The organism is Mesorhizobium bavaricum (genome assembly GCF_056781655.1).
In genome coordinates this window covers 6,512,093-6,568,689 of the sequence record NZ_CM165566.1, presented here as the reverse complement: position 1 = coordinate 6,568,689, position 56,597 = coordinate 6,512,093, and the positions used below count along the sequence as shown (strand labels likewise).

The following is a 56,597-nucleotide window of genomic DNA, read 5'->3' as shown; positions in this document are numbered from 1 at the left end:
CACGCCTCGGCGCTTGTCGCGCTCATCCGGTCCCGCCGAACACACATCGTCGTTGGCAACGACGGTTGCGATCTCGATGCCTTCCTTGGCCGCGAGCTTGATGGCCATCTTCACATTCATGTTGTCGCCCGCGTAGTTGCCATAGAGGCAGACGACACCCTTGCCGCCATTGGCCTCGCGCGCGGCGTCGAAGAAGCTCTTTGCCGTCGGTGACGAAAACAGCTCGCCGACCGCGACCGCATCCAGCATGTTGCGTCCCGTATAGCCGATGAAGGCCGGTTCGTGGCCGGAGCCACCGCCGGTGATCACGCCGACTTTGTCGCTGACCGGTGCATGGCGGGCGACGATGACACGGGGATTGCCACCCAGCCTGACGCTATCGGCATGCGCCTTGACGAAGCCCTTGACCGTATCCTCGACGACCTCGTCGGGATTGTTGATGAACCGCTGCATTGTTGCTCCAATCTTGCGCCGTCAGATGATGGTGTAGCCGCCGTCGACCAGAAGGTCGGCGCCGTTGATCATGTCGGCGCCGTTCGATGCCAGGAACACCGCCGCGGCGGCTATTTCCTCCGGGAAGGCAAAGCGGCCGGTCGGAATGCGCTGCTTCAGCGCCTCGCCGCGCGGCCCGTCCCACGCCTTTTTGCCGAGCTCGGTCAGCACCACTGTCGGCGAAATCGTATTCACGGTGATGCCATGCTTGCCCCACTCGGCGGCAAGCGTCTTGGACAGGCCGATGACGCCGAATTTCGAGGCGCAATAGGCGACGTGCTGGTCGATCGCGACGGAGCCGGCCTGCGAGGCCATGTTGATGATCTTGCCGCCCTTGCCGGCTTTGATCAGGATGCGTCCGGCGGCCTGGGAGACCAGGAACGTCCCCTTGAGATTGATGGCGATGGTCTTGTCCCAGGCATCGAGGCTGAGCTCCTCGGCGGGAGCAAGCATAACGACACCGGCGCTGTTGACGACGATGTCGATATGGCCGAAGGCGGCTTCCGCCGCAGCAAACACGGCGTCCACCGATTGCGGATTGGAGACATCGCAGACGAAGGACTTCGCGCCGTTGCCGAGTTTGTCGGCCTTCGCTTTCGCGACTGATTCATTGATGTCGATCACGCCCACGGCAGCTCCCTTGAAGGCAAATGCCGACGCAATGGCACTGCCGATGCCGGAGGCGCCGCCGGTGACCAGGGCGACTTTGCCGCCAAGTGAAAAATTGAGGTCGACCTGTATGGTATCAGTCATGGTTCTCTTCTCGGTCTGTTGGAAAGTGGGGTGTGCGAGAGGCACACCCCACGGCTGGATTATTTGCGCGTCGCAAGAAGCTTGTCGACGTTCTCCGCCGTCACCGGGGTCCACGGAACATTGTAGATCTTTTCCTTGCCGTCCTTCCACGGCATGTCCTTGTAGGTCACCCAGATGTCGGACTGGGGCTTGTAGTCACCCTTCTTGGCATTGAAGATGGCAAGATCGAGCGCACCTTGTGCCTGGGCGCGCGCATCCTGAAGGATCGACGTCATCTCGCCGGCCTTGACGGCGTGGAGCGCGTCGGTGATGCCGTCGATGCCGGCAATGGCGAAGCTCTTCACGTCAAGGCCTGCGGCCTTGATCGCCTCGATCGCGCCGAGGGCCATTTCGTCGTTCTGGCCGATCACGCCGTTGATCTGCTTGGGGTGTGCGGTGAGCCAGTTTTCCATCAGCGTCTGCGCTTCGGCGCGCGACCAGTTCGCCGTCTGATCTTCGAGGATCTTGACATCCGGGCACTCGGCAAGCGCCTTCTTGTTGCCTTCGAGGCGGGAAATCTGCGCCGACTGACCGACTGGTCCTTCGAGGATGACGACGTTGCCCTTGCAGCCGATCTTGTCGAGCACGGTCTTGGCTTCCATGTAGCCCGAGATCGTGTCGTCCGAGCCGACATAGGAGGCCAGGAGATCAGAATTGACGCGGGTGTTCGAACCGACAACCGGGATGCCTGCGTCGGCTGCCGTCTGCACGGCAGCCGCGCCGGCGTCGACATCGATTGGCGCGAAGATGATCGCGTTGTATTTCTGCGTGACCATCGTCTTGAACTGGTCCTGCTGGACCAGGGCATCATAGCGGCCGTCGAAGACCGTCAGTTCGACTTCACCGCTCTTGACGGCAGGGTGCTCCTGAAGCGCTGCCGCCCAGATCTGCATGAACTCCGCATTCAACCCGTAAGGCGCTGCGCCGATCTTGATCTTCTCCTGCGCCATGGCCGACGAGGCCAGCAGCGCGGTCGCGGATGCGAGCGCTATCATCAATGTTTTCATTTCGTACCTCCACTTAAGTGAGCGACCGACATGGTTCGCCTATCAACGGACACGCGTTGTGCAGGTCCGATCCCGGAAGGGGGCTCAGGCCCCGTAGTTTCTCTTCTGATCAAGCATCACGGCGCCGACGATCAGGGCGCCCTTGAGAACTTGCTGGTAGTAGGATTGGATACCCATCAGATCGAGGCCGTTGTTCATGACGCCGATGATCAGCGCGCCAATCAGCGTGCCGGTCACCCGGCCCACCCCTCCCGAAAGGCTGGTTCCCCCGATCACCACCGCAGCGATCGCGTCCAGTTCGTAGGCAATGCCTGCCTGCGGCAGTGCGGAGCCAGTGCGGGCGCTGAGCAGCATTCCCGCGAGGCCGGCAAGACCGCCGGAGACGACATAGACGACGAACTGTATGCGGGTAATGTTGATGCCCGAGGTCCTGGCTGCGTGAGGGTTGCCGCCGACGGCATAGATGTAACGGCCGAAACGGGTCCGGTTGAGGATCCACCAGGAGACGGCAAACACAACTGCCAGGATGACGACCGGGGCCGGTATGCCGAGGAAGTCGCCTGTGCCGATCCAGCGAAACGCCGGCGTCAGCGCCGGAACAGGTCGGCCTCCACCATAGATGAGAGTCAGTCCGCGCGCCGCCGACAGCATGCCCAGCGTCGCCACGAAGGCCGGTACCGAGAACCGCGACACGATCACACCGGAAACGGCACCGCAGGCAACACCCACCAACAGGCCGATGCCGAGGCCGAAGACGACTGGATAGGGCGCTCCGGAAATCCCCGCGGTCGCCGACGTGGTCACGAAACTGGCACTGATGAGGCCGGCCAGCGCGACGACCGAGCCAACCGAGAGGTCGATGCCGCGGGTCAGGATGACGAAGGTCATGCCGATGGCGAGGACACCGTTGATCGACGTTTGCAGCAGCACGTTCGAGATGTTGCCGGCCGTCAAAAAGAACTCGTTGGAGACCGACAGAACCGCAACCAGGATCAGGAAAGCAAAGAAGATGCCGTATTCCTGGATCAGCAGCCGGCGCTGCTCGGAACCGAGCCAGCCCTTTGTGTTCTTGTTGTCTCCAACCGACATCCCTGACTCCTCTGCTGCCGGACGAACACCCTGTCCCTGTTCAGGTTGATAGGTGGACGAGTGATTGGGCATCCGTTTCCTCCCGGCTGTAGATCCCGGCGCTCCTGCCGGCGCGCATCACCATGATGCGGTCCGACATGCCGAGAACTTCGTCGATTTCCGACGAGATCATCACGACCGTGCCGCCGGCGGCGGCGAAGTCGCTGATGATCCGATAGATTTCACGCTTGGCCCCGACATCGACACCGCGGGTCGGCTCGTCCAGAAGCAGGACCTTCGGGTTGCGAAGGAACCACTTTGCGAGCACCACCTTCTGCTGGTTGCCGCCTGAAAGGCCGGAAACCGGCATCGTATCGCGCGCGGCCTTGATCTGGAACTTTTCCCGCATGTCGCGGCTCGCTTGCGCCTCCCGCCCCCGATCCATGGCGAAGGCGGGACTCATTTCCGGCAGGCTCGCCATGCAGATGTTGGCGCGCACGGAATCGGAGAGATTGAGACCGGTCAGCTTGCGGTCCTCCGTGACCAGCGCCAGTCCCTGCGCCATGGCATCCGCCGACTTGGAAATGGTGATCTCGGTACCGTCGACCTTGATGCTTCCCGCCGAAGGCTTGTCGAGCCCGAAGAGGCAGTTGAAAATCTCCGTCCGGCCCGCCCCCATCAGGCCGTAAATGCCGAAGATCTCGCCCTTTCGTGCGGAGAAGGAGATATCTTCGATCTTGTTCGGGCAGGTGAGGGCGGTAACTTCGAGAACGGTTTCCAAGGTGGGCGTGTTGGTCTTGATGTATTCCTCGGACAGTTCGCGGCCGACGATCATGCGGATCAGATCGTGCCGGTCGATGTCTGCAAGCGCCCCGCTGCCGACATAGGCGCCGTCACGAAAGACCGTGTAGGAGTCGGCGATCTGAAAGATCTCCGACAGCCGGTGAGAAACGTAGACGATGCCGCGGCCCTGGGCCTGCAGGCGTCGGATCGCGGCAAAGAGGTGCTGTGCCTCGCGCTCGCCGATCGCCGATGTAGGCTCATCCATGAAGATGACCTCGGCATCGTGACTGAGCGCCTTGGCGATCTCGACGAGCTGCATCTGCGCGACGGAGAGATTCATCATGTATTGCGTGGCTCGAATATCGAATTCGAGATCGTCCAGCAGCTTTTGCGCGGATCGGTTCATGGCCCGGAAGTCGATGCCTCCGAACCGCCCTGAAGGCTCGCGGCCGAGATAGATGTTCTCCGCAACCGTCATGTGAGGGACAGGGCTGAGTTCCTGTTCGATGATGGCAATGCCCGAGGCCAGTGCGTCGGCCGGGCTTGCGAACTCCACGTCCTTGCCGCGCCGGCGGATTGAGCCGGCATCGCGCTTGAAGATACCCATCAGTATCTTGAGAAAGGTCGACTTGCCGGCGCCGTTGCCGCCGCAGAGTGCGTGAACCGTGCCGGCGCGAAGTTGAAAGCGGCCTTCGCGCAAGGCTGCGACGCCACCAAAGGACTTCTTCAGCCCTTCCACCTCGAGCAAAATTTCCACGTCGTTTCTCCTCCCACGGCTGCTCGACACCCCTCCTTGGCGCGAGCCGATCGACACGAATGCTCTTTGTTCTTGGTGTCAATTTTTACAATAGTCGATTAGCACTCGACAAATGTCAAGCAGTGGATGAGACTATGAATGCCAACCGTTGGCCGCGGATCGAATGCCCCCGCGGACGCCCAGGGGCCCAGGCGCCAGCCGGCGCGTTGTCGGCATGGTGCGGAGAACCAGCCAAAATCGAAAGGAAGGGAGCCTATGAAGATCGCTATCGGCGCCGACAGTGCGGGAAAGCCGCTTCTCGATGTGATTGCAGCGCACCTGGCCGGAAAGACCGGCATCACGCTAACCGATCTCAGTCAGCCGGGCTTCTATGCCGACATATCGCAGACGGTTGCTCGAAAGGTGGTTGAAGGCGAATTCGACCGCGGTCTGCTGTTCTGCGGAACCGGCATCGGCGTTTCGATTTCCGCCAACAAGGTGCCGGGGATACGCGCCGCACTGACCCACGATACCTATTCGGCCGAACGTGCTGCCAAGTCCAACAATGCGCAGATCATCACCATGGGCGCGCGTGTGATAGGCCCGGAACTGGCGAAGGCGATCGTCGACAAGTATCTGGCGTCCACCTTCGATCCCACCGGGCCTTCGGCGGAGAACGTCAAGGCGGTTGATCGGCTTGACCAGATCAAGCGTTAGGGCAATTCCAGGAAAAGTGGGAACTTGTTTTCCCGGGAAATGCGCGCAGCACATTCCCTAGGGAATTGCGTCGAAACAAAGAGCTAGAGTGGTTCAGCGTTTCCGTGAAACGGTGAACTGCGCTAGAGACTGCCTGGCATTTGTCAGGATTTCCGGTGCGGCGCCAACGCTGCCCAGGTTTCCGCGATGGCGACGATTGCGGCGTTGATCGGTCCGCTCGGGATCGCCGGCATCACCGAGGCGTCGACGACAAAGATGTTGTCGAAGCCGTTCAGCCGCAAATCGGGGTCGACAACGGCGTCGGCATCGCCACCCATCCGGCATGTGCCGGCCGGATGATGATGGGTGGAGGCAGCCCTGGCGATGAAGGCATCGATCTCGTCGTCGGACTGAGCCGATATACCGGGCAGGACTTCCGCATCGCGCCATTCGTCGAGAGCCGCATGATGGCCGACCATGCGCGCCCTTTTCAAGGCCGTCCTGAAGACCCTGCGGTCGTGTTCGGTTTCGAGATAATGCGGATCGATCACCGGCGCATCGTTACGGCCGGGCCCGCCCGGTGCGATGCGCCCGCGGCTTGTCGGATGGGTAACGCCGCACAGGATCGTAAAGGCGGAGCCGTAGGGCGGAGCATTCAGGCCCTCGGCCGCTGACGGCGCGACGACGCAGGCGAGCACCACGTCGGGACTTCCCGACGAACGGGCCGGGTCGTCACCATGCAGGTACATCAGCGATTCGGAGTGCTGCAGGCGGGACGGCGGCACCGGCTTTTTCGTGCTGTAGACATTCCCAAGAGCCAGCAGATGGTCCTGCAGGTTGCGGCCGACATCGCGTCGGTCGGCAAGGCAGCGTATCCCCGCCTGCTTGAGGGTATCCGCACAACCAATGCCCGACCGCATGAGGATGAGCGGCGTTGACACGGCGCCGGCGCAAAGAACAATCCGGTCGGCGGACAGCGTTCTGGTCTGCCCCTCGCACACCACGATCACGCCCGTGACCTTGTGGCCGTCCAGCACGAGATGCTCGACCTCGTGGCCGGTGAGCAAGGTCAGGTTCGGCCGCGCCATGACCCGCGGCGGCAGATAGGCGTCGGCGACGCTCACGCGCTTGCCGTCGCGTATGTTGAGGGAGTTGGGGCTGGTGCCGACCAGTTCGCCGCTGTTGTGGTCGCTCAGTATGGGGGCACCCATGGCACGCCCTGCGGCGATGTAGGCGCGCACGACCGGACTGACTTCGGCGTCCGGCAGATACACGTCCAGCGGGCCGCTCCTGCCGCGTGTCGGCCTGTCGAAGGCCGTGAAGGCTTCACTGCGGATGAAGCCCGGCAGCAATCCTTGATAGGACCAGCGCTCGCCGCCGGCTTGCGCCCAGGGTTCGAAATCGTCGGGATGGCCGCGCACATAGGCCATCGCATGCAGGCAGCTCGAGCCGCCGACGATCTTGCCGCGTGGCCATTCGTGGACGCGGTTGGCGGTGAACGGCTGCGGCACGGTCCGGTAGGCCCAATCGTAGGCGCGGCCCTGGAGCATCGTCCATTTCAGCGGGTCGGCGATATCGGGGTCAGCCGGCATCGTCCCGGCCTCGATCAGGCCGACCTGGCACGACCGGTCTTCACTGAGCCGGCTGGCAACAACCGAGCCGGCGGATCCCGCGCCGATCACCAGCACGTCGAAATGACGTTTCAATTTGAAATTCCCCGCACAGGCTCAATCTCACGCGACGATGCGATCACGCGGCAAAGGCGCCGGCATTCGATCGTTCCATGATCTGCCTCTGCACGGACAACAGATGCGCGCGCATCGCCGCCTCCGCCGCTTCGGGATCGCGCTGCGATATCGCTTCGGCGATCAGGCGGTGCTCGCCGTCGCGCTGGGCGATCCGCTTGGGGCAGGTAGGGGCGGCGGTGCGCGCAACCTTCACCCGCGCGTCGACCCCGACCTGACGCAACATTTTGTAGAATTCTGCCGCGAGATGGTTGCGGGCAGCGGCGACGATCGCGAGGTGGAAGGCGAAGTCGACCTCACCCGATGGAGCATTCTCCGGCGTGGTTGCCGCGTCCATGATCCGCGCCGTCTCGAACGAGGAGGCGCGCAGCGACGCCAACCGTGCAAGGCCCGGCTCCATGATCAGGCGCAATTCCAGAACCTCGATCGGGTTGGTTACCCTGACAAGTTCCTCCCCGTATCTTGGAAGGGCGGTCGGCGCCCGCCTGGCGCGCGCCGGTTTGAGATCGCCTGCATGACGCAGCACTTCAAGCGCCTTGCGAAGCTGGTGGCGCTTTACGCTCAGATGTTCTGCAAGGTCGCGCTCGGACGGAAGTTTGCCGCCGCCCTGTTGCAACTGGCGCACTGCGGCAATGATGTCGTCGAGATCCGATGCTTCCACCTGCGGCTCGAATGCGCTCAAAACAAATCTCCTGTCCGATCGGCAGGCGCCGACTCAACGTCCGGTTATCATATTGTGACACGAAACCTGATGGAAACGGCACTCAACCAATTCAACCAATCTACATCCACATGCGATGGTTGACAACACCAGTTGCGCGATGGTTGACTGACTTCGTTGACGGCTGCCATCGCGGCTGTCCTTCTCCCGAGGGTCATGCATGCCGGCTGACGAAACCTTTGACTACGTCATTGTCGGCGCGGGTTCGGCCGGCTGCGTGCTGGCAAACCGGCTGACTGAGGACCCTGCGGTTTCGGTGCTTCTGCTTGAGGCAGGGGATTGGGACCGCGATCCGATGATTCACATCCCGCTCGGCTGGGGCAAGATCCTGACCGAGCGCCGCCACGACTGGATGTATTTCTGCGAGCCCGAGGCCAATGTCGGCGGCCGCAAGGTCGAATGCGCGCGCGGCAAGGTCATCGGCGGCTCGTCTTCAACCAATGCCATGGCCTATGTGCGCGGCAATCGCGGCGATTACGATCGCTGGGCGGCAACCGGACTGAGCGACTGGTCGTTCGACAAGGTGCTGCCCTATTTCAAGAAGCAGGAGCGCTGGGAAAAGGGCGCAAGCCAGTATCGCGGGGGCAGCGGACCGCTGAACACCCAATTCTGCCGCTACAAGGATGAACTGATCGATGCCTTCGCCACGGCCAGCCGTGATGCGGGATATCCGCAGACCGACGACTACAACGGCGCCGAGCAGGAAGGTTTTGGCCGCCTGCAGATGACGATCGAAAACGGCCGCCGCTGCTCGACCGCGTCCGCCTATCTGCGCCCGGCCATGCGCCGCGGCAATCTCAAGGTGCTGACCGGCGCGATGGCGACGAAGATCCTGCTGAAGGATGGGCGCGCTACCGGCATTGCCTACACCAGAGGCGGGGCGGGGCATGAAGCTCTCGCGCGGCGCGAGGTTCTGCTTGCCGGCGGCGTCATCAACACGCCGCAACTCATGATGCTGTCGGGGATCGGTGACGGCGCTGAACTCGGGGCACATGGCATCGAGACGAAGGTCGATCGTCGGCAGGTCGGCAAGAATTTGCAGGACCATGTTTCGGTCATCGTGATGTATCGGCGCAAGCAGCCAGGACCATTTCTCAGGATGATGCGGGCCGATCGCATCGGCCTGGATTTCGTCAAGACCTATCTAACGGGCAAGGGCTTTTCGGGGGATGTGCCCGGAGGTGTCGTCGCGTTCCTCAAAAGCGATGCAAGCCGGCCGCTGCCGGACGTACAGCTGCTTTTCACCGCCGCACCGCTTGGGGCGTGGCCCTACATGTCGCCGTTCAAGGCGCCGTTCGCCGATGGCTTTGCAACGCGTATCGTCGCCGTGCAGCCGGAGAGCCGTGGCAGCGTCAACCTGGCGTCGAGCGATCCGTTCGCCGCGCCGCTGATCCATCAGAACTTCTTGTCTTCGCAGCGCGACTGGCAGTCGCTTCGCGCCGGCTTTCGTGTTGCGCGCAACCTTGCCAGCCAGCCGTCCATGGCCCCGTTCGTTGGCGCGGAATTCTTCCCCGGCCCCAAATGCGAGAGCGACGAAGAGATCGACGAGCATATCCGCAAGACATCGATCACCGTGCACCATCCGGCCGGCACCTGCCGTATGGGTGTCGATGCGGAATCCGTCGTCGATCCGGAATTGCGGGTGCGCGGCGTTGCCGGACTTCGTGCCGTGGATGCCTCCGTGATGCCGGATCTCGTCTGCGGCAACATCAATGCGGCGGTCATTATGATCGCCGAAAAGGCCGCCGACCTGATCCGCAGCCGCGCTCAACAGAGCGTGGCGGCCTGATAGCGACGGCTGAAATGCAACCAATATCTTTTGGTTGAGATTAAAATCTGCATTTGGTTGGGCTGCCATGTGATCCTGCATGGCCGTGACGGGTTGGACGCAACTTGCAGGTTTGAGCAGTCTTTGTGCTATTTTCGCGTCATTTCTGCCCATTTTTGGGCATTTGCCGTTCAAAAATGCGTCTCAACCAAAAACTTTTAAATTTCGCAATTTGGGGATTGTCGAGCAAAACCAATGCGAATACGGTTGAGTTGGTTAGAAGCATTTTCTGCGTGACAAGAGGTGTCCGACATGTCCCTGGCGCAACCAGCTAACGATACGCTCACCAACAAGAAAGCAGCACTCAAGGGCCTCTACGACGCCCTCTACGAAAAGAACATGTTTCCGTTCTGGGCGACGTCGGAAGGCGTGGACCATGACGAGATCAAGCAGCTGATGGCGACGTCGAAGGCCATTCCTTTCGTCTGGTCCTATTCGGACATCGAGCCGCTGCTGCAGCGCGCCGCCGAACTGGTGACCATGGACGACAGCGAGCGCCGTTCGCTGATCCTGGTCAATCCCGGCCTTGCGCCCAAGCGCGCATCGGTCAGCACGATGTACACCGCCTACCGCCTGAACGATCCGGACGAGATCATGCCGCCGCACAAGCACTCGCCGAGCGCCATCCGCTTCGGCCTGACCGGCAAGGGCAACTTCACCGGCGTCGAGGGCGAGGACGTGGTCTTTGGCCCGGGCGACATGGTGCTGACGCCCAACGACGCCTGGCACAATCACGGCACGGTGGGCGGCGAGCAGGCGGTCAACCTGTCGGTACTCGACCTGCCGCTGGTCGAGACGCTGCACGCCGTCCATTTCGACCACAAATACACCGAGATGGTCGACGGCAAGGAAGTCGAGAAGAAGGTGCAGACCGCCCGCTATCCGAGCGACTACTCACAGCGCATCTATGGCGAGGGCGGCCTGATGCCGCGTTTCGTCGACCACAAGCGCGGTGGCGGCCTGTCGTCGCCGATGTATGTCTATCGCTGGGAGAAGATGGAAGCGGTCCTCGATGCCCACAAGGACTGGGATGGCGACCCTCATGAAGGCATCGTCGTCGATTACGTCGATCCGAGCACAGGCGGGCCAGTCTTCCGCACCATCAATTTCTACGCTCAGATGCTGCGCCCTGGCGAGAAGACCTTGCCGCAGCGTGAAACCGCCAGCCTGCTGCTGGCGCCCTTCCGCGGCAACGGCCATTCGATCATCGATGGCAAGCGCTACGACTGGAACCAGTTCGACACGATCGCCATACCCGGCGGATCGTGGGTCGAACATGTCAACGGCTCCTCTAGCGAGCCGGTGATCTTCTTCGGCGCCACCGATGCGCCGACCCAGAAGGCGCTGCTCCTCTACAAGCGCTGGGGCCGCAACCAGGCCGGCGATCTGCTTCGCCTCGCCTGATCCTCGTCCTCCGGCAAGAATGTCGCGCCGCCATGGCGGCGCGACATCGAAAACGACGTTTCAGCAGCAAAGGCGCATGCATTTGGTTTCGGCGTTCAACACCAAGCAGATCGGTCATGTCGACTGTCCGGGCGGCGGTCAGGTCTGGGTCGATGGCAACATCCTCTATATCGGCCACATGCGGCCGCCGAGCGGCACGACGCTGGTCGACATTTCCGACCCGCGCAATCCGCGCAAGATAACGACGATCGATGTCCCCCCCGGCTGGCACTCGCACAAGGTGCGCGCCAAGGACGGGCTGATGATCATCAATCACGAGCGCTTCGGCAGCGACGGCCCGGCCGACTTCGGCGGCGGACTGGCGCTCTACGACACCACCAAGCCAGCACAGCCCAAGCTCATCTCGAAATGGATAACCGGCGGCAAGGGCGTCCACCGCTATGACTTCGACGGCCGTTACGCCTATATCTCGCCGACCGCCGATGGCTATGTCGGCAATATCGTGATGATCCTCGATTTGATCGATCCCACGAAGCCGGTCGAGGTCGGACGCTGGTGGATTCCCGGCCAATGGACCGGCGGTGGCGAAGAATACCCCTGGCATGACTATGTCACGCCGCGTTGCCACCATCCGCTGCGCATGGGCGACCGGCTCTATGTCAGCTACTGGCATCACGGCCTGTTCATCCTCGACATTTCGGACATCTCCAAGCCGAAGCTGATCTCGCACGTCAATTCGAGCCCGAGCTTTCCGCATCCCACGCATACATGCCTGCCCATCCCGCAGCTGCTCAAGGGTCGCAACATCATGGTGGTGGCGGATGAGGATGTCGCCAAGCTTCGGCCATCGGCGCCGGCCTTCACCTGGATCTACGACATCACCGACGAGACCAACCCGTTGCCGATTTCGACCTTCCAGGTGCCGGGCCTCGACACGGATGGTTCACCGCAGCCGCAGATGACCGGCTGCCATCAGCCTTCCGAACGGTTCAAGGGAACGGTCATTCCGTTTGCATGGTTCGCGCAGGGACTGCGGCTGGTCGACATCGTCGACCCGTTCGCGCCGAAGGAAGTCGGCCATTTCATGCCCGACGCGCCGGAGGGTGCGGAGCGTTCCTCGTCCAACGACGTGACCATCGACGATCGCGGCATTGTCTACCTGATCGACCGCATCCGTGGCGTCGACATCATCGAAACCAGCGTTCTCTAGGAGCAGGCATTGAGCGACAGCACGCGAAAATCCGCCAGCCACTACGCCATCGGCAACAAGAACCCGAACCTGCCGTTTCATCCGGCTGTGCGGGCCGGCGATTTCATCTTCGTCTCCGGCCAGGTGCCGAAGGACGAAAACAACAACATGATCAGCGGCACGATCGAGGAAGAGACGCTGGCCACGCTGAAGACCATCGCGCGCGTTATCGCGCATGAAGGCGCGACGCTGTCCGATGTCGTGCGGATCACCACCTATCTCGAGGATACGCGCGATTTCGGCCGCTACAACAAGGCGTTTCTCGAAGGGATCGGCGACGCCGTGCTGGCGCGTACGACCGTCGAGGCCAAGGCGGTCATCAACACCAAGATCGAAATGGACGCCATCGTCTACAAGCCGCTGCCGGCCGGCAAGTAGGCACGACACAATCGAGGAGATGACATGTACAAGCTCTTAGGCCGCCAGACATCAGGCAACGTCCAGAAGGTGCTCTTCATGCTCGAGGAGCTTGGGGCATCCTACAAGCGCGAGGATTATGGCCGCCAGTTCGAGAACACGCAGACGGCCGAATACAAGGCGCTCAACCCGACCTCCAAGGTCCCGACGCTGGTCGACGGCGGCACCGTGATCTGGGAGTCCAACACCATCCTGCGCTATCTCGCGGCATCCGGCGGCGAACATTTGACTGGCGCCACGCCGGCGGAAAAGACCGAGGTCGAGCGCTGGATGGACTTCCTGCTGGCGGCGGTCAATCCCGGCTACCTGGCGGCCTTCAAGGGCGCCAAGCTGACACCTGAGGAACAGACCGCCGAATACAAGGAACAGGTGAAGGACCTTGTGGCGCAGCTCAAGATCGTCGACGGCCACCTGGCCGGCAAGGACTTCCTGGCGCTCGGCAAGCTGACCCTTGCCGACATCGCCTGCGCGCCGATCCTGAAGCGCTGCGTCGACTTCAAGATCGACCGGCCGTCGATGCCCAATCTGGAGCGTTGGGTGGCTGCGATCGCCGCTCGACCGGCCTTCAAGGCGGCAACCGCCGCTGCCCCGGCAAAGGCCGCATGATGATCAAGCGCGCCGCTCTCATCGGATTGGGAACGATGGGGCCGGGCATCGCCGCGCGGCTTTCGCGCGGCGGGCTCGATGTCACGGCGTATGATGTTTCGCCGGCGGCGGTCGAGCGTGCCCGCGGCATGCTTGATCTTGCCGGCGGGGTGCTCGACCGTCTCGACATCAAGGCGCCCGGGACAGGCGCCGGCAGCGTGCGTTTCGTCGAGACGATCGCCGAAGCCGTCGATGGCGCCGAACTGGTCATCGAGAATGTGCCGGAGAATATCGACATCAAGGCGCAGGCCTATCGCGACATCGATCCGTTGATCGACGCGTCTGTCATCGTCGCCTCCGACACGTCGGGCATTCCGATCACCAAGCTGCAGGCGCATATCTCGCATCCCGGGCGGATGGTCGGCATGCACTGGTCGAACCCACCGCACATCATACCGATGATCGAGGTGATCGGCGGTGAAAAGACCGCGCCTGAAACCGTGGCGACGATCCGCGACCTCATTCGCTCGCTCGGCCTGCTGCCGGTGGTGGTGAAAAAGGATGTTCCGGGCTTCGTCGAGAACCGCGTCCTCTATGCGTTGCTGCGCGAGGCGGTCGACCTCGTCGAGCGCGGCGTCATCGAGCCGGAGGATCTCGACACCTGCGTGTCGTGGGGCATCGGCTACAAGATCGCCGTCATCGGCCCGATGGCGCTGCTCGATATGGCGGGCCTCGATATCTACAAATCGGTCTCGTCCTTCCTGAACGCCGATCTCTCCAATCGCGACGATGTCGCGCCGATGGTGCTGGAGAAGACCGCTGCATCGAAGTTCGGCATCAAATCGGGCGAGGGCATGTTCTCCTACACGCCCGAGCAGACAAAGGCGCTGCAAGGCGAACGGGCACGCAAGCTCGTCGCGGTGCGGCGCATCCTGGAAGGCCGGGAGTAGCCAATGTCACATCGTGCGCACGAGGCTGGCCAGGGTGGGGAATTCCGGTTGGTCCGTTGTGCGAAGCCTGCCTTCGCGGGCCGCACGTTGCCGGTGCGGCCGACGACAATGCGCGGGGCGACAAGCCATGCGCATTGAAACCATTCGAGCCGCCGGCGACAGGCCAGCCCATATCCGCCATGAAGATCTGATCTCCGCCAAAGGCGTTTCAGTGGTCATGGCCCGGCAACTGATCCTCCAGAACATCGACCTTTCGGTGCCAAAGGGGTCGTTTGTCTCCCTTATCGGCCCGTCCGGTTGCGGGAAGAGCACCTTGCTCAAGGTGCTGGCCGGGCTGGTGCAGCCGAGCCAGGGCAGCGTTTCGATCGCCGGGCTCGCTCCGACCGAGGCGGCGCGCAAGCGGATGATCGGCCTCGTCTTCCAGGACGCCAATCTGCTGCCGTGGAAAAACGCCGTCGACAATGCCTCGATGCTGCTGGGTATCGCCGACAAGTCGCTGTCGCGCTCGGACTTGCGGGCGCGCGGGCAGGAGATGCTGGAGCTGGTGGGACTGGGCGATTCCGCCCACAAGCGCCCAAACGAACTGTCGGGTGGCATGCGGCAGCGGGTCGCCATCGCACGCGCCCTGGCGCTCGATCCGGCGGTGCTGCTGATGGACGAGCCGTTCGGCGCGCTTGACGCCATCACCCGCGACGCGATGGGCCAGTCGCTGCTGGAGATCTGGCAGCGCACCGGCAAGACCATCGTGCTCGTCACCCATTCCATCGACGAGGCCATTCACCTGTCCCGCCATGTTCATGTGCTGGGGATCAAGCCGGGGCGGATTACCGAGAGCCTCGACATTGCACTGCCTTATCCGCGCGACCTTTCGGTCACGGAGGATCCGGAGTTCGTCAGGTTGGTGGTTCAGTTGCGGACGATGCTGCGCGCCAGCCATCAACCGGGAGGCGTATCTTGAGCGAGCAAAGCATCACGGATCTTTCCGAGCCGCGGCTCGTCTCGAACTGGAGCGCGGCGACAGGCAGTTGGCTTCCCGCGGTCATCCTCCTGCTGGCGACAATCGCGGCGTGGGAAGCTGCCGTGCGGATATTTTCCATATCCGCCTTCGTCGTTCCCGCCCCGTCCGAAATCGCGCAATCGCTGGTCGCGCAATGGGGCACGCTGATGCAGGCGACCCTGGTGACGGCAGGCGAGATCCTGTTCGGCTTCCTGGTCTCGGTCGTGGTCGGCATTGCCATTGCGCTGGTCATTGTCCGCTTCGACTGGTTGGGGCGCGCGCTGTACCCACTGGTGGTGCTGTTCCAGAACGTGCCCAAGGTGGCCCTCGCGCCGATCTTCATCCTGTGGTTCGGCTACGGGCTGGCACCCAAGATCGGCTTGATCCTGGTCATCGCCTTCTTCCCGGTGACATTGTCGATGCTGGCGGGCATGCAATCGGTCGACCGCTCGCTGCTGTCGCTGATGAATTCGGTCGGTGCCAGTCCGACGCAGATCCTGTTCAGGATCCGCGTTCCGCACTCGCTGCCGAACCTGATGGCCGGAACCAAGATCGCCGCCACGTTGAGTGTGATCGGCGCCATTGTCGGCGAATTTGCCGGCGCTTCGGACGGTCTCGGCTACGTCATCCAGTTCGCTTCGACCCAGCTCGATACGGCGCTGGTCTTTGCGGCGCTGCTGCTCGTTTCCGTGCTCGGCATCGCCTTCTACTACGCCGCCGAAATTCTCGAACGCATCGTGGTGCCCTGGGCACCCAAATTCAGCCAGGCCTAGGCCTTCGAACAACCAAAATCATACAAGGGAACAACAATGCTGAGACGCTCACTTATCAAGGCCGCTGCCTTCGCGGCGTTTGTCGGTGCTATCGGCTTCTCCAACGCGGCTTTGGCGGCCGACAAGGTCAACGTCCAGCTCGACTGGGTGGTGCGCGGCAACCACGCCATGTTCTTCGTCGGCAAGGAAAAGGGCTTCTTCGCCAAGAACGACATCGATGTGGCCGAGATCCGCAAGGGCTCCGGTTCGCCCGACGCAATGCGGCTGGTGGGCAATGAGAACGCTGATTTCGGCTTCGGCGATCTTCCCACGCTCGCCGTTGCGCGCTCGCAGAATGTTCCGGTCGTGGCGCTGGCGGCCGTCAATCAGCAGTCACCGCTGGGGATCATTTCGCTGGCCAAGACGCTGAAGCTGGCAAAGCCGTCCGATCTCAAGGGACTGACCATAGGCATTCATCCAGCCGGCTCCACCTACATCTTCTTCAAGGGCTTCCTGGCCGCCAACGGCCTGACCGAAAAGGACATGACGCTGAACAGCGTCTCGCCGCCCTATGAAAGCTACCTGCTCCTCGGCCGGGTTCAGACCGTCGTCGGTTATGTCGACGCGGAGGTTCCCGAACTGGAGGCCAAAGCCGGAGGCCCCGGCTCGCTCAGCATCATGATGGGGGCGGACTACGGCTGGAAGGCCTATGGCTCGGGCCTGTTCACCTCGCAGACGATGATCAAGGACAAGCCGGACGTCGTGCGCCGCTTCGTCAAGGCCTACAGGGAGGCCTTCGACTATGTCGTGGCTCATCCGGACGAGGCCGCCGAGATCACGGCCAAGGCAGCGCCCGGCTATGCGGAAAAGAAGGATGTGTTGCTGGCGCAGATCAACGCCGACATCGCATCGACGTTCAACAGCCCCGACACCAACGAGCACGGTCTCGGCTGGATGACGAAGACGCAGTGGGAGGAAACCTTGAAGACGCTGACGGATCAGGGCGTGCTCAAGGCGGCGTTGTCGGCGGACGATGTCTTCACCGACGCATTCCTGGCAAAAGAATAAGGGGGCGCGCGGTGTTCGAACGGACGGCTCGATGAGCGCCTACCGGCAGAGCAGACTGTCCTGCGCCATGGCGCAGGACACGGCACGCTCGCCTTTCACCGCGTCGGCGCGGTTTAGCGTGATCTGCACGCGGGTGGCATATGCGCGGCCCGACAGGCCGCACCAGAGCCGCTCGACGGGCAGGTTCTCGCGCTTGTCGTTGAGGATCGTGAACGTGCCGGTCTTCGGATCGAACCAGAGTTCGATGCGGGCGCTTCTGCCCGGTTCGACCGTTGCGATCCCCGCCGAATACCAATGGGCGAAGTCGGCGTTGCAGGACAGCCCTTCGCTGCCCGCATTCGAGATCGTCAGCGGCACCAAGTCGAGCCCGTCGGTGCCCGTGCGGACGGTGACATGGTGCAACTCAACCGCGCTGGCGAAGGAGGAGAACGCCAGCGCCACCGGAAGGACATAACGGATCTTCAATTTGCCTGAACTCCATATGCAATTTGCCTATGCAGTCTATCTCGCTTTCGCGCAATAACAATAAGAATAATGATTGGTAGATCAAACAGAGAGGGTAACATGTTAAAGCTTCTTAAGAGCAGTGTAAGTGCAGCTATATTGAGTGGCGTCTTGATGGGCGGCGCGCTTGCCGCCGAGGTCAAGTCGATTGCTATTCTGACACCCGAAGAGGGCACGGATTTTGGCTGGAACCAGCAAGGCATCGACGCCGCCAAGGCGGCAGGCAAAGCCGCCGGCGTCGAAGTGGTCGTCGCCCAGGGCCTCGGCTATGGCGACGTTCGTCCGACATTGCGGGAACTTGCGTCCGACGGCGCCAGCCTGCTGATCGCCCACGCCAGTGGCTACAACACCTCGGCTCCCGAGATCGCCAAGGAATTGAAAGTTCCGGTGGCGATCGTCGACACGCCGACCGGTCTGGAGAAGGGCCTCGTCGCCGACTACACGCTGAGCGGCCACCAGGGCGCCTATCTCGCCGGCCGCCTCGCCGCCAAGATGTCACGCTCCAAGTCGGTCGGCATCGTGGTGTCGGGCGAACCGCCATCGTGGAATTCGCAGTCGGCGGCGTTCGCGCAAGGCGTGAAGGCGGAGAAGCCGGACGTCAAGATCACCTATGCGGTGATCGGACCCGCCGCCTATAGCGATGCGGCCGGCGGCAAGCGCGTCACTGAAAGCGTGATCGCGGCGGGCGCGGACATCATCTTCGGCCAGGGCAACGGTTCAAGCTTCGGCATGCTGCAGGCGGTCGAGACCACCAAGGCCGCCGATGGCGGCAAGGTCTATTTCATCGACGTCATCGGCGACAAATCGTCGATCGACAAGGGCTTCCTGCTGTCGTCGGTGGTGTGGAACATCGAGCCGGTCTATGCGGCGATGATTGCCGATCTGAAGGCCGACACGTTCGGCACCAAACACTATACGATCGGCCTCCAGGATGACTCGGTCAAGCTGCTGAAAACCGCGGCGATCCCGGACAATGTCTGGGCCGAAATCCAGGCGCTGCGCGAAGACGTCATTTCCGGCAAGATCAAGGTCGATCCGGTCTATGACGCGGCCGCCGTCCGGGCGCTGATGACAAGCGTCGCCCAGTAAGGCGATCAAGGTCGGCTGCCGGAGGGGTGATCCGTTCACCCCTCCGGACGATTCCCATTTTCTGGTGCTGGGCTTTCATGAGCATTTTTTCTTCATCGTCTGTTGTCGTGCGCGACATCGTCGCGCTCGAAGGCGTGACCAAACGGTTCCCCGGCATCGTCGCCAATGACGGCATCGACCTGGCGATCCGTCCGGGTGAGGTGCATGTGCTGCTCGGCGAGAACGGCGCCGGAAAATCGACGTTGATCGGCATGTTGTCCGGCCTGCAGCAGCCGGACGAGGGGCGCATATTGGTCGACGGAAAACCGACCCCGATCACCTCGCCGCGCCATGCCTTGTCGCTCGGCATCGGCACCGTCTTCCAGCACATGATGTTGGTGCCGACGCTGACCGTGGCTGAGAACCTGTTGCTTGGTGGGCCCTGGTGGCAGCGGCCCAGGACCGAGGAACTGGCGGCGCGTGTCGCCGAGATCACCCGCACACTCGGGATCACGGTGAAGCTGCATGCCAAGGTGTCGGAGCTTTCGCTTGGCGAACAGCAACAGGTCGAAATCCTGCGCGCGATGGTCCGCAACAGCCGGTTGCTCATTCTCGACGAGTCCACCTCCATGCTGACGCCCAAAGGCATCGACGAACTGGGCGCGCTGATGCGTCGCCTCGTCGAGCAGGGCCTGGCGATCGTCTTCATCACCCACAAGCTCAAGGAGGCGGCGGCCTTCGGCGACCGCATCTCGGTGCTGAAGCTCGGCCGCAAGGTCGGCGAGATCCCGCCCGAGCGGTTTCGCGCGCTGGGCGAACAGGAGATCATCTCGGAGATCGTGGAACTGATGTTCGGCAAGCAGAAGGATGATCCGGAAGCTGTCGAACGTCCTGTCCGCACTGTCCGCGCCGAAGCGGCTCCGCTGCTTCAGGTCGCGGATCTAGCGGTCGCCCCGACGGACAATGCGCCCGGCCTGTCGTCGATCTCCTTCGACATCCGCCCTGGCGAGATCCTGGGCATAGCCGGCATCGACGGCAACGGCCAGAAGCAGTTGGCGGAGGCACTGGCCGGCCAGCGCGCGGCGACGGGCGGTTCGGTGAGGCTGGAGGGCGTTGCCATCGAGGCGCTGAGCGTCGGCGAACGCCGCCAGCGCGGTCTGCGCTACCTGACCGACGACCGGCTGGGCGAGGGCACTGTCGGAACCTTCCCGGTTTCGATCAACTTCTTTCTCAAGCAGGTCGGCGCAGCGCCGTTGTGGCGCAACGGCGTCGAGCAGCGCGCGGAGATCGACAGGCGCGCCGCCCAGCTGGTGCGCGAATACGATGTGCGTACGCCAAGCCTGAAGACGCCCGTCGCGCGGCTGTCCGGCGGCAACATCCAGAAGGTGCTTCTGGCGCGAGAACTGGCAGAAGGCGCCAAGGTGGTGATCTTCAACAAGCCGACCTATGGCCTCGATCTCGCCAACACCGTGGCGTCGCGCCAGCGCATCCGCGACACGGCCGCGCGCGGCCTTGCCGTGCTGCTGATCTCCACCGACCTCGAGGAATTGCTGAGCATGTGCGACCGCATCGCCGTCATCGCCAACGGAGCGCTGGTCGGCACCGTCGCGAACGCCGACGATGCCCGCACCAGGGTCGGTCGCCTGATGATCGGACTTGCCGCATGAGCATCGACACCGCACCCACGGTCAGTGCTACCGCGCTCGATGCGACGAGCGGGGCGGCGACGCACCGCGACATTCTGCACCGGCTGCTGATGACCCTCGGCCCGATCCTTGCCGCCCTCGTCATAGCCGGCTGCATCCTGCTTGCCGTCGGCGTCGACCCGCTCGCCTATTATGGCTACGTGCTGGAGAAAGGCCTGTTCTCGCCGCTCGGCATCCAGCAGACGCTGACGCGCATGGCGCCGCTGCTCTTCCTTGCCGCTGGCCTGATCGTGGCCTTTCGCGCCGGCATGTGGAATCTCGGCGGCGACGGCCAGTTCCTGCTCGGCGCGGTGACGGCGGCCGCCAGTGCTCCGGTGTTCGTTCAGATCATGCCATCCTGGCTGGCGCTGATCTGCGCGTTCCTCATTGCCATGGTGGTGGCGATGATCTGGTCGCTGGTGCCGGCCCTGCTGCGTGCCTATCAGGGCGTCAACGAGATCATCACCACGCTGATGATGACGTTCCTCGGGACGTCGCTTGCCAATGTGCTGGTCAAGCTGGTGTTTCGCGATCCTGGCACGACCGTGCCGCAGACCCGCACGCTGCCGGTGGAAGACCGGCTGCCGCGCCTGTTCGAAACAACCATTACCAGCGGCCTGCTGTTTGGACTTGCGGCGATCATCATCGTGCATCTGGTGATGACGCGCACGGCGTTCGGGCTGAAGCTGAGGATCGTCGGCGCCAACCCGCGCGCGGCGATTCATTCGGGGCTTGGCGTGCCCGGCCTGACCATCGCCGTCTTCGCCATTTCGGCCGGGCTTGCCGGCCTAGCCGGCGCCGTCGACATCATCGGCGTCCAGGGCAATGTCCGCGCCGACTGGAATCCCGCCTACGGGCTTGCCGTTATTCCCGCGGTGTTTCTTGCCCGCATGAACGGCTTTGCCGCCATCGGTTTCGTGTTCCTGCTTTCGGTGCTTTCGATCGGCGGCGAGAGTGCGGCTCGGCGGCTCGGCGTACCCAATCATTTCACGCTGGTGCTGGTCTCCATCGTGCTGATCGTGCTCGCGCTCGCCGAATATTTCGATCACCGCTACAACCAGTCGCGGAGGGCTTAGGGCATGACCGGGCTCTTCAGCGAAGTCTTTCTCAGCGCGCTCCTGTTCGGCGCCGTCACCGCGGCGATCCCGCTGCTGCTTGCCGGGCTCGGCGAGCAGATGTCCGAGAAGGCGGGCGTGCTCAATATCGGCATCGAAGGCATGATGCTGGCCGGCGCCTATCTCGGCTTTGTCGGCGCCTTCTATTCCGGGTCGCTGTGGCTGGGCTTTCTCACCGGTGCCGCCGGCGGCGCAGCGGTGGCGCTTGTCATGGCGCTGCTTTGCGTGCGCATCGGGCTGAACCAGATCGTCATTGGTATCGCACTGACCTTGGGACTGGAAGGTCTGACGGCACTGCTCCATCACTTCCAGTTTTCGCGCAGCTATCCGCGCCTGCCGGCAGCGGACGCGACGGTCATTCCGCTGCTTTCGGACATTCCGGTCATCGGCCCTGCGTTCTTCAAACAGCATCTGATCGTCTATCTGGCGGTCGCGCTGGTTTTCGGCATGCGCTACGTCTACCGGCGCACACAACTGGGCCTCAACCTGCAGGCTGCGGGCGACAAGCCGGCCGCGCTCGATGTCGCCGGCATCGACGTCGTGCGAACCCGCACCATCGCCGTGTTGACGACCGGAGCACTGGCCGGGCTTGGCGGCGCCTATCTCGCCAATGTCGGGGCCGGGCTATTCATTCCTTTCATCACCAATGGCGCAGGCTTTCTCGGCATCGTGCTGGCCATGCTGGCGCGCGGTCGCCCGATCTGGGTGCTGTTCGGCGCGTTGCTGTTCGGGGTCTGCCTGTCGCTGACGACAGCAATGCAGGTGGCCGGCATCAACATACCGACCGACATCATCCAGATGCTGCCGTTCCTGGCGGTGATGATCATGCTGGTGCTGTTCGGCCGGCGCGCCAGTCTGCCGGCAGCGCTGGGCATTCCATACGAGCGCGGCGCGCGCTGATCACAATCAAGCGCGGACGGGACCCGCGCCAAACAGGAGGCAAGAATGTCGGATACCAAGGTCTACCTGCTCGACGGCGGCTCGCTCGTTCTCGACGGATATCACGTGTTCTGGAACAGGGGCCCTGGCGGCGAAGTGCGCTTCCCCGTCTATTCGATCCTGATCGAGCATGCCGAGGGCCGGTTTCTCATCGACACCGGCTACGACTACGATCACGTGATGAAGGTACTGCCGTTCGAAAAGCCGATCCAGGAAAAGCACCAGACCATCCCCGGCGCTCTGGCGCTGCTCGGCCTCGAACCGAAGGACATCGACGTCGTCGTCAATTCGCACTTCCACTTCGACCATTGCGGCGGCAACAAGTACTTTCCGCACGCCAAGAAGATCTGCCACCGCAGTGAGGTGCCGCAGGCCTGCAATCCGCAGCCTTTCGAACACCTCGGCTATTCCGACCTGAGCTTCTCGGCGGAAGCGGCGGAGGCGCGCGGCGCGACCGCGCAGTTGCTGAAGGGCACGACGCGCGCCAACTCGACCTTCGAGGGCATCGATGGCGACGTCGACCTTGCAAGGGGCGTCAGGCTGATCTCGACGCCTGGCCATTCGATCGGCCACTACAGCCTCCTGGTGGAGTTCCCCAAGCGCAAGCCGATCATGTTCACGATCGATGCCGCCTATACGCAGAAGAGCCTTGAAACGTTGTGCCAGGCGGCCTTCCACATCGATCCGGTGGCGGGCGTCAATTCGATGCGCAAGGTGAAGAAGCTGGCCGAGGACCATGGCGCCGACCTGATGTATTCGCACGACATGGACAACTTCAAGACCTACAGGACCGGCACGCAATTCTACGGCTGACCGTTACCAATGCGGAGACAAGACCATGCGCTATTTTGACCATGCCGAACCGGTCATCACACTCACCTCGGGACCGGTGAACGCCTATCCTGATGTGCTGCGCGGCCTCGGTCGCACGGTGCTCTACGACTACGACCCGGCGTTCCAGCTCTTTTACGAGAAGGTGATCGACAAGGCGCAGAAGGCGATGCGGCTGTCGAACAGGCCGGTCATTCTGCATGGCGAGCCGGTGCTTGGCCTGGAGGCTGCCGCAGCCTCCCTGATCGCGCCCGACGACGTCGTGCTCAACCTCGCCTCCGGGGTTTACGGCAAGGGGTTTGGCTATTGGGCGAAGCGCTATTCGCCACAACTGCTCGAGATCGAGGTGCCCTACAACGAGGCGATCGACCCGCAGGCGGTTGCGGCAATGCTGAAAGCGCATCCGGAAATCACCGTCGTTTCCGTCTGTCACCACGACACGCCGTCCGGCACCATCAATCCGATCGACGCGATCGGCGCGCTGGTTTCGGCGCATGGCGGTTATCTCATCGTCGACGCCGTCTCGTCCTTTGGTGGCATGAAGACGCACCCCGAGGATTGCCAGGCCGATATCTATGTCACCGGCCCGAACAAATGCCTGGGTGCGCCTCCCGGGCTGACGATGATGGGTGTCAGCGAGCGGGCCTGGGCCAAGATGAAGGCAAATCCCCTAGCGCCGCGCGCATCGATGCTGAGCATCGTCGACTGGGAAAATGCATGGTCAAGGAACGAGGCGTTTCCGTTCACGCCGTCCGTCTCCGAGATGAACGGGCTCGACGTCGCGCTCGACCTCTACCTTGGTGAGGGGCCGGAGGCGGTGTGGGCGCGCCACGCGCTCACGGCCAAGGCCATGCGCGCGGGCGTCGCCGCGATGGGCCTGTCGATCTGGGCCGCCAGTGACAAGATCGCGTCGCCGACAACGACCGCAGTCCGCACACCCGAAGGCGTCGACGAGAAGGCGCTTCGCCAGGCCGCGCGCGCCCGCTACGGCGTGGTGTTTTCGTCGGGCCGCGGCGAAACATTGGGGAAGCTGACACGTGTCGGCCACATGGGCCCGACCGCCCAGCCGATCTATGCGATCGCGGCGCTGACGGCACTTGGCGGCGCCATGAACGCGGCAGGGCAGAAGCTCACGATTGGCAAAGGCATCGATGCTGCGCTGGCAGTGATCGATGCCGACGCCTGACCAGAAATTAGATCACGGATTGAGGGAGAATTTTCATGACTGAACGGCTTGTGGGCAAGACGGCCCTGGTTACTGGCGCCGCGCAGGGTATCGGCAAGGCGATCGCAGCGCGGCTGGTCGCCGACGGCGCCACCGTCATCGTCAGCGACATCAACGCGGAAGGCGCCAAGGCGGCGGCGGCGTCGATCGGTGGAAAGGCGAAGGCGATCGCTGCCGACATTTCCGATCCGGCATCCGTCAAGGCGCTCTTCGCTGAAATCCAGGCCCTGACAGGGGGCATCGACATTCTGGTCAACAATGCCAGCATCGTGCCGTTCGTCGCCTGGGACGATGTCGATCTCGACCATTGGCGCAAGATCATCGATGTCAACCTGACAGGTACCTTCATCGTCAGCCGCGCCGGCACGGACCAGATGCGTGCGGCAGGCAAGGCCGGGCGCGTGATCAGCATCGCATCCAACACCTTCTTTGCCGGCACACCGAATATGGCGGCCTATGTCGCCGCCAAGGGCGGGGTCATCGGCTTCACCAGGGCTCTCGCCACGGAACTCGGCAAATACAACATCACCGCCAACGCGGTAACGCCTGGCCTGATCGAGAGCGACGGCGTCAAGGCGAGCCCGCATAACGAGGCCTTCGGCTTCGTCGAGATGCTTCAGGCGATGAAAGGCAAAGGGCAGCCGGAGCATATCGCCGATGTGGTTTCGTTCCTGGCTTCCGACGATGCGCGCTGGATCACCGGCCAGACGCTCAATGTCGACGCCGGGATGGTGCGCCACTAGTCTAAAGCGCATCGCGTACCCAAAACCACTGCACACTTTGGGCGACTCGCATCGGGTCGCAACAGCGGACGGGTGCGGCCAAAAGTGCCCGCCACGGCCATTCAAGGGGAAATCATGGTGAACTTCGGATTCGCGTCGATGTTCGACGGGCTGACGGTTGCAATGCTGGTCGCCGGCCTGGCCATCACCGGCGTGGCGTCCGGTGTGCTGGCCGGCCTGCTGGGGGTCGGCGGCGGAATAGTCATCGTCCCGGTGCTGTTCTGGGTGCTTGCCCTGTTTCACTTTTCGCCTGATGTGACCAGTCATCTGGCGGTCGCGACGTCGCTTGCGGTCATCATTCCCACCTCGATCTCATCGATGCGGTCGCACAACAAGCGCGGCAATGTCGATCGGCCCCTGCTCAATCTCTGGGGACCGGCGATTTTCGCCAGTGCCCTCATCGGCGGCATCATGTCGAAATTCATTCCGGGCGCCGGCCTGCGGCTGGTTTTCGGCGTCGTTGGCCTGCTGGTGGCCGTCAACATGGCGATGCCGAAGAACCTTGTGATCTCCAATCACCTGCCGCAAAGCGGCTGGATCAACCGAGCGATTGCCTCTGTCATCGGCGTTGTCTCTTCGCTCATGGGAATTGGCGGCGGCACGCTCTCGGTGCCGACGCTTTCCAGCTTTTCCTTTCCGGTACACCGAGCCGTCGGCACGTCGTCCGCGCTCGGCCTGCTGATCGCGCTTCCAGCGGTGGCCGGCTTCATCTGGTCGGGTCTCGAGGTTGCTGGCAGGCCTCCGCTTAGTCTGGGTTACGTCAACCTGCCGGCCGTTGCCATCATAGCGCCCGTAAGCTTTCTGTTCGCACCCTTGGGCGCAAGGCTCGCTCACGCGCTCAACCCGCGTTACCTGAAACTTGCCTTTGCGTTCTTCCTGGCGATCACCGCCGGGAGGATGCTGCTCTCCTGAATCTCGGGCCGCGTTCGCCCCTGAAACTGCTGTGAGCCTGGCCCGTGTTTCGCGAATTCTCGTGGTTTGGGATCAGTAGGTGGCGCGGCCGCCGGAGAGATCGAACACCGATGCGGTGGTGAAGCTGTTTTCCTTCGAGACCAGCCAGGCGACCATGTTTGCCGCCTCGTCGACTTCCAGGAACCGGGCCCGCGGGATCTTGGCCAGCATGTAGTCGATATGCTCCTGTTTCATCTGGTCGAAGATCGGCGTGCGCGCCGCGGCCGGTGTGATGCAGTTGACCGCTATGTCGTAGCCGGCAAGCTCCTTGCCCAGCGACTTGGTCAGCCCGATGACGCCTGCCTTGGAAGCCGAGTAGGCCGAAGCATTGGGATTACCTTCCTTGCCGGCGATCGAGGCGATGTTGACAATGCGGCCGTAGTTGCGCGCCTTCATGGCAGGCACGACAGCGCGGTTGACGTGAAAGGTTCCGTTGAGGTTGATATCTATGACGCGCCGCCAGGCGTCGAGCGGATACTCATCGAGCGTATGGTTGGGCCCGGCTATCCCGGCCGAATTGACCATGATCGAGACGGCCCCACTCTCGTTTTCGGTGCGGGCGTGCGCCGCAAGCACCGCCTCGGCATCGGTGATGTCGACCAGCACTCCCCTGGCTGCATCGCCGAGTCCGGCAACCGCCACCTCCAGCCCTGCCTCGTTCATGTCCCACAGGCTCACCCTTGCGCCCGATGCGACCATCCGCCTGGCAAAGGCCAGGCCCAGTCCCTGCGCTCCGCCGGTGACGACGGCGACCTGTCCTTCAAGATCGATTTTGTTCATTCCGTTCAATCCTTGGCGATATGCAGCCACACGGCGGCACGACTGGTTTCGGCATGGAAATCGCCGATCGGGCACTGCTGAAACCCGTCGTCTGGCGTTGTGGCCTGACGCTTTCTTTGTGCGGGCGGGCAGTACCGACATCTTCAGGCAGCCGAGCCCAGCGTCAATGGTGTCGGCGAGAGCAATTCCATAAATGTGCTAGGGTGACCTGGATCGTCACGCTCTGCCGGAACGCTAGCGGCAGCGAAGGCAGCTCGGATGCTTGCCTAGAAAGCCTTCCAGTCTCGGGTCGACGTTCAAGACAATCCGGAGTTCTGCAGCTTGGTCAGTTGTTCCTCGGCTCCGCCTATGGCTGCGGCCATCAGCCGGTCGAAATCTATCATCGCCTCGGAATGCCCATGGTCGGCGATGGATTTTCGAAGAATCCGAATTGCAAGGATCGCGTCCTCCAGTGCCTGCTCGACGCTTTTCACCATGTTGGTCCGCTCCTCTCTTTTGCCAATAACCGTCTGGGAGAGCCGGCGTTCCGGCCATCGGTAGGGCGATGGTGCATTTTTCGTTGAAGCACGGCTGGAGCGGCGCAACGCAGCCTGGCCGGATGCGGACAGATGGTGCGGGCAAAACAAAACCACATCGAGAGCACCGATTTGATAGTCTCGCATCGATGAAACAGGAACTTATGGAGAGTGCGGTCGTCTTGCTGCAGCAATATCGCGACATCCTGGTCGCGAGCTACGCACCTGTCGGCCCGGACGGGACACCGCAGCAGAGCACGGATCCGCTGGAGGTGGCGGCATTGGACGACATTGGCGCGCTCGACGAACTCATCCGCGAAATGTCATCGAACTGATCAGGTGTCTGGTCGTCGTTCCCCTAACTTGTCGACCAATTCCTGCGCCTGATGACGGGCCAGCCCTCGTAGGGGCGGTTCGCGCAGTCCGGCACCTCAAGGACGGCACGTTACATTTCGCTGCTCTCGATAATTCCGGCTTCGCCGTCTCGAACACGCGTGCGCGACGTCGTCGACCTCCTGAGCCGGACGCCAGGCCCGCCATGGGCTGTCTCGTCCAGAAAGGCGACGCCCGCCAGTTCGAGCGCCGACAGGATTGCGACGAGCTTGTCCGCGGCTGGAACACGCTTTCCTTTTTCGAAATCCCGAACCGTTCCCTCGCTCACATTCGATTTTGCACCAAGCCTGGCCTGCGGCCAATCCAACAGGCCACGTGCTGCACGGCATTGCTGCGGAGTAAGTCTGCTCACAAATCTCTCCTGGATCGGGCACGTCCTGGTGCTAGCCGTCTTGGTGCTAGGCGGTCTTGCGCTTCGGCGGGGCGGTCTTTTCAGGTGTCCCCAACTCTTCCTGTCTGAGGCTCTTTTTCAGCACCTCGGCCAGGTTGATGACATTCTCTTTCGGCTTCGGCGCCGGCTTCGGCAGCTGCTTGCCCTTGCGCTTCGCATCGATCATGGCAATCAGCGCATCTTCGTAGGTGTCCTCGAACTTCGAAGGATCAAACGTCGTCAGCTTCTTGTCGATGAGCATGCCGGCGATTTCGAGTAGCTCTGGATCATATTTCTGTGTCCTCAAGCCGTCGAACACGCTGTCCTGCGAGACCATTTCATTGTGGTTTCGCAGCTCGGTCATCACCATGCCTTTGCCATAGGGCTGGATCAGAACCTCGCGGCCCCGCTGGTAAAGCACGACGCAGGATCGCGCGGCGACACCCTTGTTCCTCATGGCATCGCGGATCACACCGTAGGCCTCGAGTGCAGCGCCATCGGCCGGGATCAGGTAGTAGGGTTTCTCGAGGTAGCGTGTGTCGATCTCGTCAAGCGATACGAATTCACCGACCTCAAGCGTATGGTTCGACGTCAGCTTGAGCGCCTTGATGTCGTCGGGCTCGATCTGGAGGAACTCATCCTTTTCGACCTCGAAGCCCTTCACCTGGTCTTCCACGTCGACCGGCTTTCCGGTCTCGTCGTCGGCGTAGACGCTTTTGACCGGGAGTCCGTCCTTGCGGTTCAATATCCTGAAATGAACCTTCGACGCCTCGCTGGTGGCGCCGACGATCTTCACGCCGCAGGAAACCGAACCGACCTTCAAAAAACCTTTCCAGGCAGCACGCGGCGCGACCATTTTGCTCATCCCGTTTCCAGTCAGGGCAAACGAGTTTCCGTTCAAATCGTTCCTCCGGTATTGGCTTGGCTACCATTCTCGTTCTGGTCCGGGCAGCAGACCCCACCTGGTTTCTGCTGCGGTCAGGATCGGCAAAAATCCGACGAGCCCGCCATGGTGCGATGACAGGTCTATTCGGCGTCGCCGCTGCCGACCCTGTCGGGCTTTGTCCGAGCAGATGCCTGCTGCAGGGCTTCGCGCTGGGCCCTGAGCTTTGCGGTCTTTACTTCTCGGGCTGAGCGCTCGATGTCGATGATCTCCTTGGAAATCCGGTCAGCCTGCGCACGCAGCTGATACGGGTCGCGCATTCTCCGTTTCGCCATTCAAGCCTCCAGACGAGAGATTTTCCAGGGCTCTTAAATCGCCTGATGGCTGAATTGTTCCGATCGATACGATGAGACGCGATCAATGTACGAAATCGTACATCAACGAGATCGATCTCGACTCGGACTTTGCCTTCAGGGAAACTGTGCCGGGGAGGAAGGGTCGATGCGGCCATTGCCACGCAATGTCGATGCCGATGCGGTGTTGGCGATCGGTGCCTACCTTGACGATCAGGCACATTCCGTCCCGATATCCGTTCGCGGCGGCATCGATGAGGTTCCCAAGCGAACCGCTACAAGTTTGTCCGATCATCAATTGGAAGAGCTCATCATCGAAAGCGCAGCGGCCAGACATCTCGCGCTGCTGCTTGATGTTCGCCCAGCCAAGGGCGACAGCAGGCTTTCCTGACAGGGCCGCAACACCTATCTCTACGCAACGAGCAACGCGGGCGGCACAACTTGGCGCAACGATCGGGAAGTGCTGATCTCCCACTGCATGGCGGTCGCGTGCCCAAATGGCTCGGTGACCGCATGACCCGCCTTGGCGCGGTGATGTGCGAGGCGATCATCCATCACTATGGCCGAACCGAATTGCTGCGCCGCCTGGCACACCCGTTCTGGTTCCAGTCTTTCGGCGCGGTCATGGGAATGGACTGGCATTCCTCCGGCATCACGACAAGCGTTGTCGGCGCCCTGAAACGTGGCCTGTCACCGCTCTCCGGCGAACTCGGCATTCATGTGTGCGGCGGGCGTGGCGCGCATTCGCGCAAGACCCCGCACGAACTGGCATTGATCGGCGAGCGTGTCGGGTTCGACGGAACCGGCCTGGCCAAGGCCAGCAGACTGGTCGCCAAGGTCGATAGTGCCGCCGTCCAGGACGGCTTCGATCTCTACCTTCACGGCTTCATCGTCACCGACGATGGCGACTGGGTCGTGGTGCAACAAGGCATGAACGGCGACAGCAAGGTGGCGCGTCGCTATCATTGGCTATCCGAGGGGCTGACGAGCTTTGTCGACCAGCCGCATGCCGCGATCGAAGGCGCCAATCAGGGCGAGATCGTCAACCTGACCGACCGGCGCGCCGATGCTTCGCGTCACGGCCAACTGGACCTGCTGCGGGATCTGGGACCCGATCGCATCGTGAAAGAGTTTGCCTTGCTGGAGCATGGCTCTCCACCCGCTCCCGCGCAGCCGCTGTTGCCGTATCTCGTCATGCCGGCCCATCATGACGTCCGCGAAAGCGACGTCGTCATGCGCCGCCTGCACGGCAATATCGCTGCCGCCGCCGAACGCGGGCCCGCCGATTTCTCGGAACTGCTCATGGTGCCCGGCGTCGGTGCCCGCACCGTGCGTGCGCTGGCGATGGTGGCCGAGGTCGTGCATGGGGCGCCATGCCGGTTTTCGGACCCCGGCCGGTTCTCGCTGGCGCATGGTGGCAAGGATAGACACCCGTTCCCGGTGCCGCTGAAAGTCTATGACGAGACGATCGGCGTGCTGAAATCGGCCGTTCACAAAGCAAGGCTCGGCCGCACCGAGGAAATCGATGCATTGAGACGGCTGGACGACCAGTCGCGCCAGGTCGAGCGCTATGTCACCGGTCCCAGCCTGAAGGAAATCGTGGCAGGGGAGTTCGACCAGTCGCATATGCTGGGCGGCCGCAGTGTTTTCGGATGGGAGCCACCGCCGCAAGCGCAACCGGTTCGAGCCGGCAGCAAGGAATGAACTGGGCCGAGCGAAGGCTCCAACAAAACGCCGGAGCCTTCGCGTTTACAGGGTATCAATAGTAGCGGATCCAGTAGGATCGGCGGAAACATCTCCGGCGCCAGCGGCCTCGACGCCAATAGCGACGGCAAACCACGCGCCATGCACGCCGCCGCCTCCATACACGCCGCCGCCTCCATCGATAGTACTGCACGGGTTCGACGTCATTCTGGCTATCAGGACCCGGCTCCACAAGGTCGTCTACCGGCTTGTCCAGCTCATCGAGAATGCCGTTCCCAGTGCTCGGGATGCCAGCCACCGCCCTCACGGGGCGAGCTACGGTGACCACGGCCGCAGCGCCCGCCAATCCTAACATTCCAGTCAGAAACAATCGCCGATCCATGCCAACCTCCATCGTTGATCAACGCGACAAGGAGGAAATAGAGCATTTGGTCGAGGCGCCTAGATGCCGGGCTAAATCTGTTCAAAACCAGAAATCGACTTTGGGTGCGGGTGCGCCGTAGTCGGCCGTATCGGAGATGCTACTTCACGCCAATGCCGGCGGTCAGGCCGCCATCTATTTTGTAGTCGGCGCCGGTGCAGAACCCGGCTTTCGCCGAACACAGGAAAGCGATGAGTTCCGCCACCTCTTCCGGCTCGCCGATGCGGCCGATAGGGTGCGCTTCGCCGAAGCGCTTGTAGGCCGCCTCGACATCGGCATCGGTGCCATTCTCGCCGCGTGCCGCCTTTTCCAGGATCGGGGTGCGGACCGAGCCCGGGCTGACCGAATTCACGCGGATTCCCTGACGTGCGTAGTCGAGCGCCAGCGAGCGCGTCAGCGTGTGGATCGCGCCCTTGGTCGTCGCATAGGCGGCGACATTCTGCTGGCAAGCGTGACCCTGTACCGAAGCCACATTGACGATGGCGCCGCCACCCCGGCGGATCATTTCCGGAATGCCGAAATGCGCGGTCAGATAGATCGAGCCGACATTGACCGACATCGCCTTGTTCCAGGTCTCGAAGTCGGTGCTGGTTGCGGTTCCGTACGGATGGACCGCCGCGGAATTGACGATGATATCGAGGCCACCGAACCGTTCGACGCCGGTGGCGACCGCGTCACGAACCTGATCCGGCACGGAGACGTCGGCGTCTATGACGAGCACGCCTGCTCCAGAGCTTTCCAGTTCCGCTTTCAGCGCCGCATTGGCCGCGCGATCGATGCCGCAGGCGATGATCGCGGCACCACCTGCCGCAAGACGTCTGGCTGTCGCCAGGCCGATCCCGGTTGTGCCGGTCACCAAGGCGACCTTGCCGTCGAAATCCTTCATTGTGGGAACTCCATCATTGGCGGTCGCAGGCCGGCTCTTCCGGCAGGAAGCGCAAGCCGAAGTCGAGATGGCGGCTGATCAGGTAGGCGTAGGCCAGCCTGTCGCGCGCGCGCAGCGCAGCAATGATCTCGCCATGTGCTGCCCTCGTATCGGCCAGGATCGGGCGTCTTTCCTTGCCGATGGTCATAATCCGCAGGATCACTGGCGAAAGGAAGGAATACATGTCCGTCAGCATGCGATTGTCCGCCAGCCTGATCAGCGCCATGTGGAAATTGAAATCGTTTTCGGCGGCCTCTTCGGCCGAGTGGCTGCCGACGATCCGGGCGTTGATCTCGTCGAGCGCGTCGAGCTGTTCGTTCGAGGCGTGGAGCACGATATGGTCACCGATGCCGACCTCGATGATGCGCCGGTAGCCCTGTATGTCGGCGAAGGACGAGCGCGAGATGTCCATGTGCGCGGCGAAAAAATTCTGGATGGCGATGCTCTGCCCGTTGGCCAGGACGGCGCCGACGCGGGGTTTGGGGTCGATAAGCCCGTAGGTGCGGATGGTGCGCAACGCTTCGCGCACCGTGTTGCGGCTGGCGCCGGTGAGTTCGCTGAGCTCACGCTCCGTCGGCAGCACGTCGCCGACATTCAGCTGCCGCACGCGGATCAGGTCAAGAATCCGACCGGCCGTCGTGTCGACCGCCGAGCGGCCGCTGATGCGCCGCGCGGCGGCGTTCTCGCGTGCAGCCTGAGAGTGTTCCAAACGTCGAGCCTTCTTTTAATTGTTGGACCAAGATAGCGCAGGATTTGAGGAAAACAATCGACTCTGGCCTACGGTCATAGGATTTCAATTGAAGTTCGGGGAAGGAGCACTTGAAATCAGTTCAGATTTTTGGTTTGACTCCCGTTATGGTCCAACAATAAGTTGCCCTTCTCTCGCAGAAGGAAAGCGGCAATGGAACAGTGCTGGCGCTGGTATGGACCCGACGACCCGGTAACGCTTGATCATGTCAAGCAGGCGGGCGCGACGGGCATCGTATCAGCCCTGCACGACATCTATGACGGGCGCGCCTGGCCGCTCGAGAGCATTCTGGAGCGCAAGCGGATTATCGAGGCGGCAGGGCTGACCTGGTCGGTCGTCGAGAGCATTCCCGTCCACAACTCGATCAAGATCGGCGCGGCGGAAAGGCTCCGTTATGTCGGCTGGTACAAGGAGACGATCCGCGCGCTTGCCAAGGCCGGCATCACCACGGTCTGCTACAATTTCATGCCCGTGGTCGACTGGACCCGCACGGATCTGGCCTATCGACTGCCGACGACGGGTTATGCCTTGCGTTTCGACGCGATCGATTTCGCGGCCTACGACCTGTTCGTGCTGAAGCGCCGGAATGCCGAGGCCGGTTACAGTGCAGCGCGTATCGCCGAGGCGGATACGCGACTGAGGGAGTTGAGCGCTGAGAAGATCGACAGGATCGAGCGCAATCTGATCGCCGGCCTGCCGGCGACCGAGCGCAGCTACGACCGGGACAGTTTTCGCGAGGCCCTGGCGGACTACGATGCGATCGGCCCTAAGGAATTGCGCGACAACCTTGCCTGGTTCCTGCGCGAGATCATTCCGGTGGCTGAGCAGGAAGGGGTGCGCATGTGCATCCATCCCGACGATCCACCCTTCTCGCTCTATGGCCTGCCGCGCATCGTTTCGACCGCCGAGGATGCGCGCTTTATCCTCAACGCCGTTGACAGTCCGGCCAATGGCCTGACCTTCTGCACGGGCTCCTACGGCACACGCGCCGACAACGACATTGTCGCCATGGTCAAGGAGTTCGCCGACCGCATCCATTTCGCCCATCTGCGCAACATCACCATCGAGGAAGACGGCTCGTTTTACGAAGCCGAGCATCTCGAAGGTGGCACCGACATGGCGCATGTCATCCTCGCTCTGATGCAGGAAGAGGCGCGCCGCAGCAAAGAAGGTCGCGCCGACTGGCGCATTCCGATGCGCCCCGATCACGGCCATCTGCTCGCCGACGATATCGGCAAGACCAGGATCAATCCCGGCTACTCGCTGATTGGCCGGCTGAAAGGCCTCGCCGAACTGCGCGGCATCATGCGCGCCGTGGAGACGTTCGGGTTGGCTTGAAGCCCTCAAGCGATCGCGCGATCGCATGCGTAACCAAGCGCTCTGTCGGTCCAAAGCCTTGGGCCGGTAATCTAGCTCTGTGGATCGGCGCTCTCAACGGCGAGGTCGCGTGCGACAACGGCGCGCCTGTGGTGCGAGCAAGCGACGGAACAATGTTGCCGGTCGGTTCAGCCTTTAGCGTGGCGGATGAAAAGAAGGTCGACTACGGCTGCCAAGTTGAACCTGTTCGATGCCGCCGATCTCTGGAGACGTGAGGCGCGATCCGGCGAGTTACTCGTCTTGCCCGCGAGTCGATTGCCTCCTCCTTGCAACGGCCAACCCGCCCGGCCTCGAGGTTATGCCGAAGTCCGCATAACCCTCTCCGATTTTAGAATACCTGTTGGGAACATTATTTGCCCGCAAGCCATAATATGCAGCGCTGACTTTCTTCTATCCGGCCCAGATTGGAGTGTCCGTTGCTTTGATCGGCCGGCCCGGCGTGTAACCTTGGATGCACGATCCGTGCCCGGAGTGCTTGCCGATGGGTCGCTTCTACTTCTCCTCGGCACGGGCAGGGAAAAGAAGGAACCTGACCATGCCCAGAATTGTGCCGGTACTCGATCTGAGCCGTGTCGAACAAGGGGCGTCCGAGCATCGCGCCTTTCTCCTGGACCTGCGCGCGGCAGCCCGGGACGTCGGCTTCTTCTATCTCAGCGGCCACGGAATTTCCGCCTCGGAGATCGATGACGTGCTTGATGCCTCGCGGCGGTTCTTCGCATTGCCGGAGGCCGACAAGCTGGCGATCGAAATGGTCAAATCCTCGCAGTTTCGCGGCTACACGCGCGCCGGCGGTGAGCTGACCAAGGGCGCGGCCGACTGGCGTGAGCAACTCGACATCGGCGTCGAGCGCCAGCCCATACCGCAAGGGCCGGGAATTGCGGCCTGGACGCGGCTGCAAGGGCCGAACCAATGGCCCTCGGCATTGCCCGATCTCAAACCGGCGCTGCTGGCATGGCAGACCAGGGCCACGGCGGTGGCGATCAGGCTGCTGAAAGCCTTCGCGCTGTCGCTTGACCAGCCCGAGGACGCCTTCGACTCGATCTACAGGGACTCGCCCAACCATCGTATGAAGATCGTGCGTTATCCCGGTCGTGACGCGACGGATGGCGACCAGGGTGTCGGCGCGCACAAGGATGGCGGCTTCCTGACCCTGCTGCTGCAGGACGACAACAAGGGGCTGCAGGTCGAATATGATGGAAGCTGGGTCAATGTGGATCCGATCCCCGGAACGCTGGTCGTCAACATCGGCGAACTGCTTGAACTGGCGTCGAATGGGTATCTGCGCGCCACCGTTCACCGCGTCGTGACGCCGCCCGCCGGCGTCGAGCGGATTTCCGTTCCCTTCTTCTTCAGCGCGCGGCTGGATGCGACCATACCGCTTTTGACTTTGCCCGAGGAACTGGCGGCGGAGGCACGCGGTCCGGCAAGCGATCCCGACAACCCGTTGTTCCGCGACGTCGGCACCAACGTCCTGAAAAGCCGTCTGCGTTCGCATCCCGACGTGGCGCGCCGCCACTATGCCGATCTTCTTGAAACCGGAGCGGTGCGCCCATGAGGCTGGTGGGAAGCGCTGAACATAATTTCGCCGTTCGGGGCATTCTTTGGAATGCCATTCGTCGCCAAAGCTCTGAAATAGGCTCAAACAGGTAAAATCGTTCGGCGGTCTCCTCCCATTCCGCTGAACGGTGTTCCCCTCTGAAGGTTTTAACCTTCTTTTGGCCGGGCCGCATTCGAGCCCGGCCATTTTTTGTGCTGCGGTCCAGGGTGCGGCAAAACGGAAATGCTGCAAAAGCCGGGTGCGACGCAACAGAGTGCCTTCCCGAGTTGGGCAGACCGTCCGATCCTAAGATCAGGATTCGAGCGACAGTGCTCGATTGTATTCATCTGCCAGGACGACTTTCATGACCCAGAAACAATTGCGGCTCGGCGCTTTCATGCGTCCGGTCAGCCTGCACACCGGCGCCTGGCGTTATCCGGGCGCCTATGCCGACGCCAATTTCAATTTTGCGCATCTGAAGCGCTTTGCCCAGACGCTGGAGGCGGCGAAGTTCGACGCCTTCTTCATGGCCGACCATCTGGCCGTTCTCAACATGCCGATCGAGGCGCTGCGGCGCAGCCACACGGTCACGTCGTTCGAGCCGTTCACGCTGCTGTCGGCGCTGGCCGCCGTCACCGATCACATCGGGCTGGTCGCCACCGCATCGACGACGTTCGACGCGCCCTATCACATCGCGCGTCGCTTCGCCTCGCTGGACCATATCAGCGGCGGGCGCGCCGGCTGGAATATCGTCACCACGTCCAACCCTGACGCGGCGCTCAACTTTGGCCTCGACGACCATGTCGAGCATGACGAGCGCTACCGGCGGGCGCGGGAATTCTACGACGTCGTCACCGGCCTGTGGGACAGCTTCGCCGACGATGCCTTCATCCGCGATGCCGAAAGCGGGCTCTATTTCGACCCTTCCAGATTGCATGTGCTCGATCACAAGGGCGAGCATCTTTCGGTGCGCGGGCCGCTCAACATCGCCCGGCCGATCCAGGGCTGGCCGGTCATCGTCCAGGCCGGCGCGTCGGAGGCGGGGCGGCAACTGGCTGCCGAAACGGCGGAAGTCATTTTCGCCGCGCATGCCGATCTCGCCGCGGGACAGCGTTTCTTTGCCGACGTCAAAAACCGCGCGGAGAAACTCGGCAGATCGCGGGACGATATCAAGATCCTGCCCGGCGCCTTTGTCGTCGTCGGCGACAGCGTCGAGGACGCGCAGGCCAGGCGGGCGAAGCTCGACAGTCTGGTCTACTACGAGAGCGGCATTGCCTCGCTGTCGATCGCGATCGGGCATGACGCATCCGGTTTTGACCCTGACGCGCCCTTGCCCGAAATCCCCGAGACCAATGCCAGCAGAAGCGGCCGCGAGCGCGTCATCGAACTGGCGCGCAACGAGAACCTCACCGTCAGGCAGCTTGCGCAAAGGCTAGGCGGCTATTCCGGCCTTGCTTTCGTCGGCACGCCTGAAACAATCGCCGACGACATGGAGGAATGGCTGGTCACTGAGGGCTCCGACGGATTCAACATCATGTTTCCCCATCTGCCTGCCGGGCTCGACGATTTTGTCGAGAAGGTGGTGCCCGAACTGCAGCGGCGAGGCATCTTCAGGCGGCAGTACGAGGGAACGACGCTGCGCGAGAATCTTGGCCTGAAGCGGCCACCCAACCGGTTTTTCGAATAGAACGTCCTTCGCAAAGAGGTCTCCAATGCCGACCCAGACGAACACCCGCATCGTGCTTGCGGCGCGACCGCAAGGCCGAAGCCAGGCGACTTCCGCATCGAGACAGTTGACGTCGTCCAACCGGGTGAGGACGAACTGCTGCTGCAGATCCTCTATCTATCGCTTGATCCCTATATGCGCGGGCGCATGAACGCCGCCAGATCCTATGCCCGGCCGGTCGATATCGACGGCGTGATGGAAGGCGGTACCGTTGCGCGCGTCGTTAGCTCTCACCATCCGGAGTTTGCTGCAGGGGATATCGTGTTGTCTCATTCCGGATGGCAGAGTTTTGCGCTGTCCGACGGTGTCGGGTTGCGCAAGCTCGATCCCGCGGCGGCGCCCGTGACGACGGCCCTTGGCGTGCTCGGCATGCCGGGCTTCACCGCCTATGCCGGCCTGCTCACCATCGGACAGCCAAAGCTCGGCGAGACGGTGGTCGTGGCGGCGGCCAGCGGCGCGGTCGGGTCAGCCGTTGGCCAGATCGCGCGCATCAAGGGGGCGCGTGCCGTTGGCATCGCCGGCGGCACTGACAAATGCGCTTTCGTGCGGCAGGTACTCGGCTTCGATGCGGTCGTCGATCACAGGGCCGATAATTTTGCCGAGCAGTTGAAGGTCGCCTGCCCTGATGGCATCGACATCTATTTCGAGAATGTCGGCGGTCCTGTATGGGATGCGGTGTTTCCCCTGTTGAACGATTTTGCCCGCGTGCCGGTCTGCGGGTTGATCGCGCAATACAATGTCATCGCGGATTCCGGCATCGACCGGCTGCCGACCCTGATGCAGCAGGTGCTCCATCGCAGCCTGACCATCAGGGGGTTCATCCAGCGTGAATTCGTCGACCAGCGCCCGGCATTCTATCGCGACATGGCCGATTGGATAGCATCCGGGCGGGTGCGTTACCGGGAAGATATCGTCGACGGCATAGAGAACGCGCCGCAGGCCTTTCTTGGTCTTCTCGAGGGCAGGAATTTCGGCAAGCTTGTCGTGCGGGTCGCGGGATAATCAGCCCAGACGACAAGGTCGAGGTTGTTAGGTTAATTTCTGTGGCGGCGGACCGCTGCGAAATGTCATGCCAATTCTGCGGACAAATCCTGGCAAGGGATACTCAATTGGAAGGCGTGTGAGCATGAAAGGCAGCACATTACGGCTTCGCCATCTTACTTGAGATCGGGCCCGCTTTTCCACATGGCGTCCGGCACCACCACCAGCTTGCCGACGAAATCCTTGGCGATGAAATCCGCTTGCGCGTGGTGGAAATCGGAGAGCTTGTAGACGCCGCCGACCAGCGGCCGGATCTTCGTCTCCTCGATGTAGCGTACGATGCGGCGGAAATCCGCTCGCGTGCCCTGGCTCGAGCCGTGCAACTGCAACTGCTTGAGATACATGGTCCTGAGGTCGAGCTGCACGACCGGGCCGGCAATGGCGCCTGCAGTCGTGTATCGGCCCTCGGGCCTCAGGATGCGCAGGAGGTCGTTGAAGATGGCGCCGCCGACGAGGTCGGCCACCACGTCGATCGGTTGGCCGCCGGTTGCCGTGGCGACGGCTTGCGGCAGGTCGGCAACGCCTCGGGTGATGACTGCCTCGGCGCCAATGTCCAGCACCGCCTGTTCCTTGCCCTTGCCGACCACGGCATAGGGAATGGCGCCGCGCGCCCGTGCCAATTGCACAATGCCCGAGCCGACACCGCCCGAAGCACCGGTGATCAACACGCGCTCGCCGGCCTTCAGGCTGGCGCGCTCCAGCATCTGTTCGCCGGTGAGGTAGGCACAGCAGAAAGTGGCGAGTTCGACATCGCTCAAGGTCGTGTCGACGACATGCGCGTTCTCGGCAGGCACGGCCTGGTATTCGGCATAACCGCCGTCGCGGCCATGGCCCATATAGTCGATGTCGGCCAGCGAATCGTCGTCGCGGTTGTAGATGGAGAAATCGACCATCACCCGTTCGCCGATGCGATCTGGCGAAACACCGTCGCCGACGGCGACGATTTGGCCTACCGTATCGGTGCCCTGGATGCGCGGGAAGGTCAGCGTGTTGCCCTGGCGCCGCCATGTCGACACCGCCGCCGCATCCTCTTCCGTGCCATAGGCGCCCTGGCGCACCCAGACATCGGTGTTGTTCATGCCGCAGGCGCTGACCTTGACCAGCACTTCAGCTGATGCAGGCGAGGGCACTTTCACATCACTGCGGTAGACGAGTTTTTCCGGTCCGCCGTGCCCGGTCAGGAGCACGGCGGCCATGGTGGCGGGGAGGGTCTTGGTCATGGCATTCCCAGGTCGATTCAGAGATTGGCAAACACGCTCTTCACCGCATCCGCCGTCTTGGCCACCACGATGTCGGCTTCCTCGCGGGTCAGGCAGAGCGGCGGGGCGAAGCCGAGAATGTCGCCCTGTGGCATGGCGCGGCCGATGACGCCGCTCGCTGCAAGCGCCGTCGCCACCTGCGGTCCGATCTTCTGCGAGCCGTCGAAGAACACCCGGTCGTCCCTGTCGGCGACGAACTCGACCGCCGCCAGCATGCCGTCGCCGCGCACATCGCCGACATTCCTGTGACCGCCGACGGCCTTGGCCAGCTCGGCGCGGAAATAGGCGCCGGTCTCGCGGGCATTTGCCACCAGGTCCATCTCGTCGATCAGTTCGAGATTGGCAACGCCTGCGGCAACGCAGATCGGATGCGCCGAATAGGTCCAGCCATGGCCGAGCGAGCCGAGCTTGTCGGAACCCTGCACCAGCACCTGCCACATCTTGTCGGCGACGATGACGCCCGACAGCGGCGCATAGGCCGAGGTCAGGCCCTTGGCGATGGTGATCAGGTCCGGCTTGATGCCGTAGTGGTCGGAACCGAACATGGTGCCCAGCCGGCCAAAGCCCGTCACCACCTCGTCGGCAACCAGTAGCACATCATATTTCTTCAGCACCGCCTGGATCTTTTCCCAGTAGCCAGCGGGCGGCGGCACGATGCCGCCGGTGCCGAGGATCGGCTCGCCGATGAAGGCGGCGACGGTTTCGGGACCTTCGGCCAGGATCATTTCCTCGAGCTTGTTGGCGCAATGCTGCGAAAACTGTTCCTCGCTCATCGAGCGGTCGGCGCGGCGGAAGTAGTAGGGCGCCTCGGTGTGCAGGATCGGCGCGCGTGGCAGGTCGAAGGCGTTGTGGAACAGGTCGAGCCCGGTCAGCGATCCCGTCATGACGCCCGAGCCGTGATAGCCGCGCCAGCGCGAGATGATCTTCTTCTTCTCCGGCCGCCCCAGCACATTGTTGTAGTACCAGATCAGCTTGATGTTGGTCTCGTTGGCATCGGACCCGGAGAGGCCGAAATAGACCCGCGACATGCCTTGCGGCGCGCGGTCGATGATCATCTTGGAAAGCCGGATCGAGGCCTCGGTGCCGTGACCGACATAGGCGTGGTAGTAGGCGAGGTTCTTGGCCTGGGCGGCGATGGCATCGGCGATCTTCTGGCGGCCATAGCCGACATTAACGCAATAGAGACCGGCAAAGGCATCGATGCTCTTCTTGCCATTGTTGTCCCAGACAGTGACGCCTTCACCGCCGGCCATGATGCGGGTTGGCGATTCACCGCGCGCATGCGTGCCCATATGCGTCGAGGGATGGAAGAAGTGGTCGCGATCCCAGGCGGCGAGTTCGTTGGACTGGTCGAGCATTTTTTCTACTCCTTGAGGAATGGCCGGGCGAACCTATGCGACGTCCAGGCACAGATACTTCAGATCGGTGAAGGCTTCGAGCCCGTGGCGCGAACCTTCGCGGCCGATGCCGGACTGCTTGACGCCGCCGAACGGGACCGGCGCGCCGGTGATCTTGACGCGGTTGATTGCGACCATGCCGTAGTCGAGCGCGCGGCCCATGCGCTGCTGCCGGGCGCCATTCTCGGTCACGACATAGGCGACGAGCCCATATTCGGTGGCGTTGGCGCGGCCGATCACCTCGTCCTCGCTGTCGAACGGCGTCACGGCGGCGACCGGCCCGAAGGTTTCCTCATGCATGATCAGCGCTTCGTCGGAAACGTCGGCCAGCAGCGTCGGCTGGTAGAACAAAGGGCCAGCTTGGTGCCGCCCGCCGCCGGTGAGGCAGCGCGCGCCGTGGGTCAGCGCATCGGCGACCTGTTCCTCAACCTTCTTGACCGCACGCTCATGCATCAGCGGCCCGATATCGATGCCCTGAGCAAGGCCATTGCCGGTCCGCAGCGCCTCGATTCGCGTGGTAAAGGCCGCGCAGAAGCGATCGTAGACCGGACGTTGGACATAGATGCGGTTGGCGGCGAGGCAGTCCTGGCCCGACGTGGCGAATTTGGCGTCGATGGCGATGCCCACCGCTTTGTCCAGATCGGCGTCGGCAAAGACGATCAGCGGTGCGTGGCCGCCAAGTTCCATCACCAGCCGCTTCATCGTCGGTGCGCTCTGTGCGGCGATCAGCCTGCCGATTTCGGTCGAGCCGGTGAAGCTCATGGCGCGGACGCGCGGGTCTTCGCACATCTGCCCGACGATCGTCGAAGCCTTGCCGGTGACGATGTTGAAGACCCCGGCGGGCAGGCCAGCGCGTTCGCCGAGTTCGGCCAGCGCCAGTGCCGACAGCGGCGTTTCCGAGGACGGATGCGCGACGATGGTGCACCCGGCCGCAAGCGCGGCCGCGGCCTTGCGGGTCAGCATGGCCGACGGGAAATTCCAAGGCGTGACCACACCGACGACACCAAGCGGCTCGCGCCGCACCATCATTTCCGCGTTCGGCAGATGGCTGGTGACGCTCTCGGCGTTCAGGCGTTTTGCTTCTTCCGCATACCATTCGACGAAGGAGGCGGCGTAGTCGATTTCGCCCAGCGACTCCTGGAGCGGCTTGCCCTGTTCCAGTGTGATCAGCAAAGCGAGGTCGTCCTTCGCGACGATGATCAGGTCGAACCATTTTCGCAGAATTTCAGAACGCTCCCGCGGCAGCAGCGCCCGCCAGGCCGGAAAGGCGCGCGCGGCGGCATCAATCGCTTTTGTCGTCTGGCGTGCATCGAGCGCAGCGACGAAGGCAACGGTGGTGCCGGCGGCCGGATCGGTGACCTCGAAACTTTCGGCCGCCTCGCTTGCCGTCCAGTGACCGTCGACATAGGCGAGTTCGCGCAGCAGCCGGCGGTCGGCCAGGCGATCGAGCGCTTCGTGGCGATGTGAGCGGGCGAAATGCGCGGACATGGTCGAGGCCTCCCGGTTCGGACTGAGCGGGAAGACTATCCGCCCAATCCGGACAGAGAGGCTGTTTGGATGCCCGTCCGTAGACAGACTCTCTCTATTGTGCCGCTCCGGCAGGCGATCTCTCCAGTCCTACGGCGATGCAGGCAACAGGTCGGCTATGGGCAGCGCGATCTCGTCCTTGACCGTCTTGATGACGATGTAGGTGAAGTAGCGGTCGATGCCGATTTCGCGGTCGAGCAAGCCGTCGACCAGGCGCTGATACGCATCGATGTCGCGCGCCATCACCTTCAGCACATAGTCGACACCGCCGCCCACCGACCAGCAGGCGACGATCTCGGGAATGTCGCGAATGGCACGCTCGAAGCGGTCGAAATCGGCCTGGCGGTGGCTGGCCAGTGTCACCTCCATCAGCACGGTGGCGACGGGTGCCACGACACGCATGGCGATGCGGGCGTGATAGCCCGAGACGATGCCGGCCTTTTCCAGTCTGCGCAGCCGCATCCAGCATGGCGTCGGCGACAGCCCGACCTGTTCGGCCAGGGCCAGCTTGGTGATGCGTCCGTCGCGCTGGATGGCGTCGAGGATTTTCAGGTCGATCGGGTCGAGTTTCGCAGCGGTCATCAGCGTCCACTTTTCGTCGACCTCACCATGACGGCGCATTATTTCGATTGTCAATTGCACTGATTTCGATCTCTAATAAGTCATGACATTGTGGCAACCCGATCCCGCGCTCATCCGGCGGCCGGCCTATCAGTCGCTGGCCGACCAATTCGCGCGCGCCATCCATGACGGGCGCCTGGCCAATGGTGCGCGGCTGCCGACCCATCGCCGGCTGGCCGACGACCTCAAACTTTCGGTACAGACGGTCAGCCGCGCCTATGAGGAACTGATCCGCCGCGGCCTGATTTCGGGCGAGATCGGTCGCGGCAGCTTCGTCCAGACGCAACGCCGCGAACCTGAGCCGCCATATCTGCCCGAGCGTCTTGGCGAGGTCATCGACCTCTCCATCCTGAAGCCGGTCTGCGAACCGATGCATCTGGAGCGGCTGAAGCAGGCGCTGGGCTGGTTGGCCGAGAACCTGCCGTCGAGTTCGGCACTGTCGTTCCGGCCCAACATGGTGTTTCCACGTCACCGCTCGGTGGCGGTCGAATGGCTGAAACTGTGCGGGCTCGACATCTCCGCGCAGAACATCAGCCTGACCAATGGCGCTACCGCCGGCATGACAGTGGCGTTGATGAGCGTGGCGCCGCCCGGCTCGACGGTTGCCACCGAGGCGATCGGCCACCACACGCTGGTGCCGCTCGCCCGCTATCTCGGCTTCAACCTCGAAGGCCTGCCCATCGACGGCAACGGCCTGATTCCGGAAGCCCTGGACGAAGCCTGCCGGCTGTCCGACATCCGCGCCGTCTTCGTGCAGCCCTCAGTGATCAACCCGACGGCGACGCTGATGGATGCCGCACGCCGCGCTGAGATCGCGGCGGTGGCGCGCAAGCACGACATCGCCATCATCGAGAACGATGTGCTCGGCCCCCTGGTCGAGGACCGGCCGCCGCCGGTTGCTGCCTTTGCGCCGGAGCGCACGCTTTACGTCACCTCCTTCACCAAGATCACCGTGCCCGGCCTGCGCATCGGTTATCTCGCCGCGCCCGACCGCTATGTCGCCGCCGTCGCCAATCGGCATCTGGTTTCGAACTGGATGGCGACGCCGCTGGTGGCTGAGATCGCCACCAAATGGGTCACCGACGGCACCGCGATGGAGCTTGTCCGCTGGCAGCGCGCGGCATTGCGGCGGCGGCAGGATATCGCGGCGGAGGTGCTGGCAGGCGTCGACTATCGCGCCCGGCGCGACGGGCTGCATGTCTGGCTGCAACTGCCCGCCGACCGCGCCGAGGAGAGCTTCGTCGCCCAGGCCCGGCTGCAAGGCGTGGCGATCGCGCCGGGCACCTCCTTCCGCATCTCCAACGCACCATGGCATCCGGCGGTGCGCATCTCGCTGGGCTCGACCACCGAGGGGGAACTGCGCGCCGGCCTCGGCGTTGTAACCAAGCTTTTGCTTGGCGATCCGGAGCATCTCCTGCTCGCTATCTAGGCTGGATTGCTCCCAAATTGTGCGGAATCATAAATATTGTCATGATATTATTTTCCCAATTGACATGATTTGGCGGGTTCCGCATCGTTAAGGGCACAGGCTTCTCCAGCACGGGGAAATTGATTTGTCCGCACCAGCGCCCATCATCAAGATCGACGCCATCTCGAAGAGCTTCGGCAGCTTCAAGGTGCTGGACGGCCTGTCGATGCAGGTCATGCCGCGCGAGAAGCTGGCGCTGATCGGGCCGTCCGGCTCGGGCAAGACGACGATCCTGCGCATCCTGATGACACTCGAGCGCATCGACACCGGCCACATCCAGATCGATGGCGAACAACTCTACCACATGGAGCGCAATGGCCAGCTGTTGCCTGCCGACGAGCGGCACCTGGCCCGAATGCGGCAGAAGATCGGCATGGTCTTCCAGCTGTTCAACCTGTTCCCGCACAAGAGCGTCATCGACAACGTCACCCTGGCGCCGATGCTCACCAAGGGCATGCCGCGCGCCTCCGCCGAAAAGCGGGCGATGGAACTGCTCGACATGGTCGGAATGGCCGACAAGGCCAAGGCGATGCCGGCGCAGCTGTCCGGCGGCCAGAAGCAGCGCGTGGCGATTGCTCGCGCACTCGCTTTGCAGCCGAAGATCATGCTGTTCGACGAGGTGACGTCAGCGCTCGACCCGGAACTGGTCGAGGAGGTGCTCAACGTCCTATGGCGGCTCTGCGCCGAGACCGACATGACCATGTTGCTGGTCACGCATGAGATGGGTTTTGCCCACGACTTCGCCGACCGGGTGCTGTTCTTCGATCGCGGCAGGATCGTCGAGGAAGGCAAGCCCGACGAGATTTTCCGCAATCCCAAGCAGGAGCGCACGCAGGGCTTCCTGAAGAAGATCATCGCGGCCGGACATCGCGTCTGACCGTCATGCCCCCGGGGCGGCGAAAGCCGCTCCTTGATTAGGAAAACCGGCGGCAACGCCGCCGCGCAACAAAAGCAAGACAAGAAACAAGGAGTTGGGAACAATGAAGAAACTTGGCATTCTGGCCGGCGTCGCCGGCCTTGCACTGACGGCGGTGCTGGCCGCCTCGACCGTCGGTTCGGCCGACGACAGCAAGCTCGAACAACTCAAGGCGCAAGGCTTCGCCCGCGTCGCCATCGCCAACGAGCCGCCCTATACGGCGGTCGCCGCCGACGGCAAGGTTTCGGGCGCGGCGCCAGATGTGGCGCGCGAGATCTTCAAGCGCCTCGGCGTCGCCGACATCGTCGCCTCGATCTCGGAATATGGCGCCATGATCCCCGGCCTGCAGGCCGGCCGCTTCGACGTCGTAACCGCCGGCCTGTTCATGAAGCCGGAGCGCTGCGCCGCCGTTGCCTATTCGGAGCCGGTTCTGTGCGACGCCGAGGCGATGCTGGTGAAGAAGGGCAATCCGAAGGGCTTCAAGAGCTATGAGGATGTCGCCAAGGACGCGACCGCTACGATCGGCGCACCGGGCGGCGGCACCGAGGAGAAACTGGCGCTCAATGCCGGCGTGCCGCGCGAACGCGTCATCGTCGTGCCGGATGGCCAGAGCGGTGTGAAGATGCTGCAGGACGGCCGCATCGACGCCTATTCGCTGCCGGTTCTGTCGATCAACGACCTGGTCAAGAAGGCCGCCGATCCGAACCTCGAAGTCATCGCTCCGGTGCAGGGTGCGCCAGTCTATTGCGACGGCGCCGCCTTCAAGAAAGGTGACGAGGCGCTGCGCGACGCTTTCGACGTCGAGCTGGCCAAGCTGAAGAAGTCCGGCGAGTTCGCCAAGATCATCGAGCCCTATGGTTTCTCGGCGGCGGCGGCGACGTCGACGACGCGCGATAAGCTCTGCGCGGCGAAGTAGGGCGCTCTTTTCCTTCTCCCCGTTCACGGGGAGAAGGTGTCACGAAGTGACGGATGAGGGGCGGCGCCGGTTTTTGCAAGCTTGGAGCTGCCCCTCATCTGCCTGCCGGGGCCAACGCCTCGCGTAACCGCCAACGTTGGAATTTCGAATTTCATGACCCAGTGGTCCGGCTATTTCGGCCTGATATTGCAGGGAGCGCTTGTCACCATCGAGCTGACGCTGATGGGGTCGGTGCTTGCCCTGATCATGGCCTTTCTCGCCGGCATGGGGCGGCTGTCGCGCTTCTTCGTGCTGCGCGCGCTGGCCACCGTCTATATCGAATTCTTCCGCGGCACCTCGATCTTCGTGCAGCTGTTCTTTGCCTATTTCGTGCTGCCTTTCGCCGGCATATCGCTGACACCGTTGCAGGCCGGAGTGCTGGCGCTTGGCCTCAATGTCGGCGCCTATGCCGCCGAGGTGGTGCGCGGCGCCATCCAGTCGATCGGCCGCGAGCAATACGAGGCCTGCATCGCGCTCAATCTCGGCCGCTGGCAAGGCATGCGCCACGTCATCCTGCCACAGGCGCTACTGGTGATGCTGCCGACGTTCGGCAACAATGCCATCGAACTGCTCAAGGCGACCGCCGTGGTGTCGCTGATCTCGCTCACAGACCTGACCTTCCAGGCGCAGGTGGTGCGCGCCCAGACCGGCAACACCATGGTGCCGTTCACCACCATCCTGATCATCTATTTCATCCTCGCCTTGCTCATCTCGTGGGGCGTGCGCTCCCTGGAACGCCGCATGGCGCGCGGCCTCGACGGAGTGCGCGTCTGATGGCTGGAGCCTGCTGATGGAATGGGATTGGGATTTTGTCTGGCAGATCATGCCGACGCTGATCCAGGGGGTGAAGATCACCATCCTGGCGACGCTGCTCGGCTCGGTGCTGGCGGCGATCGTCGGGCTGGGCATCGCGCTGGCGCGCCGCTCGCCCAACAGGGCACTATCGCGCACGGTCGGTTTTCTCGCCGAGTTCATCCGCGGCACACCGCTGCTCGTGCAGCTCTATTTCATCTTCTACGTGCTGCCCGACATCGGCATCCTGTTGCCGCCGCTGGTTGCCGGTGTCATCGGGCTCGGGCTGCACTACGGCACCTACACGGCGGAAGTCTATCGCGCCGGCATCGACAATGTGCCGCGCGGTCAGTGGGAGGCCGCCAAGGCGTGCAATCTGAATGCCAGGCAGACCTGGACCCACATCATCATTCCGCAGGCCATCCCGCCGATGATCCCGGCGCTCGCCAATTACTTCATCGCCATGTTCAAGGAAACGCCGCTGCTCTCGGCGATCACCGTTCTGGAGTTGATGAACCAGGCGAAAAGCGTCGCCAACACCTACTATCGCTACATCGAGCCGATCACGCTGGTGGGTGCTTTCTTCCTTGCCATCAGCCTTTGTTCGGTCGTGCTGCTGCGCTGGCTGGAACGCCGCTACGGCAAGATCGAGAGGTAGCTCGTGAAACCCTTGCCCGAGATCAAGGTCTATCCAGAACGGCCGGTGCTCGACGACCGCCCGCTGGAGCGACGCGTCGGCCTGATCATCCTTGCCACCGACCACACGACCGAACCGGATTTCCGCCGCATGGTGGCGAGTGAGCGGATCGGCGTCTATGTCGCGCGCATTCCTTATGCCAACCCGACGACGCCGGAAAATCTGCGCAAGATGCAGCCGGCGCTGACAGCGGGCGCGGCATTGATCCTGCCCGACGAGCCGCTCGACGCCATCTGCTATTCCTGCACTTCAGCCTCGGTGGTGATCGGCGACGCCGAGATCGAGTCGGCGATCCAGGCCGCCAAGCCCGGCGTTCCCGTCGTCACGCCGCCGATGGCCGGCGTTCGCGGGCTGCGTGCGCTGGGCGCAAGCAAGATCAGCATTCTGACGCCCTATACGGTAGAAACCAGCCGGCCGATGGCGGCCTATTTCGCGGGACAAGGGTTCGACATCGCCAGCTTCTCTTGCCTCGGCTTCGAGGACGACCGCGAGATGGCGCGCATCGCACCGGCAGCGCTGGTCGACCTGGCACGCGAGGCGATGCATCCTGAGGCCGAGGCGCTGTTCGTGTCCTGCACGGCGCTGCGCGGTGCGCTCGCGGCCACGGGCATGGAAGAGGCGATCGGCCGTCCTGTCGTCACCAGCAATCAGGCGACGGCCTGGAACTGCTTGCGCCTTTGTGGCGACGAGACATCCCATCCCGAATTCGGCCGTCTGATGACGCTGCCCTTGCCGCGCGATTGATGACCATGAACGAGGTTACCCCTGAGCACATTCGCGCCGCGCGTGAGCGTATTGCCGGCAAGGTCGAGTATACGCCGACCGTGCTCTCGCAAGATTTGTCCGAGCGCTTCGGCGTTCCCGTCCACCTCAAGCTCGAACACCGGCAGACCACCGGCAGCTTCAAACTGCGCGGCGCCTCGAATGCTGTCGCTTCGCTGAGCGCAGCGGATAAGGCGCGCGGCGTGGTCGCGGCGTCGACCGGCAATCACGGCCGGGCACTTGCGCATGCGGCGAAGCTCGACGGCATGCGCGCGGTGATCTGCATGTCGCGGCTGGTGCCGGACAACAAGCTCGACGAGATCCGCCGGCTTGGTGCGGAAATCCGCATCTTCGGCAACAGCCAGGACGATGCGCAAGGGGAGGTCGAACGGCTGGTGGCTGAGGAGGGGTTGGTCATGCTGCCGCCCTTCGACCATCCCGATATCATCGCCGGGCAAGGCACGCTTGGCCTGGAAATGATCGAGCAGGTCCCCGACGCTGCGCTGGTTCTGGTCCCGCTGTCCGGCGGCGGGCTGGCGGCGGGCGTTGCCGCAGCCGTCAAGGGCGTCAGCCCCAGGACCAAAATCATCGGCGTCTCGATGGCGCGCGGTGCGGCGATGAAGGCAAGCCTCGACGCCGGCCGCCCGCTGCCGGTGGAGGAACTGCCGACGTTGGCGGATTCGCTTGGCGGTGGCATCGGCGTCAACAACCGGATGACCTTCGCCATGTGCCGCGACCTCCTCGACGACGTCATTTTGCTCGGTGAGGACGAGATCGCCGCCGGCATCCGCCATGCCTATGAACGAGAACGCGAGATCGTCGAAGGTGCCGGTGCGGTCGGCATCGCCGCGCTGCTCGCCGGCAAGGTCAACGCGAGCGGGCCGGTGGTTGTCCTTCTCTCCGGCCGCAACATCGATATGGGCCTGCACCGCAGGATCATCTGCGGCGAAGCAAATGCGGAGTGTACAGCATGAGCCGGATGACGATCCTCACCGAGGCCGAACTGCGCACAATCGTGAAGCTCGATCTCGATGCCGTCGCCTGCATCGAAAACGCTTTCCGCGCACTTGCCACCCTGCCGGTGGCGATGCCGCCGATCCTGCGGCTGGACATTCCCGAGCATCGCGGTGAAGTCGACGTGAAATCCGCCTATGTGCCAGGCATCGACGGTTTCGCCATCAAGATCAGCTCCGGCTTCTTCGACAACCCGAAACTCGGCCTTCCCAGCGGCAACGGCATGATGGTGCTGCTGTCGGCCAAGACAGGCCTGGTCGAAGCGCTGCTGCTTGACAACGGCTATCTCACCGACGTCCGCACGGCGGCGGCCGGCGCGGTCGCGGCGAAACATCTGTCGCGACCAGAGTCCTCGGTTGCCGCCATCTTTGGCGCTGGCGTGCAGGCCGGATTGCAGCTCGAAGCACTCATGCTGGTGCGGCCGATTGCCGAGGCGCGCATCTGGGCGCGCGATGCCGTCAAGGCGGAGGCAACTGCCAGTGCTTTGCGTGAAAGGCTTGGCATCGCCGTGCGTGCTGAATCCGACGCTGCAAACGCGGTCGCCGGCGCCGACATCGTCGTCACCACGACGCCGTCGACCGAGCCGCTGATCAAGGCGGGATTTGTCACCGCCGGCCAGCACATCACCGCCATGGGATCGGATGCGGAGCACAAGAACGAGATCGCACCAGCCATCCTGCGCATGGCCGATCTCTATGTCGCCGACAGCGCCCGCCAGACGCGGCGCCTGGGCGAACTGCACCAGGCCATTGCGGCGGGCGTGATGGCCGCAGATGCGGATGTGACCGAACTCGGCCAGATCATCGCCGGCGCAAAACACGGGCGGCGCTCGGCCAGCGACATCACCATCGCCGACCTCACCGGCACCGGCGTGCAGGATACGGCGATTGCCACGCTGGCCCGCGACAGGGCGCGGGCGGCCAATGCCGGAACCATTTTCGAAAGCTGATGCCGGCCGAAAGAGCATGATCCGGAAAAGTGGGAACCGGTTTTCCGAACAGATCATGCTCAGACAAAAAAATACCTGGAGCCAGATTCAACGGAGTTGAAACGGGTTCCAGGGCCCAACAAACGAGGAAGCAAAAGAATGATGCCGAACCTGAAGTTCTCGCGCGGCGAATATGCGGAACGCCTCGCCAAGACACGGCAGGCCATGGAGGTGAAGGGCGTCGATCTTTTGATCGTCAGCGATCCCTCCAACATGGCCTGGCTGACCGGCTATGACGGCTGGTCCTTCTATGTGCACCAGGCGGTCATCGTGCCGCCCTCGGGCGAACCGGTCTGGTATGGCCGCGGCCAGGATGCCAACGGCGCCAAGCGCACCGCCTATCTCGCGCATGACAACATCGTCGGCTATGCCGACCACTATGTGCAGTCGACCGAGCGCCACCCGATGGATTACCTGTCCAGCGTGCTTGCCGATCGCGGCTGGGGCAAGCTCACCATCGGCGTCGAGATGGACAATTACTGGTTCTCGGCTGCCGCCTTCGCATCATTGCAGAAGCATTTGCCCAATGCCCGCTTTGTCGATGCCACCGCGCTGGTCAACTGGCAGCGCGCGGTGAAGAGCCCGACAGAGATCGACTATATGCGCAAGGCCGCCCGCATCGTCGAGGCGATGCACCAGCGCATTGTCGACAAGATCGAAGTCGGCATGCGCAAATGCGATCTTGTCGCCGAGATCTATGACGCCGGCACACGCGGCGTTGACGGCCCAGAGGGGCGAATCGGCGGCGACTATCCGGCGATCGTGCCGCTGCTGCCATCGGGCGCCGACGCCTCGGCGCCGCATCTGACCTGGGACGACAAACCGATGCAGCGCGGCGAGGGCACCTTCTTCGAGATCGCGGGTTGCTATCACCGCTACCACTGCCCACTGTCGCGCACCGTCTTCCTCGGCAAGCCGACGCAAGAGTTCCTTGAGGCCGAGAAGGCGACGCTGGAAGGCATGGAGGCGGGCCTGGCGGCGGCGAAACCCGGCAACACCTGCGAGGACATCGCCAACGGCTTCTTCGGCGTGCTGAAGAAATACGGTATCGTCAAGGACAACCGCACTGGTTACCCGATCGGCCTGTCCTATCCGCCGGACTGGGGTGAACGCACGATGAGCCTGCGTCCTGGCGACCGCACTGAGCTCAAGCCCGGCATGACCTTCCATTTCATGACCGGCCTGTGGCTGGAAACGATGGGGCTGGAGATAACCGAGTCCATCCTGATCACCGAAACCGGTGTAGAGTGCCTGGCCAATGTGCCGCGCAAACTGGTGGTAAAGAATTGAAACCGATGTCCAGCCTCCGCCCATCGCCGATCGCGCCGACCGTCGAATTCGAACACGATGGCGTCCAGCATGGTTTCCTGCGCTTGCCCTACAGCCGCGACGATTCGGCATGGGGCTCGGTGATGATCCCGATCTGCGTCATTCGCAATGGCAAGGGACCGACAGCGCTGCTTTCCGGCGGCAACCATGGTGACGAATATGAAGGGCCGCTGGCGCTCTACGATCTTGCCCGCACACTCGACCCGAAAGGTGTCAGCGGCACGGTGATTATCGTGCCGGCGATGAACTATCCCGCCTTCCGTGCCGGCACGCGCACCTCGCCGATCGACAAGGGCAATATGAACCGCAGCTTTCCCGGCCGGCCGGACGGAACGGTGACCGAGAAGATCGCCGACTACTTCCAGCGCGAATTGCTGCCTCGTGCCGACATCGTGTTCGACTTCCATTCCGGCGGCAAGACGCTGGACTTCGTCCCATTCTGCGCCGCGCACACTTTGCCCGACAAGGCGCTGGAGCAGAAAGCTTTCGACGCGGTGGCGGCATTCGCAGCCCCGTTCTCGATGCGCATGATAGAGATCGATGCCGTCGGCATGTACGACACGGCAGCCGAGGAGATGGGCAAGGTCTTCGTCAGCACGGAACTTGGCGGTGGTGGCACCTCGCGTGCGCAAACCGTGCGGATCGCGCGGCGCGGCATCCTCAATGTGCTGCGCCATGCCGGCATCGTTGAAGGTGCGGTCGAGAAGAGCAAAACCCAATGGCTAGACATGCCGTCGGGCGACTGTTTCTCGTTTGCCGAAGACGACGGCATGATCGAAACCATGGTCGATCTTGGCGAACCTGTCGAGAGGGACGCTGTGCTGGCCCGCATCCATTCCACCGGCCGCACCGGCGTCGCCCCGCAGGAAATCCGGGCGAAAATGTCCGGCATGCTGGCGGCGCGGCATTTCCCTGGCCTGGTCAAGGCAGGGGACTGCGCGGCCGTGGTTGCGGTGGAAGTCGAGGGCTAGAAGTCGAGGGCTAGACCAGGTGATCGCCAGCTTGCTGAATGCGCCTTTGGCTCGCCAGTAGCCCTATTTCTTGCAGTCAGGTGGCACTTTGAACGATCCGGAAGCCAGCGAATTGACAAACATGAAATTGGGGGAGCCAAACTTGACGCTCCCCCGGCCGAACTCAATCGCGCAATAATCCGGAAGCCACTTCAGAAGCTTTTCTATAGGCCCGATTGTAACCCGCTCATTGGTGATCTCTAGCGTGATGCGGCCGAGGGATACGCCGGGGCCGAAAGTCGCCTCCAGCTTGTCGGGATCAACCACTCTCACAGACTTTGGGTCTGAGAGATCATCAAAGGTTACGAGATCGGGATACTCACGACGAGGTAGGACGCCGATCCCACGCTTGGTCTCTAGCGCACTGAAAATCTGAGAAGTGGTGGCGCTCACCGCTTGGCTCTGGGAATGGAATGCAAAAACCGCTCGATCGGTTTCACCCTGGTCGCGAAGCACCGCAAACAGGTATTTGCCGGGCGAAACCTCCACGAAAGAGGATTCGCCCCTGACCCAACTGTGGCCCCCGCCCGCGGTTATGGGTATCCATTTGGGATCAAGGCTGACGCCGGCCGCGATGGTACTTCCGCCAGACACGACTCCGTGCGGCGTGTTGAGTTCAAGAACCAGCTTTTGATGCCATTCCCAGCTCCTGAAGCCAAGCAGTCTCGGTCCAAGGAACCAGACAGCGAGAGCGGCGGCGATTAGAACGGCAATTGTCATGTTGCTACGGGTCAATCGCAGTCCTCCCGTCGGCGGCAATCCGACCGAACAGTTGTCCGATAGCTTGCGCCGAAATGGTTCCGGAACTTTTACCCGACCGCCATGTTCGGTCGATTACGACCAAGAGCCGGCCCTGCGCGACGACCTATCCAGAGAGCAACGCGGGGCCAGAAGACTCCTGAAGTGCAATCGTGGCGGCCTTGGCTTCTGCATTGCCGGCCGTCTAACGTGCAACGAGAAGGCTTCGATGTTGTTGGTGGACCTGCCCACCAACATACGGTGCCGTGCATATAGCCGTTTTCAGCCAATTCCCCGTATGGCAGTAGTTCGTTGATCGCAATGCGCGAGGGGGATATATCCGCCTCCGGCGCGGCGGAACGAAGCAGCACGGCGCGCAGAGTCGACATTGCAAGAGGATATCACTATATACCGGCGGCCTCGACCCGCGCGCCCTAGGGCAGCGCCGCCGAAGCGGCTGTAAATGTGTTACGGATTGCGCCATCTATTGTGACGAAAATCGGCTCGGAAACCGGAAAAAAGCAAATAGAAACAGTGGCGCAAAGCTGGGCGTGATCCCAGCCAACGGTACCGACCCCTCAGAAACAGAAAATGCTCTTGACCCCTCGATTTCCTTTGGCTCTGTGGACCTTGGACAAGATCGGCTTGCCGGTTGGCGACGACTCGGCTCGTATGGGGACATGCATCCTTTGCGGGATGTCGGCGTTTATGATTACCAACCGGCTTTGCCGCCAGGGAACAGCAGTATGAGTGAACACGCGATCGAGTTCTTGCGGGGATGGATCGGCGAAAAGGTCCAGTGCCAGTCATCCGAGGCCAGGATCGAGAAGCAGGCCGAGACTCTGGCCAGGGAATGCGCTGCCAAGGCGGCCGAAGTCGGCATCCCCCTGGAGGATATTCAGGAAGAAGTCGGCGACATTCAGGAACTGATTGCGTCGCGGCTCGAGGAAGCTGCCGAGGCCGACGAGCACCGGCAGGCCGCCAGCAAAGCCGCGGAATAGCCGCTTAGGACAGTCCCTTCCTAGATACGCGGGCTACTCGGCCCGCGTTTTCGCATCAGCTATCCCCTCAGCCAAACTTCTCTTTCAACCACGTTTTCGGCAGCGCCGGCACGAAATTGCCGTCGCGTCCGGTCATGTCGTCATTGGCGACCAAGGCGTTGAGGATCGATTCCTCCACGGCCTGGATAACCGCATCGAAAAATGGATCGATGTCGGTGTCCGGCATAAAATCAGCGCTGGCGATGCGGCCTGATGGCGCCAGCGCCGCGCTCGCATTGGCGGTCGAGAAGGCGATAAAAATATCGCCGGAACTGTGATAGCCGAAGCCGCCTGTCATCGCGACGCCGAGCGGCACCCGGCGAGCCAGCCGCTTCATCTGGTGCGGCAGGAACGGCGCGTCGGTGGCTATGACGGCAATGATCGAGCCCTTTTCGGCACGCGGCGTGCCCTGCCTGATCGCCGGCTCGGCCAGTTCTGGCCCGGCGCGCAGGCCGCGAACCGCAAAGTTGTGCCGTTTGCCGAAATTCGACTGCACGAAGGCGCCGACCGTGTAGGCGCGGCCTTGCCATTCGACGATGCGCGACGCGGTCCCGGAGCCGGCCTTGAAGCCGAATGTGATCATGCCGGTGCCACCGCCGACGCTGCCTTCCTCGATCGGTCCGCCGGCCGCGCCGTCGAGGGCCTCGGCAACATGCTCTGATGTCAAATGGTGGCCATTGATGTCGTTGAGGAAGCCGTCATAGGTCTCCGCCGCCACCGGCAGGCCCCAGCCGCTGTCGAGTGCCGCCGGCAGCACGCGCTGCATCCAGCGCAGCGTGCCGTCGCGTGAGACACCGCAGGAGTGCGTGTTGGTGATGGTGATCGGGAAGTTGAAAGCGCCGGTTTCCTCGACGATGTGCGAGCCGGTCAACTCGCCATTGCCGTTCTGGCTGAAGATGCCGGCAAAGACCGGCGTGGCCA

At 62.8% G+C, this 56,597-nt stretch carries 56 protein-coding genes and 1 pseudogene (2 of these 57 running past the window's edge); 36 read left to right on the top strand and 21 right to left on the bottom strand.

Annotated elements, in window-relative coordinates:
- The 5 genes from AC1RZR_RS31825 to AC1RZR_RS31805 form a co-directional block, all read right to left on the bottom strand.
- Positions 1-453, bottom strand: partial view of a dihydroxyacetone kinase subunit DhaK gene (locus AC1RZR_RS31825; protein WP_481827100.1) — the beginning only. 540 nt of this gene lie to the left of the window's left edge; 453 of the gene's 993 nt are visible here — the first part of the coding sequence; its start codon is at positions 451-453; its stop codon lies off the left edge, out of view.
- 21 nt (positions 454-474) lie between these two features.
- Positions 475-1,245 (bottom strand): SDR family oxidoreductase, encoded by a 771-nt coding sequence (locus AC1RZR_RS31820; RefSeq protein ID WP_481827099.1) that lies wholly within the window; start codon positions 1,243-1,245, stop codon positions 475-477.
- A gap of 59 nt (positions 1,246-1,304) precedes the next feature.
- Complete coding sequence (locus tag AC1RZR_RS31815) at positions 1,305-2,291, bottom strand: substrate-binding domain-containing protein (RefSeq protein ID WP_477271228.1); 987 nt, start codon at positions 2,289-2,291, stop codon at positions 1,305-1,307.
- A gap of 84 nt (positions 2,292-2,375) precedes the next feature.
- The gene (locus AC1RZR_RS31810; RefSeq protein WP_477271226.1) at positions 2,376-3,380 is read right to left on the bottom strand and encodes an ABC transporter permease; all 1,005 of its coding nucleotides are present in this window, start codon (positions 3,378-3,380) and stop codon (positions 2,376-2,378) included.
- A 40-nt stretch (positions 3,381-3,420) separates the two neighbouring features.
- Positions 3,421-4,899 (bottom strand): sugar ABC transporter ATP-binding protein, encoded by a 1,479-nt coding sequence (locus tag AC1RZR_RS31805; protein ID WP_481827098.1) that lies wholly within the window; start codon positions 4,897-4,899, stop codon positions 3,421-3,423.
- A gap of 255 nt (positions 4,900-5,154) precedes the next feature.
- Between AC1RZR_RS31805 and derI the strand changes: the two genes are divergently transcribed.
- Positions 5,155-5,595, top strand: coding sequence for a D-erythrulose-4-phosphate isomerase (derI, locus tag AC1RZR_RS31800; protein ID WP_481827097.1), 441 nt, complete (start codon positions 5,155-5,157; stop codon positions 5,593-5,595).
- A 143-nt stretch (positions 5,596-5,738) separates the two neighbouring features.
- On the opposite strand, the gene AC1RZR_RS31795 is transcribed toward derI, so the two are convergent.
- Complete coding sequence (locus AC1RZR_RS31795; protein WP_481827096.1) at positions 5,739-7,280, bottom strand: GMC family oxidoreductase; 1,542 nt, start codon at positions 7,278-7,280, stop codon at positions 5,739-5,741.
- 43 nt (positions 7,281-7,323) lie between these two features.
- Positions 7,324-8,001, bottom strand: a complete 678-nt coding sequence (locus AC1RZR_RS31790) for a FadR/GntR family transcriptional regulator (RefSeq protein ID WP_477271219.1) — start codon at positions 7,999-8,001, stop codon at positions 7,324-7,326.
- A 199-nt stretch (positions 8,002-8,200) separates the two neighbouring features.
- Here AC1RZR_RS31790 and AC1RZR_RS31785 point away from each other — a divergent pair, with 199 nt between their 5' ends.
- The 9 genes from AC1RZR_RS31785 to AC1RZR_RS31745 all read left to right on the top strand — a co-directional run bounded on the left by AC1RZR_RS31785 (position 8,201) and on the right by AC1RZR_RS31745 (position 17,290).
- Positions 8,201-9,829, top strand: a complete 1,629-nt coding sequence (locus AC1RZR_RS31785) for a GMC family oxidoreductase (RefSeq protein ID WP_481827095.1) — start codon at positions 8,201-8,203, stop codon at positions 9,827-9,829.
- Positions 9,830-10,120: 291 nt separating this feature from the next.
- Positions 10,121-11,272 (top strand): cupin domain-containing protein, encoded by a 1,152-nt coding sequence (locus tag AC1RZR_RS31780; RefSeq protein WP_379093305.1) that lies wholly within the window; start codon positions 10,121-10,123, stop codon positions 11,270-11,272.
- Positions 11,273-11,348: 76 nt separating this feature from the next.
- Positions 11,349-12,482: an LVIVD repeat-containing protein gene (locus AC1RZR_RS31775; protein ID WP_481827094.1), complete on the top strand. Its 1,134-nt coding sequence runs from the start codon at positions 11,349-11,351 to the stop codon at positions 12,480-12,482.
- Between the two features lie 9 nt (positions 12,483-12,491).
- Positions 12,492-12,899, top strand: coding sequence for a RidA family protein (locus tag AC1RZR_RS31770; RefSeq protein WP_056582478.1), 408 nt, complete (start codon positions 12,492-12,494; stop codon positions 12,897-12,899).
- 24 nt (positions 12,900-12,923) lie between these two features.
- Positions 12,924-13,544 (top strand): glutathione S-transferase family protein, encoded by a 621-nt coding sequence (locus tag AC1RZR_RS31765; protein WP_477271212.1) that lies wholly within the window; start codon positions 12,924-12,926, stop codon positions 13,542-13,544.
- The gene (gene fhmpcd1 / locus AC1RZR_RS31760; RefSeq protein WP_477272072.1) at positions 13,544-14,473 is read left to right on the top strand and encodes a 5-formyl-3-hydroxy-2-methylpyridine 4-carboxylate 5-dehydrogenase; all 930 of its coding nucleotides are present in this window, start codon (positions 13,544-13,546) and stop codon (positions 14,471-14,473) included. Before AC1RZR_RS31765 ends, fhmpcd1 begins: the two co-directional genes overlap by 1 nt.
- Positions 14,474-14,600: 127 nt before the next feature.
- Positions 14,601-15,431, top strand: a complete 831-nt coding sequence (locus AC1RZR_RS31755; RefSeq protein ID WP_481827093.1) for an ABC transporter ATP-binding protein — start codon at positions 14,601-14,603, stop codon at positions 15,429-15,431.
- On the top strand, positions 15,428-16,243 hold the full coding sequence (locus tag AC1RZR_RS31750; protein ID WP_481827092.1) for an ABC transporter permease: 816 nt from the start codon (positions 15,428-15,430) through the stop codon (positions 16,241-16,243). Before AC1RZR_RS31755 ends, AC1RZR_RS31750 begins: the two co-directional genes overlap by 4 nt.
- 36 nt (positions 16,244-16,279) lie before the next feature.
- The gene (locus AC1RZR_RS31745) at positions 16,280-17,290 is read left to right on the top strand and encodes an ABC transporter substrate-binding protein (protein WP_481827091.1); all 1,011 of its coding nucleotides are present in this window, start codon (positions 16,280-16,282) and stop codon (positions 17,288-17,290) included.
- A 39-nt stretch (positions 17,291-17,329) separates the two neighbouring features.
- Here AC1RZR_RS31745 and AC1RZR_RS31740 read toward each other — a convergent pair whose 3' ends face one another.
- The gene (locus tag AC1RZR_RS31740; RefSeq protein ID WP_481827090.1) at positions 17,330-17,755 is read right to left on the bottom strand and encodes a hypothetical protein; all 426 of its coding nucleotides are present in this window, start codon (positions 17,753-17,755) and stop codon (positions 17,330-17,332) included.
- 99 nt (positions 17,756-17,854) lie between these two features.
- Between AC1RZR_RS31740 and AC1RZR_RS31735 the strand changes: the two genes are divergently transcribed.
- The 8 genes from AC1RZR_RS31735 to AC1RZR_RS31700 all read left to right on the top strand — a co-directional run bounded on the left by AC1RZR_RS31735 (position 17,855) and on the right by AC1RZR_RS31700 (position 26,351).
- Positions 17,855-18,883, top strand: a complete 1,029-nt coding sequence (locus AC1RZR_RS31735; protein WP_477271202.1) for a putative B6 ABC transporter substrate-binding protein — start codon at positions 17,855-17,857, stop codon at positions 18,881-18,883.
- A gap of 77 nt (positions 18,884-18,960) precedes the next feature.
- Positions 18,961-20,529, top strand: a complete 1,569-nt coding sequence (locus AC1RZR_RS31730) for a putative B6 ABC transporter ATP-binding protein (protein WP_477271200.1) — start codon at positions 18,961-18,963, stop codon at positions 20,527-20,529.
- Positions 20,526-21,623: a putative B6 ABC transporter permease subunit 2 gene (locus AC1RZR_RS31725; protein WP_481827089.1), complete on the top strand. Its 1,098-nt coding sequence runs from the start codon at positions 20,526-20,528 to the stop codon at positions 21,621-21,623. Before AC1RZR_RS31730 ends, AC1RZR_RS31725 begins: the two co-directional genes overlap by 4 nt.
- Positions 21,624-21,626: 3 nt before the next feature.
- The gene (locus AC1RZR_RS31720; RefSeq protein WP_477271196.1) at positions 21,627-22,562 is read left to right on the top strand and encodes a putative B6 ABC transporter permease subunit 1; all 936 of its coding nucleotides are present in this window, start codon (positions 21,627-21,629) and stop codon (positions 22,560-22,562) included.
- Between the two features lie 45 nt (positions 22,563-22,607).
- Positions 22,608-23,414 (top strand): 4-pyridoxolactonase, encoded by an 807-nt coding sequence (gene pldA / locus AC1RZR_RS31715; RefSeq protein ID WP_481827088.1) that lies wholly within the window; start codon positions 22,608-22,610, stop codon positions 23,412-23,414.
- Positions 23,415-23,439: 25 nt separating this feature from the next.
- Entirely contained in the window at positions 23,440-24,618 is a 1,179-nt protein-coding gene (ppaT, locus tag AC1RZR_RS31710) for a pyridoxamine--pyruvate transaminase (RefSeq protein ID WP_477271192.1), read from the top strand.
- A gap of 35 nt (positions 24,619-24,653) precedes the next feature.
- Positions 24,654-25,400 (top strand): pyridoxal 4-dehydrogenase, SDR-type, encoded by a 747-nt coding sequence (gene pldH, locus AC1RZR_RS31705; RefSeq protein ID WP_481827087.1) that lies wholly within the window; start codon positions 24,654-24,656, stop codon positions 25,398-25,400.
- A gap of 117 nt (positions 25,401-25,517) precedes the next feature.
- Entirely contained in the window at positions 25,518-26,351 is an 834-nt protein-coding gene (locus AC1RZR_RS31700) for a sulfite exporter TauE/SafE family protein (RefSeq protein WP_477271188.1), read from the top strand.
- 72 nt (positions 26,352-26,423) lie between these two features.
- On the opposite strand, the gene AC1RZR_RS31695 is transcribed toward AC1RZR_RS31700, so the two are convergent.
- Entirely contained in the window at positions 26,424-27,170 is a 747-nt protein-coding gene (locus AC1RZR_RS31695) for an SDR family NAD(P)-dependent oxidoreductase (RefSeq protein WP_379093255.1), read from the bottom strand.
- Between the two features lie 296 nt (positions 27,171-27,466).
- Positions 27,467-27,832, bottom strand: coding sequence for a hypothetical protein (locus tag AC1RZR_RS31690; RefSeq protein WP_481827086.1), 366 nt, complete (start codon positions 27,830-27,832; stop codon positions 27,467-27,469).
- A 2-nt stretch (positions 27,833-27,834) separates the two neighbouring features.
- Here AC1RZR_RS31690 and AC1RZR_RS31685 point away from each other — a divergent pair, with 2 nt between their 5' ends.
- Positions 27,835-28,020 (top strand): hypothetical protein, encoded by a 186-nt coding sequence (locus AC1RZR_RS31685; protein ID WP_481827085.1) that lies wholly within the window; start codon positions 27,835-27,837, stop codon positions 28,018-28,020.
- A 110-nt stretch (positions 28,021-28,130) separates the two neighbouring features.
- Here AC1RZR_RS31685 and AC1RZR_RS31680 read toward each other — a convergent pair whose 3' ends face one another.
- From AC1RZR_RS31680 to AC1RZR_RS31670, 3 genes are all read right to left on the bottom strand, one after another.
- On the bottom strand, positions 28,131-28,430 hold the full coding sequence (locus AC1RZR_RS31680; RefSeq protein WP_477271180.1) for a helix-turn-helix domain-containing protein: 300 nt from the start codon (positions 28,428-28,430) through the stop codon (positions 28,131-28,133).
- Positions 28,431-28,476: 46 nt separating this feature from the next.
- Complete coding sequence (ku, locus tag AC1RZR_RS31675; RefSeq protein WP_481827084.1) at positions 28,477-29,313, bottom strand: non-homologous end joining protein Ku; 837 nt, start codon at positions 29,311-29,313, stop codon at positions 28,477-28,479.
- Positions 29,314-29,474: 161 nt separating this feature from the next.
- Positions 29,475-29,666, bottom strand: a complete 192-nt coding sequence (locus tag AC1RZR_RS31670) for a hypothetical protein (RefSeq protein WP_481827083.1) — start codon at positions 29,664-29,666, stop codon at positions 29,475-29,477.
- An 85-nt stretch (positions 29,667-29,751) separates the two neighbouring features.
- Here AC1RZR_RS31670 and AC1RZR_RS31665 point away from each other — a divergent pair, with 85 nt between their 5' ends.
- Both AC1RZR_RS31665 and AC1RZR_RS31660 read left to right on the top strand, forming a co-directional pair.
- Positions 29,752-30,075, top strand: a complete 324-nt coding sequence (locus AC1RZR_RS31665; RefSeq protein WP_481827082.1) for a hypothetical protein — start codon at positions 29,752-29,754, stop codon at positions 30,073-30,075.
- Between the two features lie 50 nt (positions 30,076-30,125).
- Complete coding sequence (locus AC1RZR_RS31660; protein WP_481827081.1) at positions 30,126-31,388, top strand: DUF763 domain-containing protein; 1,263 nt, start codon at positions 30,126-30,128, stop codon at positions 31,386-31,388.
- A gap of 521 nt (positions 31,389-31,909) precedes the next feature.
- On the opposite strand, the gene AC1RZR_RS31655 is transcribed toward AC1RZR_RS31660, so the two are convergent.
- Both AC1RZR_RS31655 and AC1RZR_RS31650 read right to left on the bottom strand, forming a co-directional pair.
- A complete protein-coding gene (locus AC1RZR_RS31655) occupies positions 31,910-32,695 on the bottom strand; it encodes an SDR family NAD(P)-dependent oxidoreductase (RefSeq protein ID WP_481827080.1) in 786 nt (261 codons plus the stop codon).
- Positions 32,696-32,708: 13 nt separating this feature from the next.
- Entirely contained in the window at positions 32,709-33,443 is a 735-nt protein-coding gene (locus AC1RZR_RS31650) for a FadR/GntR family transcriptional regulator (protein ID WP_477271168.1), read from the bottom strand.
- 192 nt (positions 33,444-33,635) lie between these two features.
- Here AC1RZR_RS31650 and uxuA point away from each other — a divergent pair, with 192 nt between their 5' ends.
- From uxuA to AC1RZR_RS31630, 4 genes and pseudogenes are all read left to right on the top strand, one after another.
- A complete protein-coding gene (uxuA, locus tag AC1RZR_RS31645; RefSeq protein WP_481827079.1) occupies positions 33,636-34,820 on the top strand; it encodes a mannonate dehydratase in 1,185 nt (394 codons plus the stop codon).
- Between the two features lie 574 nt (positions 34,821-35,394).
- Positions 35,395-36,414 (top strand): isopenicillin N synthase family dioxygenase, encoded by a 1,020-nt coding sequence (locus AC1RZR_RS31640; RefSeq protein ID WP_477271164.1) that lies wholly within the window; start codon positions 35,395-35,397, stop codon positions 36,412-36,414.
- A 346-nt stretch (positions 36,415-36,760) separates the two neighbouring features.
- Complete coding sequence (locus tag AC1RZR_RS31635; protein ID WP_481827078.1) at positions 36,761-38,083, top strand: LLM class flavin-dependent oxidoreductase; 1,323 nt, start codon at positions 36,761-36,763, stop codon at positions 38,081-38,083.
- A gap of 25 nt (positions 38,084-38,108) precedes the next feature.
- Positions 38,109-39,124: pseudogene (locus AC1RZR_RS31630) on the top strand (NADP-dependent oxidoreductase).
- Between the two features lie 155 nt (positions 39,125-39,279).
- Here AC1RZR_RS31630 and AC1RZR_RS31625 read toward each other — a convergent pair.
- The 4 genes from AC1RZR_RS31625 to AC1RZR_RS31610 all read right to left on the bottom strand — a co-directional run bounded on the left by AC1RZR_RS31625 (position 39,280) and on the right by AC1RZR_RS31610 (position 43,928).
- Positions 39,280-40,359 (bottom strand): alcohol dehydrogenase family protein, encoded by a 1,080-nt coding sequence (locus AC1RZR_RS31625; protein WP_481829168.1) that lies wholly within the window; start codon positions 40,357-40,359, stop codon positions 39,280-39,282.
- A gap of 41 nt (positions 40,360-40,400) precedes the next feature.
- Positions 40,401-41,780, bottom strand: a complete 1,380-nt coding sequence (locus AC1RZR_RS31620) for an aspartate aminotransferase family protein (protein WP_481827077.1) — start codon at positions 41,778-41,780, stop codon at positions 40,401-40,403.
- A 33-nt stretch (positions 41,781-41,813) separates the two neighbouring features.
- Positions 41,814-43,307: an NAD-dependent succinate-semialdehyde dehydrogenase gene (locus tag AC1RZR_RS31615; protein ID WP_481827076.1), complete on the bottom strand. Its 1,494-nt coding sequence runs from the start codon at positions 43,305-43,307 to the stop codon at positions 41,814-41,816.
- A gap of 129 nt (positions 43,308-43,436) precedes the next feature.
- Positions 43,437-43,928 carry an Lrp/AsnC family transcriptional regulator gene (locus AC1RZR_RS31610; protein WP_481829167.1) on the bottom strand — a complete coding sequence of 164 codons (492 nt, stop codon included), beginning with the start codon at positions 43,926-43,928 and terminating at the stop codon, positions 43,437-43,439.
- A gap of 82 nt (positions 43,929-44,010) precedes the next feature.
- Between AC1RZR_RS31610 and ehuR the strand changes: the two genes are divergently transcribed.
- From ehuR to doeB, 10 genes are all read left to right on the top strand, one after another.
- On the top strand, positions 44,011-45,396 hold the full coding sequence (ehuR, locus tag AC1RZR_RS31605) for a MocR-like ectoine utilization transcription factor EhuR (protein ID WP_481827075.1): 1,386 nt from the start codon (positions 44,011-44,013) through the stop codon (positions 45,394-45,396).
- Between the two features lie 124 nt (positions 45,397-45,520).
- Complete coding sequence (ehuA, locus tag AC1RZR_RS31600; protein WP_481827074.1) at positions 45,521-46,312, top strand: ectoine/hydroxyectoine ABC transporter ATP-binding protein EhuA; 792 nt, start codon at positions 45,521-45,523, stop codon at positions 46,310-46,312.
- 103 nt (positions 46,313-46,415) lie between these two features.
- A complete protein-coding gene (gene ehuB, locus AC1RZR_RS31595; RefSeq protein ID WP_481827073.1) occupies positions 46,416-47,267 on the top strand; it encodes an ectoine/hydroxyectoine ABC transporter substrate-binding protein EhuB in 852 nt (283 codons plus the stop codon).
- 153 nt (positions 47,268-47,420) lie between these two features.
- Positions 47,421-48,080, top strand: a complete 660-nt coding sequence (gene ehuC, locus AC1RZR_RS31590) for an ectoine/hydroxyectoine ABC transporter permease subunit EhuC (protein ID WP_477271148.1) — start codon at positions 47,421-47,423, stop codon at positions 48,078-48,080.
- Positions 48,081-48,096: 16 nt separating this feature from the next.
- Positions 48,097-48,756 carry an ectoine/hydroxyectoine ABC transporter permease subunit EhuD gene (gene ehuD / locus AC1RZR_RS31585; protein ID WP_379021871.1) on the top strand — a complete coding sequence of 220 codons (660 nt, stop codon included), beginning with the start codon at positions 48,097-48,099 and terminating at the stop codon, positions 48,754-48,756.
- A gap of 3 nt (positions 48,757-48,759) precedes the next feature.
- Positions 48,760-49,539 (top strand): ectoine utilization protein EutA, encoded by a 780-nt coding sequence (gene eutA / locus AC1RZR_RS31580; protein ID WP_481827072.1) that lies wholly within the window; start codon positions 48,760-48,762, stop codon positions 49,537-49,539.
- A gap of 5 nt (positions 49,540-49,544) precedes the next feature.
- Positions 49,545-50,531: a hydroxyectoine utilization dehydratase EutB gene (gene eutB / locus AC1RZR_RS31575; protein ID WP_481827071.1), complete on the top strand. Its 987-nt coding sequence runs from the start codon at positions 49,545-49,547 to the stop codon at positions 50,529-50,531.
- A complete protein-coding gene (locus AC1RZR_RS31570; protein ID WP_481827070.1) occupies positions 50,528-51,520 on the top strand; it encodes a cyclodeaminase in 993 nt (330 codons plus the stop codon). The genes eutB and AC1RZR_RS31570 overlap by 4 nt, the downstream gene beginning before the upstream one ends.
- 138 nt (positions 51,521-51,658) lie before the next feature.
- Positions 51,659-52,849 carry an ectoine hydrolase DoeA gene (gene doeA, locus AC1RZR_RS31565; RefSeq protein WP_481827069.1) on the top strand — a complete coding sequence of 397 codons (1,191 nt, stop codon included), beginning with the start codon at positions 51,659-51,661 and terminating at the stop codon, positions 52,847-52,849.
- A 5-nt stretch (positions 52,850-52,854) separates the two neighbouring features.
- Positions 52,855-53,859, top strand: coding sequence for a N(2)-acetyl-L-2,4-diaminobutanoate deacetylase DoeB (gene doeB / locus AC1RZR_RS31560; protein WP_481827068.1), 1,005 nt, complete (start codon positions 52,855-52,857; stop codon positions 53,857-53,859).
- 63 nt (positions 53,860-53,922) lie between these two features.
- On the opposite strand, the gene AC1RZR_RS31555 is transcribed toward doeB, so the two are convergent.
- Positions 53,923-54,633, bottom strand: coding sequence for a hypothetical protein (locus AC1RZR_RS31555; RefSeq protein ID WP_477271135.1), 711 nt, complete (start codon positions 54,631-54,633; stop codon positions 53,923-53,925).
- 554 nt (positions 54,634-55,187) lie between these two features.
- Here AC1RZR_RS31555 and AC1RZR_RS31550 point away from each other — a divergent pair.
- Positions 55,188-55,637, top strand: coding sequence for a hypothetical protein (locus AC1RZR_RS31550; RefSeq protein ID WP_481827067.1), 450 nt, complete (start codon positions 55,188-55,190; stop codon positions 55,635-55,637).
- Between the two features lie 67 nt (positions 55,638-55,704).
- Here AC1RZR_RS31550 and AC1RZR_RS31545 read toward each other — a convergent pair whose 3' ends face one another.
- On the bottom strand, positions 55,705-56,597 hold the 3' portion of the coding sequence (locus tag AC1RZR_RS31545) for a DmpA family aminopeptidase (RefSeq protein WP_481827066.1). 226 nt of this gene lie beyond the right edge of the window; the window shows 893 of its 1,119 coding nt (coding positions 227-1,119); its start codon lies off the right edge, out of view; the stop codon is at positions 55,705-55,707.

What these genes read in the sequence shown, in the direction of transcription:
- AC1RZR_RS31820 (WP_481827099.1), bottom strand. Translation starts at nt 1,245, where the DNA reads ATGACTGATACCATACAGGTCGACCTCAATTTTTCACTTGGCGGCAAA.
- AC1RZR_RS31815 (WP_477271228.1), bottom strand. Translation starts at nt 2,291, where the DNA reads ATGAAAACATTGATGATAGCGCTCGCATCCGCGACCGCGCTGCTGGCC.
- AC1RZR_RS31810 (WP_477271226.1), bottom strand. Translation starts at nt 3,380, where the DNA reads ATGTCGGTTGGAGACAACAAGAACACAAAGGGCTGGCTCGGTTCCGAG.
- derI (WP_481827097.1), top strand. Translation starts at nt 5,155, where the DNA reads ATGAAGATCGCTATCGGCGCCGACAGTGCGGGAAAGCCGCTTCTCGAT.
- AC1RZR_RS31785 (WP_481827095.1), top strand. Translation starts at nt 8,201, where the DNA reads ATGCCGGCTGACGAAACCTTTGACTACGTCATTGTCGGCGCGGGTTCG.
- AC1RZR_RS31780 (WP_379093305.1), top strand. Translation starts at nt 10,121, where the DNA reads ATGTCCCTGGCGCAACCAGCTAACGATACGCTCACCAACAAGAAAGCA.
- AC1RZR_RS31775 (WP_481827094.1), top strand. Translation starts at nt 11,349, where the DNA reads ATGCATTTGGTTTCGGCGTTCAACACCAAGCAGATCGGTCATGTCGAC.
- AC1RZR_RS31765 (WP_477271212.1), top strand. Translation starts at nt 12,924, where the DNA reads ATGTACAAGCTCTTAGGCCGCCAGACATCAGGCAACGTCCAGAAGGTG.
- fhmpcd1 (WP_477272072.1), top strand. Translation starts at nt 13,544, where the DNA reads ATGATCAAGCGCGCCGCTCTCATCGGATTGGGAACGATGGGGCCGGGC.
- AC1RZR_RS31755 (WP_481827093.1), top strand. Translation starts at nt 14,601, where the DNA reads ATGCGCATTGAAACCATTCGAGCCGCCGGCGACAGGCCAGCCCATATC.
- AC1RZR_RS31745 (WP_481827091.1), top strand. Translation starts at nt 16,280, where the DNA reads ATGCTGAGACGCTCACTTATCAAGGCCGCTGCCTTCGCGGCGTTTGTC.
- AC1RZR_RS31735 (WP_477271202.1), top strand. Translation starts at nt 17,855, where the DNA reads ATGTTAAAGCTTCTTAAGAGCAGTGTAAGTGCAGCTATATTGAGTGGC.
- AC1RZR_RS31730 (WP_477271200.1), top strand. Translation starts at nt 18,961, where the DNA reads ATGAGCATTTTTTCTTCATCGTCTGTTGTCGTGCGCGACATCGTCGCG.
- AC1RZR_RS31725 (WP_481827089.1), top strand. Translation starts at nt 20,526, where the DNA reads ATGAGCATCGACACCGCACCCACGGTCAGTGCTACCGCGCTCGATGCG.
- AC1RZR_RS31720 (WP_477271196.1), top strand. Translation starts at nt 21,627, where the DNA reads ATGACCGGGCTCTTCAGCGAAGTCTTTCTCAGCGCGCTCCTGTTCGGC.
- pldA (WP_481827088.1), top strand. Translation starts at nt 22,608, where the DNA reads ATGTCGGATACCAAGGTCTACCTGCTCGACGGCGGCTCGCTCGTTCTC.
- ppaT (WP_477271192.1), top strand. Translation starts at nt 23,440, where the DNA reads ATGCGCTATTTTGACCATGCCGAACCGGTCATCACACTCACCTCGGGA.
- pldH (WP_481827087.1), top strand. Translation starts at nt 24,654, where the DNA reads ATGACTGAACGGCTTGTGGGCAAGACGGCCCTGGTTACTGGCGCCGCG.
- AC1RZR_RS31695 (WP_379093255.1), bottom strand. Translation starts at nt 27,170, where the DNA reads ATGAACAAAATCGATCTTGAAGGACAGGTCGCCGTCGTCACCGGCGGA.
- AC1RZR_RS31690 (WP_481827086.1), bottom strand. Translation starts at nt 27,832, where the DNA reads ATGCGAGACTATCAAATCGGTGCTCTCGATGTGGTTTTGTTTTGCCCG.
- AC1RZR_RS31685 (WP_481827085.1), top strand. Translation starts at nt 27,835, where the DNA reads ATGAAACAGGAACTTATGGAGAGTGCGGTCGTCTTGCTGCAGCAATAT.
- ku (WP_481827084.1), bottom strand. Translation starts at nt 29,313, where the DNA reads ATGAGCAAAATGGTCGCGCCGCGTGCTGCCTGGAAAGGTTTTTTGAAG.
- AC1RZR_RS31670 (WP_481827083.1), bottom strand. Translation starts at nt 29,666, where the DNA reads ATGGCGAAACGGAGAATGCGCGACCCGTATCAGCTGCGTGCGCAGGCT.
- AC1RZR_RS31665 (WP_481827082.1), top strand. Translation starts at nt 29,752, where the DNA reads ATGTACGAAATCGTACATCAACGAGATCGATCTCGACTCGGACTTTGC.
- AC1RZR_RS31655 (WP_481827080.1), bottom strand. Translation starts at nt 32,695, where the DNA reads ATGAAGGATTTCGACGGCAAGGTCGCCTTGGTGACCGGCACAACCGGG.
- uxuA (WP_481827079.1), top strand. Translation starts at nt 33,636, where the DNA reads ATGGAACAGTGCTGGCGCTGGTATGGACCCGACGACCCGGTAACGCTT.
- AC1RZR_RS31640 (WP_477271164.1), top strand. Translation starts at nt 35,395, where the DNA reads ATGCCCAGAATTGTGCCGGTACTCGATCTGAGCCGTGTCGAACAAGGG.
- AC1RZR_RS31635 (WP_481827078.1), top strand. Translation starts at nt 36,761, where the DNA reads ATGACCCAGAAACAATTGCGGCTCGGCGCTTTCATGCGTCCGGTCAGC.
- AC1RZR_RS31625 (WP_481829168.1), bottom strand. Translation starts at nt 40,359, where the DNA reads ATGGCCGCCGTGCTCCTGACCGGGCACGGCGGACCGGAAAAACTCGTC.
- AC1RZR_RS31620 (WP_481827077.1), bottom strand. Translation starts at nt 41,780, where the DNA reads ATGCTCGACCAGTCCAACGAACTCGCCGCCTGGGATCGCGACCACTTC.
- AC1RZR_RS31615 (WP_481827076.1), bottom strand. Translation starts at nt 43,307, where the DNA reads ATGTCCGCGCATTTCGCCCGCTCACATCGCCACGAAGCGCTCGATCGC.
- AC1RZR_RS31610 (WP_481829167.1), bottom strand. Translation starts at nt 43,928, where the DNA reads ATGACCGCTGCGAAACTCGACCCGATCGACCTGAAAATCCTCGACGCC.
- ehuR (WP_481827075.1), top strand. Translation starts at nt 44,011, where the DNA reads ATGACATTGTGGCAACCCGATCCCGCGCTCATCCGGCGGCCGGCCTAT.
- ehuB (WP_481827073.1), top strand. Translation starts at nt 46,416, where the DNA reads ATGAAGAAACTTGGCATTCTGGCCGGCGTCGCCGGCCTTGCACTGACG.
- ehuC (WP_477271148.1), top strand. Translation starts at nt 47,421, where the DNA reads ATGACCCAGTGGTCCGGCTATTTCGGCCTGATATTGCAGGGAGCGCTT.
- ehuD (WP_379021871.1), top strand. Translation starts at nt 48,097, where the DNA reads ATGGAATGGGATTGGGATTTTGTCTGGCAGATCATGCCGACGCTGATC.
- eutB (WP_481827071.1), top strand. Translation starts at nt 49,545, where the DNA reads ATGAACGAGGTTACCCCTGAGCACATTCGCGCCGCGCGTGAGCGTATT.
- AC1RZR_RS31570 (WP_481827070.1), top strand. Translation starts at nt 50,528, where the DNA reads ATGAGCCGGATGACGATCCTCACCGAGGCCGAACTGCGCACAATCGTG.
- doeA (WP_481827069.1), top strand. Translation starts at nt 51,659, where the DNA reads ATGATGCCGAACCTGAAGTTCTCGCGCGGCGAATATGCGGAACGCCTC.
- doeB (WP_481827068.1), top strand. Translation starts at nt 52,855, where the DNA reads ATGTCCAGCCTCCGCCCATCGCCGATCGCGCCGACCGTCGAATTCGAA.